The sequence below is a fragment of the Paenibacillus sp. FSL P4-0176 genome (assembly GCF_037975265.1).
GTDB classification, from domain to species: Bacteria; Bacillota; Bacilli; order Paenibacillales; family Paenibacillaceae; genus Paenibacillus; species Paenibacillus amylolyticus.
Window position 1 is genome coordinate 6,051,154 of the sequence record NZ_CP150242.1, and the last position, 57,671, is coordinate 6,108,824.

The 57,671-nt window shown below is 46.5% G+C and carries 52 protein-coding genes, 15 tRNA genes, 2 rRNA genes and 3 pseudogenes (1 of these 72 running past the window's edge); 11 read left to right on the top strand and 61 right to left on the bottom strand.

Going from position 1 to position 57,671, the window contains the following annotated elements; genetic code table 11:
* The first annotated feature begins 27 nt into the window (after positions 1 to 27).
* Positions 28 to 2,391 (top strand): helix-turn-helix domain-containing protein, encoded by a 2,364-nt coding sequence (locus MKY95_RS27975; protein ID WP_339195489.1) that lies wholly within the window; start codon positions 28 to 30, stop codon positions 2,389 to 2,391.
* A gap of 439 nt (positions 2,392 to 2,830) precedes the next feature.
* Here the strand turns inward: MKY95_RS27975 and MKY95_RS27980 are convergent, their stop codons facing one another.
* From MKY95_RS27980 to MKY95_RS28070, 19 genes are all read right to left on the bottom strand, one after another.
* A complete protein-coding gene (locus MKY95_RS27980) occupies positions 2,831 to 3,757 on the bottom strand; it encodes a class I SAM-dependent methyltransferase (RefSeq protein WP_339195491.1) in 927 nt (308 codons plus the stop codon).
* Positions 3,758 to 3,940: 183 nt separating this feature from the next.
* A tRNA-Leu gene (locus MKY95_RS27985) sits at positions 3,941 to 4,019 on the bottom strand.
* A 6-nt stretch (positions 4,020 to 4,025) separates the two neighbouring features.
* A tRNA-Cys gene (locus tag MKY95_RS27990) sits at positions 4,026 to 4,099 on the bottom strand.
* A gap of 6 nt (positions 4,100 to 4,105) precedes the next feature.
* A tRNA-Gly gene (locus MKY95_RS27995) sits at positions 4,106 to 4,180 on the bottom strand.
* Positions 4,181 to 4,184: 4 nt separating this feature from the next.
* A tRNA-Gln gene (locus MKY95_RS28000) sits at positions 4,185 to 4,259 on the bottom strand.
* Between the two features lie 23 nt (positions 4,260 to 4,282).
* A tRNA-His gene (locus MKY95_RS28005) sits at positions 4,283 to 4,355 on the bottom strand.
* A 29-nt stretch (positions 4,356 to 4,384) separates the two neighbouring features.
* A tRNA-Trp gene (locus tag MKY95_RS28010) sits at positions 4,385 to 4,458 on the bottom strand.
* A gap of 6 nt (positions 4,459 to 4,464) precedes the next feature.
* Positions 4,465 to 4,550 (bottom strand) — tRNA-Tyr (locus MKY95_RS28015).
* A gap of 9 nt (positions 4,551 to 4,559) precedes the next feature.
* Positions 4,560 to 4,635: transfer RNA gene (locus MKY95_RS28020), tRNA-Thr, on the bottom strand.
* Positions 4,636 to 4,655: 20 nt separating this feature from the next.
* A tRNA-Phe gene (locus MKY95_RS28025) sits at positions 4,656 to 4,731 on the bottom strand.
* Positions 4,732 to 4,826: 95 nt separating this feature from the next.
* Positions 4,827 to 4,904, bottom strand: a tRNA-Asp gene (locus MKY95_RS28030).
* A 27-nt stretch (positions 4,905 to 4,931) separates the two neighbouring features.
* Positions 4,932 to 5,005: transfer RNA gene (locus MKY95_RS28035), tRNA-Met, on the bottom strand.
* A gap of 17 nt (positions 5,006 to 5,022) precedes the next feature.
* Positions 5,023 to 5,098: transfer RNA gene (locus MKY95_RS28040), tRNA-Val, on the bottom strand.
* Between the two features lie 67 nt (positions 5,099 to 5,165).
* Positions 5,166 to 5,237 (bottom strand) — tRNA-Glu (locus MKY95_RS28045).
* Positions 5,238 to 5,246: 9 nt separating this feature from the next.
* Positions 5,247 to 5,338 (bottom strand) — tRNA-Ser (locus tag MKY95_RS28050).
* A 3-nt stretch (positions 5,339 to 5,341) separates the two neighbouring features.
* Positions 5,342 to 5,417: transfer RNA gene (locus MKY95_RS28055), tRNA-Asn, on the bottom strand.
* Positions 5,418 to 5,483: 66 nt separating this feature from the next.
* Positions 5,484 to 8,410, bottom strand: a 23S ribosomal RNA gene (locus tag MKY95_RS28060).
* Positions 8,411 to 8,722: 312 nt separating this feature from the next.
* A 16S ribosomal RNA gene (locus tag MKY95_RS28065) occupies positions 8,723 to 10,274 on the bottom strand.
* The 16S and 23S rRNA genes sit together here with 15 tRNA genes alongside, the layout of an rRNA operon.
* A 458-nt stretch (positions 10,275 to 10,732) precedes the next feature.
* Positions 10,733 to 11,611: a nucleotidyltransferase-like protein gene (locus MKY95_RS28070; RefSeq protein ID WP_240768309.1), complete on the bottom strand. Its 879-nt coding sequence runs from the start codon at positions 11,609 to 11,611 to the stop codon at positions 10,733 to 10,735.
* 122 nt (positions 11,612 to 11,733) lie between these two features.
* On the opposite strand from MKY95_RS28070, the gene MKY95_RS28075 reads away from it, so the two are divergent.
* Complete coding sequence (locus MKY95_RS28075; protein WP_339195494.1) at positions 11,734 to 12,123, top strand: DUF2614 family zinc ribbon-containing protein; 390 nt, start codon at positions 11,734 to 11,736, stop codon at positions 12,121 to 12,123.
* 250 nt (positions 12,124 to 12,373) lie between these two features.
* Here the strand turns inward: MKY95_RS28075 and MKY95_RS28080 are convergent, their stop codons facing one another.
* The 19 genes and pseudogenes from MKY95_RS28080 to MKY95_RS28170 all read right to left on the bottom strand — a co-directional run bounded on the left by MKY95_RS28080 (position 12,374) and on the right by MKY95_RS28170 (position 26,894).
* Positions 12,374 to 14,038, bottom strand: a complete 1,665-nt coding sequence (locus MKY95_RS28080) for a glycosyl hydrolase family 18 protein (protein ID WP_339195497.1) — start codon at positions 14,036 to 14,038, stop codon at positions 12,374 to 12,376.
* Between the two features lie 203 nt (positions 14,039 to 14,241).
* On the bottom strand, positions 14,242 to 14,664 hold the full coding sequence (gene perR, locus MKY95_RS28085) for a peroxide-responsive transcriptional repressor PerR (protein ID WP_026081471.1): 423 nt from the start codon (positions 14,662 to 14,664) through the stop codon (positions 14,242 to 14,244).
* Positions 14,665 to 14,831: 167 nt separating this feature from the next.
* On the bottom strand, positions 14,832 to 15,725 hold the full coding sequence (locus tag MKY95_RS28090) for a DUF4097 family beta strand repeat-containing protein (RefSeq protein ID WP_339195499.1): 894 nt from the start codon (positions 15,723 to 15,725) through the stop codon (positions 14,832 to 14,834).
* A complete protein-coding gene (locus tag MKY95_RS28095) occupies positions 15,722 to 16,246 on the bottom strand; it encodes a hypothetical protein (protein ID WP_339195501.1) in 525 nt (174 codons plus the stop codon). Before MKY95_RS28095 ends, MKY95_RS28090 begins: the two co-directional genes overlap by 4 nt.
* Before the next feature lie 26 nt (positions 16,247 to 16,272).
* Complete coding sequence (locus MKY95_RS28100) at positions 16,273 to 16,866, bottom strand: hypothetical protein (RefSeq protein WP_036667995.1); 594 nt, start codon at positions 16,864 to 16,866, stop codon at positions 16,273 to 16,275.
* Between the two features lie 146 nt (positions 16,867 to 17,012).
* Positions 17,013 to 17,723 (bottom strand): MgtC/SapB family protein, encoded by a 711-nt coding sequence (locus tag MKY95_RS28105; RefSeq protein WP_017692302.1) that lies wholly within the window; start codon positions 17,721 to 17,723, stop codon positions 17,013 to 17,015.
* 32 nt (positions 17,724 to 17,755) lie between these two features.
* Positions 17,756 to 18,220, bottom strand: a complete 465-nt coding sequence (locus tag MKY95_RS28110; protein WP_036607041.1) for a GNAT family N-acetyltransferase — start codon at positions 18,218 to 18,220, stop codon at positions 17,756 to 17,758.
* Between the two features lie 96 nt (positions 18,221 to 18,316).
* Positions 18,317 to 19,756 carry an Asp-tRNA(Asn)/Glu-tRNA(Gln) amidotransferase subunit GatB gene (gene gatB, locus MKY95_RS28115; RefSeq protein ID WP_036667996.1) on the bottom strand — a complete coding sequence of 480 codons (1,440 nt, stop codon included), beginning with the start codon at positions 19,754 to 19,756 and terminating at the stop codon, positions 18,317 to 18,319.
* 26 nt (positions 19,757 to 19,782) lie between these two features.
* Positions 19,783 to 21,238 (bottom strand): annotated as a pseudogene (gene gatA, locus MKY95_RS28120) (Asp-tRNA(Asn)/Glu-tRNA(Gln) amidotransferase subunit GatA).
* A 27-nt stretch (positions 21,239 to 21,265) separates the two neighbouring features.
* Positions 21,266 to 21,553, bottom strand: a complete 288-nt coding sequence (gene gatC / locus MKY95_RS28125; RefSeq protein ID WP_036607033.1) for an Asp-tRNA(Asn)/Glu-tRNA(Gln) amidotransferase subunit GatC — start codon at positions 21,551 to 21,553, stop codon at positions 21,266 to 21,268.
* A 311-nt stretch (positions 21,554 to 21,864) separates the two neighbouring features.
* Complete coding sequence (gene tnpA, locus MKY95_RS28130) at positions 21,865 to 22,338, bottom strand: IS200/IS605 family transposase (protein ID WP_339195506.1); 474 nt, start codon at positions 22,336 to 22,338, stop codon at positions 21,865 to 21,867.
* A 178-nt stretch (positions 22,339 to 22,516) separates the two neighbouring features.
* A complete protein-coding gene (locus tag MKY95_RS28135; protein ID WP_024631336.1) occupies positions 22,517 to 22,900 on the bottom strand; it encodes a hypothetical protein in 384 nt (127 codons plus the stop codon).
* Positions 22,901 to 23,031: 131 nt separating this feature from the next.
* Positions 23,032 to 23,262 (bottom strand): hypothetical protein, encoded by a 231-nt coding sequence (locus MKY95_RS28140; protein ID WP_051449535.1) that lies wholly within the window; start codon positions 23,260 to 23,262, stop codon positions 23,032 to 23,034.
* The gene (locus MKY95_RS28145; protein ID WP_036667998.1) at positions 23,255 to 23,590 is read right to left on the bottom strand and encodes a YxlC family protein; all 336 of its coding nucleotides are present in this window, start codon (positions 23,588 to 23,590) and stop codon (positions 23,255 to 23,257) included. Before MKY95_RS28145 ends, MKY95_RS28140 begins: the two co-directional genes overlap by 8 nt.
* A 2-nt stretch (positions 23,591 to 23,592) precedes the next feature.
* A complete protein-coding gene (sigY, locus tag MKY95_RS28150; protein ID WP_036667999.1) occupies positions 23,593 to 24,123 on the bottom strand; it encodes an RNA polymerase sigma factor SigY in 531 nt (176 codons plus the stop codon).
* A gap of 103 nt (positions 24,124 to 24,226) precedes the next feature.
* Positions 24,227 to 24,472 (bottom strand): hypothetical protein, encoded by a 246-nt coding sequence (locus MKY95_RS28155; RefSeq protein ID WP_036668001.1) that lies wholly within the window; start codon positions 24,470 to 24,472, stop codon positions 24,227 to 24,229.
* A 599-nt stretch (positions 24,473 to 25,071) separates the two neighbouring features.
* The gene (locus MKY95_RS28160) at positions 25,072 to 25,704 is read right to left on the bottom strand and encodes an MBL fold metallo-hydrolase (protein ID WP_036607016.1); all 633 of its coding nucleotides are present in this window, start codon (positions 25,702 to 25,704) and stop codon (positions 25,072 to 25,074) included.
* A 6-nt stretch (positions 25,705 to 25,710) separates the two neighbouring features.
* A pseudogene (locus tag MKY95_RS28165) lies at positions 25,711 to 26,278 on the bottom strand (thioredoxin family protein).
* Positions 26,279 to 26,280: 2 nt separating this feature from the next.
* A pseudogene (locus MKY95_RS28170) lies at positions 26,281 to 26,894 on the bottom strand (DedA family protein).
* Between the two features lie 160 nt (positions 26,895 to 27,054).
* On the opposite strand from MKY95_RS28170, the gene MKY95_RS28175 reads away from it, so the two are divergent.
* Positions 27,055 to 27,402, top strand: a complete 348-nt coding sequence (locus tag MKY95_RS28175) for a hypothetical protein (RefSeq protein ID WP_036607010.1) — start codon at positions 27,055 to 27,057, stop codon at positions 27,400 to 27,402.
* Between the two features lie 661 nt (positions 27,403 to 28,063).
* Here the strand turns inward: MKY95_RS28175 and MKY95_RS28180 are convergent.
* The 5 genes from MKY95_RS28180 to yyaC form a co-directional block, all read right to left on the bottom strand.
* A complete protein-coding gene (locus tag MKY95_RS28180) occupies positions 28,064 to 30,664 on the bottom strand; it encodes an O-antigen ligase family protein (RefSeq protein WP_339195510.1) in 2,601 nt (866 codons plus the stop codon).
* Positions 30,665 to 30,855: 191 nt separating this feature from the next.
* On the bottom strand, positions 30,856 to 32,103 hold the full coding sequence (locus MKY95_RS28185; protein WP_051447021.1) for an SAM-dependent methyltransferase: 1,248 nt from the start codon (positions 32,101 to 32,103) through the stop codon (positions 30,856 to 30,858).
* A 96-nt stretch (positions 32,104 to 32,199) separates the two neighbouring features.
* Positions 32,200 to 32,904 carry a DUF6483 family protein gene (locus MKY95_RS28190; protein WP_036607006.1) on the bottom strand — a complete coding sequence of 235 codons (705 nt, stop codon included), beginning with the start codon at positions 32,902 to 32,904 and terminating at the stop codon, positions 32,200 to 32,202.
* Positions 32,905 to 33,175: 271 nt separating this feature from the next.
* Positions 33,176 to 33,967 carry an alpha/beta hydrolase gene (locus MKY95_RS28195; protein ID WP_036607004.1) on the bottom strand — a complete coding sequence of 264 codons (792 nt, stop codon included), beginning with the start codon at positions 33,965 to 33,967 and terminating at the stop codon, positions 33,176 to 33,178.
* A gap of 60 nt (positions 33,968 to 34,027) precedes the next feature.
* Positions 34,028 to 34,585: a spore protease YyaC gene (gene yyaC / locus MKY95_RS28200; RefSeq protein WP_081745863.1), complete on the bottom strand. Its 558-nt coding sequence runs from the start codon at positions 34,583 to 34,585 to the stop codon at positions 34,028 to 34,030.
* Positions 34,586 to 34,743: 158 nt separating this feature from the next.
* Between yyaC and MKY95_RS28205 the strand changes: the two genes are divergently transcribed.
* On the top strand, positions 34,744 to 34,968 hold the full coding sequence (locus tag MKY95_RS28205) for a DUF1128 domain-containing protein (RefSeq protein WP_017692283.1): 225 nt from the start codon (positions 34,744 to 34,746) through the stop codon (positions 34,966 to 34,968).
* 62 nt (positions 34,969 to 35,030) lie between these two features.
* On the opposite strand, the gene MKY95_RS28210 is transcribed toward MKY95_RS28205, so the two are convergent.
* Both MKY95_RS28210 and MKY95_RS28215 read right to left on the bottom strand, forming a co-directional pair.
* Positions 35,031 to 35,756, bottom strand: coding sequence for a pirin family protein (locus tag MKY95_RS28210; protein ID WP_036607001.1), 726 nt, complete (start codon positions 35,754 to 35,756; stop codon positions 35,031 to 35,033).
* Positions 35,757 to 35,895: 139 nt separating this feature from the next.
* The gene (locus tag MKY95_RS28215; RefSeq protein ID WP_036668003.1) at positions 35,896 to 36,915 is read right to left on the bottom strand and encodes an asparaginase; all 1,020 of its coding nucleotides are present in this window, start codon (positions 36,913 to 36,915) and stop codon (positions 35,896 to 35,898) included.
* A 177-nt stretch (positions 36,916 to 37,092) separates the two neighbouring features.
* On the opposite strand from MKY95_RS28215, the gene MKY95_RS28220 reads away from it, so the two are divergent.
* The 4 genes from MKY95_RS28220 to MKY95_RS28235 all read left to right on the top strand — a co-directional run bounded on the left by MKY95_RS28220 (position 37,093) and on the right by MKY95_RS28235 (position 39,108).
* Positions 37,093 to 37,794 (top strand): phosphatase PAP2 family protein, encoded by a 702-nt coding sequence (locus MKY95_RS28220; protein ID WP_051449537.1) that lies wholly within the window; start codon positions 37,093 to 37,095, stop codon positions 37,792 to 37,794.
* Between the two features lie 134 nt (positions 37,795 to 37,928).
* Positions 37,929 to 38,186: a GlsB/YeaQ/YmgE family stress response membrane protein gene (locus MKY95_RS28225; RefSeq protein WP_017692278.1), complete on the top strand. Its 258-nt coding sequence runs from the start codon at positions 37,929 to 37,931 to the stop codon at positions 38,184 to 38,186.
* A gap of 64 nt (positions 38,187 to 38,250) precedes the next feature.
* Positions 38,251 to 38,658: a YtxH domain-containing protein gene (locus MKY95_RS28230; RefSeq protein ID WP_036606997.1), complete on the top strand. Its 408-nt coding sequence runs from the start codon at positions 38,251 to 38,253 to the stop codon at positions 38,656 to 38,658.
* Between the two features lie 84 nt (positions 38,659 to 38,742).
* Positions 38,743 to 39,108 (top strand): DUF5665 domain-containing protein, encoded by a 366-nt coding sequence (locus MKY95_RS28235; protein WP_017692276.1) that lies wholly within the window; start codon positions 38,743 to 38,745, stop codon positions 39,106 to 39,108.
* Positions 39,109 to 39,128: 20 nt separating this feature from the next.
* Here MKY95_RS28235 and MKY95_RS28240 read toward each other — a convergent pair whose 3' ends face one another.
* The 11 genes from MKY95_RS28240 to MKY95_RS28290 all read right to left on the bottom strand — a co-directional run bounded on the left by MKY95_RS28240 (position 39,129) and on the right by MKY95_RS28290 (position 51,393).
* Positions 39,129 to 40,181, bottom strand: coding sequence for a magnesium transporter CorA family protein (locus tag MKY95_RS28240; protein WP_081745867.1), 1,053 nt, complete (start codon positions 40,179 to 40,181; stop codon positions 39,129 to 39,131).
* Between the two features lie 110 nt (positions 40,182 to 40,291).
* Positions 40,292 to 41,065: a sigma-70 family RNA polymerase sigma factor gene (locus MKY95_RS28245; RefSeq protein ID WP_036606995.1), complete on the bottom strand. Its 774-nt coding sequence runs from the start codon at positions 41,063 to 41,065 to the stop codon at positions 40,292 to 40,294.
* Positions 41,062 to 41,514: an anti-sigma B factor RsbW gene (gene rsbW / locus MKY95_RS28250; RefSeq protein ID WP_036606993.1), complete on the bottom strand. Its 453-nt coding sequence runs from the start codon at positions 41,512 to 41,514 to the stop codon at positions 41,062 to 41,064. Before rsbW ends, MKY95_RS28245 begins: the two co-directional genes overlap by 4 nt.
* 18 nt (positions 41,515 to 41,532) lie before the next feature.
* Positions 41,533 to 41,871 (bottom strand): STAS domain-containing protein, encoded by a 339-nt coding sequence (locus MKY95_RS28255; RefSeq protein ID WP_036606989.1) that lies wholly within the window; start codon positions 41,869 to 41,871, stop codon positions 41,533 to 41,535.
* 86 nt (positions 41,872 to 41,957) lie between these two features.
* Entirely contained in the window at positions 41,958 to 43,634 is a 1,677-nt protein-coding gene (locus tag MKY95_RS28260) for a response regulator (protein WP_036668004.1), read from the bottom strand.
* Between the two features lie 16 nt (positions 43,635 to 43,650).
* Positions 43,651 to 44,523: a protein-glutamate O-methyltransferase CheR gene (locus MKY95_RS28265; protein WP_036606984.1), complete on the bottom strand. Its 873-nt coding sequence runs from the start codon at positions 44,521 to 44,523 to the stop codon at positions 43,651 to 43,653.
* A gap of 86 nt (positions 44,524 to 44,609) precedes the next feature.
* Positions 44,610 to 48,335 (bottom strand): response regulator, encoded by a 3,726-nt coding sequence (locus MKY95_RS28270; RefSeq protein ID WP_036606982.1) that lies wholly within the window; start codon positions 48,333 to 48,335, stop codon positions 44,610 to 44,612.
* Positions 48,332 to 49,501 (bottom strand): fused response regulator/phosphatase, encoded by a 1,170-nt coding sequence (locus tag MKY95_RS28275; RefSeq protein ID WP_036606980.1) that lies wholly within the window; start codon positions 49,499 to 49,501, stop codon positions 48,332 to 48,334. The genes MKY95_RS28270 and MKY95_RS28275 overlap by 4 nt, the downstream gene beginning before the upstream one ends.
* A 341-nt stretch (positions 49,502 to 49,842) precedes the next feature.
* The gene (locus MKY95_RS28280) at positions 49,843 to 50,187 is read right to left on the bottom strand and encodes a general stress protein (protein ID WP_017692267.1); all 345 of its coding nucleotides are present in this window, start codon (positions 50,185 to 50,187) and stop codon (positions 49,843 to 49,845) included.
* Between the two features lie 94 nt (positions 50,188 to 50,281).
* Positions 50,282 to 50,815 (bottom strand): hypothetical protein, encoded by a 534-nt coding sequence (locus tag MKY95_RS28285; RefSeq protein WP_036668006.1) that lies wholly within the window; start codon positions 50,813 to 50,815, stop codon positions 50,282 to 50,284.
* Between the two features lie 68 nt (positions 50,816 to 50,883).
* The gene (locus tag MKY95_RS28290; protein WP_036668007.1) at positions 50,884 to 51,393 is read right to left on the bottom strand and encodes a DUF948 domain-containing protein; all 510 of its coding nucleotides are present in this window, start codon (positions 51,391 to 51,393) and stop codon (positions 50,884 to 50,886) included.
* Positions 51,394 to 51,613: 220 nt separating this feature from the next.
* Here MKY95_RS28290 and MKY95_RS28295 point away from each other — a divergent pair, with 220 nt between their 5' ends.
* Complete coding sequence (locus MKY95_RS28295; RefSeq protein WP_017692264.1) at positions 51,614 to 51,778, top strand: DUF1328 domain-containing protein; 165 nt, start codon at positions 51,614 to 51,616, stop codon at positions 51,776 to 51,778.
* Positions 51,779 to 52,151: 373 nt separating this feature from the next.
* On the top strand, positions 52,152 to 52,670 hold the full coding sequence (locus MKY95_RS28300; protein WP_051447019.1) for a hypothetical protein: 519 nt from the start codon (positions 52,152 to 52,154) through the stop codon (positions 52,668 to 52,670).
* Positions 52,671 to 52,761: 91 nt separating this feature from the next.
* Here MKY95_RS28300 and MKY95_RS28305 read toward each other — a convergent pair whose 3' ends face one another.
* A complete protein-coding gene (locus MKY95_RS28305; RefSeq protein WP_036606974.1) occupies positions 52,762 to 53,649 on the bottom strand; it encodes a cation diffusion facilitator family transporter in 888 nt (295 codons plus the stop codon).
* 290 nt (positions 53,650 to 53,939) lie between these two features.
* Between MKY95_RS28305 and MKY95_RS28310 the strand changes: the two genes are divergently transcribed.
* Positions 53,940 to 54,128 carry a hypothetical protein gene (locus MKY95_RS28310; protein WP_017692261.1) on the top strand — a complete coding sequence of 63 codons (189 nt, stop codon included), beginning with the start codon at positions 53,940 to 53,942 and terminating at the stop codon, positions 54,126 to 54,128.
* Between the two features lie 114 nt (positions 54,129 to 54,242).
* On the opposite strand, the gene MKY95_RS28315 is transcribed toward MKY95_RS28310, so the two are convergent.
* The 4 genes from MKY95_RS28315 to MKY95_RS28330 form a co-directional block, all read right to left on the bottom strand.
* The gene (locus MKY95_RS28315; protein WP_036606972.1) at positions 54,243 to 55,868 is read right to left on the bottom strand and encodes an ATP-binding cassette domain-containing protein; all 1,626 of its coding nucleotides are present in this window, start codon (positions 55,866 to 55,868) and stop codon (positions 54,243 to 54,245) included.
* A 215-nt stretch (positions 55,869 to 56,083) separates the two neighbouring features.
* A complete protein-coding gene (locus MKY95_RS28320; RefSeq protein ID WP_036606969.1) occupies positions 56,084 to 57,130 on the bottom strand; it encodes an MBL fold metallo-hydrolase in 1,047 nt (348 codons plus the stop codon).
* Between the two features lie 71 nt (positions 57,131 to 57,201).
* Positions 57,202 to 57,357 (bottom strand): hypothetical protein, encoded by a 156-nt coding sequence (locus MKY95_RS28325; RefSeq protein ID WP_155985027.1) that lies wholly within the window; start codon positions 57,355 to 57,357, stop codon positions 57,202 to 57,204.
* Positions 57,358 to 57,365: 8 nt separating this feature from the next.
* Positions 57,366 to 57,671: the final stretch of a cytochrome d ubiquinol oxidase subunit II gene (locus tag MKY95_RS28330; protein ID WP_036606967.1), read on the bottom strand. It continues 729 nt past the right edge of the window; the window shows 306 of its 1,035 coding nt (coding positions 730-1,035); its start codon lies beyond the right edge, outside the window — the gene reads right to left on this strand; it ends in the stop codon at positions 57,366 to 57,368.

The following is a 57,671-nucleotide window of genomic DNA, read 5'->3' on the forward strand; positions in this document are numbered from 1 at the left end:
GTGCGACCAATCAGCTATCTCCATAAAATGATCATCTTTGGAATCCTGTTAAGCACCCTGCCCATTTTGTTAACGGGAATTGCCGCATTTATCTATTCATCAAACCAAACTGAGCTGCATCGTACGCAGGCCAACAGACAGTTGCTGGAACAAATGCAATCCAACGTAGAACACAAACTCGCTACAGTCAGTTATATGCTTGATCAGGCCGTTCGCTCTCCGGTAACCCTCCGTTCCCTGTCTGCTTCTTCTTCACTAGAGGGGAAAGGGCCTTTGCTTGCCGACAAGCTACAGAACGAATTTCAGAATATGAGGTCATGGGAACCTTTGTTAGATATTACCCTGGTGAATCAATCTCAGAATTGGCTTATTGATCATGCCGGATTATATCGTAATACGGATTTTCCACTGGCTCTTCCCATGAAGGAATTGATATCGGATACGCTAACCTCTGGATGGCAACTCTCCCCTTCATCGGTGTTCAGTAATGATGAGCGTTCACCAGGTACAGGCTGTATCTATCATATTGCCCTTGCGAGATCTATTCCGAATCTGAATACATCTTCCGATGCTGCCCTGATTGCCGGAATCCCTGCATGCTCTTTGCAAAATACACTAGGAGAAGCCTCCTTAGGCAATGCTGCCTCAGGACTGATCATTTTGAATCGGGAACAACGTATCTTGGTCCATCCCGATCCTGTATACATTGGACAACCGTTGTCTGCCATTGGATTACAGGATCGGGATACGGAAGCCAACATAACCAAACTATCACCCATCACATTTTCAACAGGCTTTGAAAAACGGGAAGTTAAGATCGCCGATACACATTATTCTCTGACGTATAGCCCTTCTACCTTAAAAGGATGGACTTATGTTCTAATCTCACCTACCAATATTCTGACACAAGAATATATCGATATCGGATTGCACACCTTTTATATCAGTATCTTCTTACTTTTACTTTCATTATTACTCGCCTGGCTCGGCTCCAAGCGAATGCATGTCCCGATTCGTAAACTTTTAACCCAACTTGGTGACAACCACCTGTCCAAAGAAGGAAACACGGTAGCTCAGCAATCACCACCATTTTCTGATGAGTTCGAACAGATCAGAGCAGGGGTCTCACAATTATCTGCTTCTCGCTCCCAATTAGAGAACACACTTAATGTGCATCTATTGCAGATTCGCAATCATTTTATGATGAATCTGTTCCAGGGTAAGATCCCTGTTCATACTCTTCATGACGCCCTGAATGAATATGGCTACACGCATCAGGTTCGGGAATGGCAACAAATTGCTGTTATTACACTACAGGCCGATCTTGTTAATCATACAAAATATAGAGCTAGTGATCGTGATCTCTTATTATTCGCTATTCAAAATATATTGGAGGAAACGGTTGTGCATAACCAACAATTGCTTCCCATTGTGCTGGAACATACGGTAGTCACGGTGATTGGGACCGTTGAACAGGATCAGTTTATTTTTTCACAGCAGCTATATGTATTAACAGACCAGTTACAACAACAGATGGATAAGATTCTAGCTCTTCAAGTCAGTATAGGATTCAGCCAGCCGCACAGCTCTCTATATCACATCTCTCAAGCTTACACAGAAGCCATGGAAGCACTAAGGCATCGGATGAAGCTGGGAACAGGCATTATTTTTCAATATGAGAACATAGATCATTACACTCCCACTTGGTCCATTATCTACCCGGAATCATTGGAATATTCATTGATCCAAGCTATTCAAAATGCGGACGAAGCCCAGGCCTCTGCTCTTCTGAAACAACTGCTTGAAGTGATCTTTGGTATGGAGGTTACACCGGAGGAGTATGAGGTGGCTCTTACGAGGCTACTCACGCATATTTTGCAAATGACTCAGGAATCCGGCATACGACTCGGACAGATCTCCCAAGGTCGTGGTTCGATGTTTCATGAACTTCATGCTTTGCAGTACGCTGCTGAAGTTGAGGAGTGGTTTAACCATCAAGTCATCTTGCCCGTCATTCAGGTTTTTAAAGCGAGACAATATGCCCAGTATCAGCATATATCTGAGAAAATGATTGCCATGATTCATCAAGATTATGATAAGGATCTGACGCTTGAGGAATGTGCTATGAAGCTTCACTACAATGCCAACTACTTAAGTAGTGTTTTCCGCAAAGAGACAGGCTGTGCATTTAGTGAATATCTGACCAAGTACCGATTTAATATCGCTAAAAAATGGCTGGACGAAAGTGATCTAACCGTTAAAGATATCGCAGCACGACTTCGGTACAACAATCCGCAAAACTTTATCCGATCATTCCGTAAATGGGAAGGAATCACCCCCGGCCAGTATCGGGAGCGTAAGCAGAAAGCAGAAGTATCGAACAGAAATTAGACAAGGAGCACGATAGTAAGTCGTACTCCTTCGGCCAGCTCGGATACCTATCCGTATAGCTCCCCGAACAGGGATAGGGCTCAGACCTGTGACAACTCGATTAACCGTGGAGTGCTCTACCAACTGAAATATCAGGGAATATGCTTCAGAGATCATTCTCTGAAAACTAGGTCTGTGTTTTGTTTCGTTGTCTCGAACAGCTCTAAATAAACGAGGGTCTGGTTCAAAGCGGTCGATGAATTAGTGGCTTCAAAAAAGAGGGAGCACATAACCTGCTCCCTTCAATTACAACTTTACTTCTGCAATCTTAACTTCTATGTTTCAACCGTTCATCTTTTGGCACAGCGTTGTGATGCTTCCTAGTGTCATCTTAGACGTTAGACTACATTGTCTCCGTCTCAATTCCTGATTATCATTACACGTGCCACGCTTATGCGATTTAGCGCTTATCCTTAGTGCGAACTGTTTTCATATTGGGCTGTTCAAGTTGAATTAGAATTTTACCAAATCTTCCTCCACGTGAGAAGGTCACCGTACTATCCTTGTACGTATCGCTAATGTAATCCTCAGCCAATCTGAGGGAATCTTCATCCGATGGTAACTCATACGTATTAAGCCATTCTGGCAGCTTCTCGATAATCTCTTCCACCGGTACTTCAAATGAGTTAACTTCTCTCGTAATGATCATCGTATAAGAATAGCCCTTCAAATACAGCAACTGTTGGATATACCCCATATCACCGGCCTTGTGTGAAGAAGTTACACCCAGTACATCCTTAAGTTCATTCATTAGTGTGTGTTCCTTCTGTCCCGCCATAGTACTTATATACACATACTTCCGGGCACAATTGATCGCCTGCTCAATCGTTTCCCAATCCGACATCGCCGGACACATGGATGCAAATGCAAAGTCATATTTCTTCTCCCAGCCTTTATCCTTAATGGAGATTTCTTCATATCGTTCGTTTACGATTTCGATTTTGGATTCCAGAGCTGGAGGTATCGTCTCTTTCATAAGGGAGACAAGCAACTCAGAAGGCTCAACTGCGGTCACACTTGCCCCCTTTTCTGCAAAAGGAATGGTAAATATGCCTGAAGCGGCTCCAATGTCCAAAATGGATAATCCTGCGAATTCCACACCCTGGTTTTCAATCCAGCCCATAATGCGTTCAGAACGCTGCTTTCCTTCTTCAGTGAACGACTGTGCATGATAATCCCTGGCCCATCGCTCAAAAGCTTCTTCTATATTAGAGGGGACGCTTTTCTTCTTATATTTTGAACTTCTCGGACGATTCTTCCATGCCTCTTCCCATACAGAAAGATCAAATAACAGATCTGTATCCGATACATTTTTTCCATTAGTCACTCTACTTCACTCCTCCATATTAAAGACTTTACTTATCTACAATATACTCAATATAATCATACGTCAATCTTTATTAACGTCCATCTTCTCTTACTCTAGATTTTCTTACTGCACATAAATCGTTTCATATAAAATAAAAATAGCCCTACACATTGCATAAGCAACATGTAGGGCTATTCAATATACCGGCGAGAGGACTCGAACCTCCACGGTTTCCCACTCGATTTTGAGTCGAGCGCGTCTGCCATTCCGCCACGCCGGCATATGCTGGAGGCGCCACCCAGATTCGAACTGGGGATAAAGCTTTTGCAGAGCTGTGCCTTACCACTTGGCTATGGCGCCATATTTTGGAGCGGACGACGGGAATCGAACCCGCGACCCTCGCCTTGGCAAGGCGATGCTCTACCGCTGAGCCACGTCCGCATAATGGCTGGGGATATAGGATTTGAACCTATGCATGACGGAGTCAAAGTCCGTTGCCTTACCGCTTGGCTAATCCCCAATAAAAAAATGAAAAAACAAAGGGGCGATCGAGGGGAATTGAACCCCCGAATGCCGGATCCACAAACCGGTGCGTTAACCACTTCGCCACGACCGCCATAAAAGGTTATTTTCTAAAAATTTAATTGGCAGGGGCAGCAGGAATTGAACCCACACCAACGGTTTTGGAGACCGTTGTTCTACCTTTAAACTATGCCCCTAAAAACTGGTGGAGGATGATGGATTCGAACCACCGAACCCGTACGGGAGCAGATTTACAGTCTGATGCGTTTGGCCACTTCGCTAATCCTCCAGGATTACATGGTGCCGGCGAGAGGACTTGAACCCCCAACCTACTGATTACAAGTCAGTTGCTCTACCAGTTGAGCTACACCGGCATATTAAATTATTTTAAAAATGGTGGCTCGGGACGGAATCGAACCGCCGACACGAGGATTTTCAGTCCTCTGCTCTACCGACTGAGCTACCGAGCCATAATAAAGTCTAATCTTAATTCCTTACACTTTATATAGGGCATCAGTGCCATACAGCAGATGTAGTGAACAGTTTGCCTCATGTAAAGATTAAATGGCGGAACCGACGGGATTCGAACCCGCGATCTCCTGCGTGACAGGCAGGCATGTTAGGCCAACTACACCACGGTTCCAGATCACTTTCTCAAAGGAAAGTATAATTGCGGGGGCAGGATTTGAACCTGCGGCCTTCGGGTTATGAGCCCGACGAGCTACCGGGCTGCTCCACCCCGCGTCGTTATAAAGTTTATATGGTGGAGGCTGAGGGGATCGAACCCCCGACCCTCTGCTTGTAAGGCAGATGCTCTCCCAGCTGAGCTAAGCCTCCGAACAACACATTTATGATCATACCATAATCTTGTTGTAAAAATCAACTTCTTTTTTTGAAGTTATTATGACCCGTAGGGGATTCGAACCCCTGTTACCTCCGTGAAAGGGAGGTGTCTTAACCCCTTGACCAACGGGCCTTAATATTATGGCGGAGAGAGAGGGATTCGAACCCTCGAGACGCTTGTGACGCCTACACGATTTCCAATCGTGCTCCTTCGGCCAGCTCGGACACCTCTCCATATGGCTCCCCGAACAGGGCTCGAACCTGTGACAACTCGATTAACAGTCGAGTGCTCTACCAACTGAGCTATCAGGGAATATGCTTCAGAGATCGTTCTCTGAAAACTAGATTCGAAACGAAACATGCGAATTACAACTTGCTATTGGATAAGCCCTCGACCGATTAGTACTGGTCAGCTCCATGCATTGCTGCACTTCCACCCCCAGCCTATCTACCTCGTCGTCTTCAAGGGGTCTTACATACTGGGAAATCTCATCTTGAGGGGGCTTCACGCTTAGATGCTTTCAGCGTTTATCCCGTCCGTACATAGCTACCCAGCGGTGCTCCTGGCGGAACAACTGGTACACCAGCGGTACGTCCATCCCGGTCCTCTCGTACTAAGGACAGCTCCTCTCAAATTTCCTACGCCCACGACAGATAGGGACCGAACTGTCTCACGACGTTCTGAACCCAGCTCGCGTACCGCTTTAATGGGCGAACAGCCCAACCCTTGGGACCTACTTCAGCCCCAGGATGCGATGAGCCGACATCGAGGTGCCAAACCTCCCCGTCGATGTGGACTCTTGGGGGAGATAAGCCTGTTATCCCCAGGGTAGCTTTTATCCGTTGAGCGATGGCCCTTCCATGCGGTACCACCGGATCACTAAGCCCGACTTTCGTCCCTGCTCGACTTGTAGGTCTCGCAGTCAAGCTCCCTTATGCCTTTGCACTCTTCGAATGATTTCCAACCATTCTGAGGGAACCTTTGGGCGCCTCCGTTACTCTTTAGGAGGCGACCGCCCCAGTCAAACTGCCCACCTGACACTGTCCCCGCACCGGATTACGGTACCAGGTTAGAACCTAGATACGATCAGGGTGGTATCCCAACGTTGCCTCCACGCAAGCTGGCGCTCACGTTTCAAAGGCTCCCACCTATCCTGTACAGATCGTACCCAAATTCAATATCAAGCTGCAGTAAAGCTCCATGGGGTCTTTCCGTCTTGTCGCGGGTAACCTGCATCTTCACAGGTATTAAAATTTCACCGGATCTCTCGTTGAGACAGCGCCCAAGTCGTTACGCCATTCGTGCGGGTCAGAATTTACCTGACAAGGAATTTCGCTACCTTAGGACCGTTATAGTTACGGCCGCCGTTTACTGGGGCTTCGGTTCACAGCTTCGGGATTGCTCCCTAACCACTCCCCTTAACCTTCCAGCACCGGGCAGGCGTCAGCCCGTATACTTCGCCTTACGGCTTCGCACAGACCTGTGTTTTTGCTAAACAGTCGCTTGGGCCTTTTCACTGCGGCCCCCTCGTGCTATTCACACTACCGGGGCACCCCTTCTCCCGAAGTTACGGGGTCATTTTGCCGAGTTCCTTAACGAGAGTTCTTCCGCGCGCCTTAGAATACTCTTCTCGCCTACCTGTGTCGGTTTGCGGTACGGGCACCATCACCTGGCTAGAGGCTTTTCTTGGCAGTGTGAGATCATGACCTTCGCTACTATAATTTTCGCTCCCCATCACAGCTCAGCCTTACAATGTGCGGATTTGCCTACACATCAGCCTTACTGCTTAGACGGACATCCATCAGTCCGCGTCACTACCCTACTGCGTCCCCCCATTGCTCATAACGGCTTACGGTGGTACAGGAATTTCGACCTGTTGTCCTTCGACTACGCCTTTCGGCCTCGCCTTAGGTCCCGACTTACCCTGAGCGGACGAGCCTTCCTCAGGAACCCTTAGGCTTTCGGCGGATCAGATTCTCACTGATCTTTTCGTTACTCATACCGGCATTCTCACTTGTATAATGTCCAGCGCTCCTTACGGTACACCTTCAACCCTTATACAACGCTCCCCTACCCCTGATGCAAAGCATCAAGCCATAGCTTCGGTGGTGTGTTTAGCCCCGTTACATTTTCGGCGCAGAGTCACTCGACCAGTGAGCTATTACGCACTCTTTCAATGATGGCTGCTTCTAAGCCAACATCCTGGTTGTCTGTGCAACTCCACATCCTTTCCCACTTAACACACACTTGGGGACCTTAGCTGATGGTCTGGGCTGTTTCCCTTTTGACAATGGATCTTAGCACTCACTGTCTGACTCCCGGAAGTAAGTCTATGGCATTCGGAGTTTGACTGAGCTTGGTAACCCTTGCGGGCCCCGCACCCAATCAGTGCTCTACCTCCACGACTCTGTTTTCCGAGGCTAGCCCTAAAGCTATTTCGGGGAGAACCAGCTATCTCCGAGTTCGATTGGAATTTCTCCGCTACCCCCACCTCATCCCCGCATTTTTCAACATGCGTGGGTTCGGGCCTCCAGTGCGTGTTACCGCACCTTCACCCTGGACAGGGGTAGATCACCCGGTTTCGGGTCTACGTCCACGTACTCATTCGCCCTATTCAGACTCGCTTTCGCTGCGGCTCCGGCTCTTCACCTTAACCTTGCACGGGAACGTAACTCGCCGGTTCATTCTACAAAAGGCACGCCATCACCCCTAAAACGGGCTCTGACTTTTTGTAAGCACACGGTTTCAGGTTCTATTTCACTCCCCTTCCGGGGTGCTTTTCACCTTTCCCTCACGGTACTGCTTCACTATCGGTCGCTAGGAAGTATTTAGCCTTGGCAGATGGTCCTGCCGGATTCATACGGGGTTTCACGTGCCCCGCACTACTCGGGATCCGTCTCGGAGGGAACAGACTTTCAACTACAGGGCTTTTACCTTCTTTGGCGGGCCTTTCCAGACCTCTTCGCTTAACCGGTTCCTTTGTAACTCCATGTGAGACGTCCCACAACCCCAAAGAGCAAGCTCTTTGGTTTGGGCTTCTCCGCGTTCGCTCGCCGCTACTGACGGAATCACTATTGTTTTCTCTTCCTCAGGGTACTTAGATGTTTCAGTTCCCCTGGTATGCCTCTACACAACCTATGTATTCAGTTGTGAGTAACTGGAAATTACCCCAGCTGGGTTTCCCCATTCGGACACCCCCGGATCAAAGCTTGCTTACAGCTCCCCGAGGCAGTTTCGTTGTTCGCCACGTCCTTCATCGGCTCCTAGCGCCTAGGCATCCTCCGTGTGCTCTTAGTAGCTTAACCATATTGCTCCGGATTTTGACTGCTCGCTTCCCTTGGTTTGCTTACGCAAAGCCAAAAGTCGCTCCCATTCAATACCATCGCAAAAGCAATTTAACTACCGTTTTTATTAAAACTTGTTTAACACAAGTTCAGCTAAAAAGGAATGTTCTAATTCGCGTTTGTTTCGTTTCGATATCTAGTTTTCAAAGAACAAGCTCCATGCAAAAGCAAGCTGTTTGAGAGTTTGAGCTCTCAAAACCGAACAACGAGTGAGTGTTTTGCAGCTAAGCTGCAGTTTTGAATGTTTCCGTTGCAGGAAACGATTCTCCATAGAAAGGAGGTGATCCAGCCGCACCTTCCGATACGGCTACCTTGTTACGACTTCACCCCAATCATCTATCCCACCTTCGGCGGCTGGCTCCTTGCGGTTACCCCACCGACTTCGGGTGTTATAAACTCTCGTGGTGTGACGGGCGGTGTGTACAAGACCCGGGAACGTATTCACCGCGGCATGCTGATCCGCGATTACTAGCAATTCCGACTTCATGCAGGCGAGTTGCAGCCTGCAATCCGAACTGAGACCGGCTTTGTTGGGATTGGCTCCATCTCGCGATTTCGCAGCCCGTTGTACCGGCCATTGTAGTACGTGTGTAGCCCAGGTCATAAGGGGCATGATGATTTGACGTCATCCCCACCTTCCTCCGGTTTGTCACCGGCAGTCTATCTAGAGTGCCCACCCGAAGTGCTGGCAACTAAATATAAGGGTTGCGCTCGTTGCGGGACTTAACCCAACATCTCACGACACGAGCTGACGACAACCATGCACCACCTGTCTTGAATGTTCCGAAGAAAAGGTACATCTCTGCACCGGTCATTCAGATGTCAAGACCTGGTAAGGTTCTTCGCGTTGCTTCGAATTAAACCACATACTCCACTGCTTGTGCGGGTCCCCGTCAATTCCTTTGAGTTTCAGTCTTGCGACCGTACTCCCCAGGCGGAGTGCTTAATGTGTTAACTTCGGCACCAAGGGTATCGAAACCCCTAACACCTAGCACTCATCGTTTACGGCGTGGACTACCAGGGTATCTAATCCTGTTTGCTCCCCACGCTTTCGCGCCTCAGCGTCAGTTACAGCCCAGAGAGTCGCCTTCGCCACTGGTGTTCCTCCACATATCTACGCATTTCACCGCTACACGTGGAATTCCACTCTCCTCTTCTGCACTCAAGTCACCCAGTTTCCAGTGCGATCCGGGGTTGAGCCCCGGGATTAAACACCAGACTTAAATGACCGCCTGCGCGCGCTTTACGCCCAATAATTCCGGACAACGCTTGCCCCCTACGTATTACCGCGGCTGCTGGCACGTAGTTAGCCGGGGCTTTCTTCTCAGGTACCGTCACCTTGAGAGCAGTTACTCTCCCAAGCGTTCTTCCCTGGCAACAGAGCTTTACGATCCGAAAACCTTCATCACTCACGCGGCATTGCTCCGTCAGGCTTTCGCCCATTGCGGAAGATTCCCTACTGCTGCCTCCCGTAGGAGTCTGGGCCGTGTCTCAGTCCCAGTGTGGCCGATCACCCTCTCAGGTCGGCTACGCATCGTCGCCTTGGTGAGCCGTTACCTCACCAACTAGCTAATGCGCCGCAGGCCCATCCCCAAGTGACAGATTGCTCCGTCTTTCCAGTTTCCTTCAGGCGAAGAAAACAATTATTCGGTATTAGCTACCGTTTCCGGTAGTTGTCCCAAACTTGAGGGCAGGTTGCCTACGTGTTACTCACCCGTCCGCCGCTAAGTATCAGAAAGCAAGCTTCCTATCAACTCCGCTCGACTTGCATGTATTAGGCATGCCGCCAGCGTTCGTCCTGAGCCAGGATCAAACTCTCCAATAAAGTATTGAAAAGAGCGATAAGCTCATTTTGAATCTGACGAGATTAAAAATCTCAATTGTGCTCCAGTCGATCCAAGCCAAGGCTCGTTTCAAACTTTTGCGTTCATTCTGCAAGCAGAATGTTTACTCACTCGTTGTTCAGTTTTCAAAGATCAAACATGATTTGTTTCACTTATTTTTCGTCTCAACCAAGTTTCGGCGGCGACTTAAATAATGTAACACATTTCGTTTGTTTTCGTCAAGAACTATTTTTGATTTCTTTTTTTGAAGCTTTAGTTCTTCACTTTTCCTCTGAAGAATTTATCGTTTGTTGACGATAATCTCGTTTGAGGAACGAAATATAATGTATCATATATCGTGAATCAGAGTCAACCTCTTTTTATAAATTTTTAAACAAACAAAAAAGGAAGGTTTCCCCTCCCTTATGTGATCAATATAATGTCAGGCCTCTGGAGAAGGTTATGCCTCAATCCAATACCGAATTTCCCTACCCTCTCCTTCGATCGATGGCCATCCTGCCGATTCTTTTACAATAGAACGAAAGACCAGCTTACGTATAACCAAAGGCAGATCTTCTCGAACAAATCTTAACTGCGGATGATGAACAAGTTCATTCATGCTCCACGGCTCCTTGCGACTTCTTAACACACGCAGCAGCAGTTCTGAGCATTCACTCATTTTGGACATTACGGAAAACTCACAGGCAAGCAGGACAAGTTCTACTCGCTGCTCCAGCGTCTCCGAGCTTACGGTAAGCTCTTGATATAGTTTCCATAAAGCGCGATCCAGATTCTGCACATGTGTCCAGACGGCATGATCCGGGTATATCCCCTGTTCAATCAATACAATTCTTGCCCAGTTCCCCAGAGCCTCTAATACATTGTAGTAGGCGTCTACAACATGACCTTCCTGAATATGACGTTTGGCCTCCACATACATTCTCAAGAAACTGGTGAATTCATGAAGCAGCTTCTGCTCACGCAATTCTGCCCCAAAGGTAGACAGTTCTTCTCGCAAATCACTTAAGGCGCTATCCGCTTCCCAGATAATCTCACCTTCAATCAGACACTGGGTGAGATTATTATGATTCCCGGTTACTACACTACTCTTTAATTCATGACGGCTCGCATAGATCATCTGATAACGAAGATCACCATATCTGTAATGTCCCACCGCCGACTTCAATTGATCATCATTATGAACAACAAGTACTAATAATTCGAAATCTTGAATTAGGGAGCCGTGGAATCGCTCTCCCGGGTGGGAATAAGCGATAGCCCCAACTGCCCCTGTCTCTTCCGACTGTTCGGACAAAAAAGCAAGGTTCTTTAATTCCACGATTCCCTCCATACATTTCATGGCAGATAAGCGCCAAGTCAGTTATAATGTAATTCTACATCCAGACTGAAGTTTCCTTCTTTTCCAGGTCCAATACTACTCATACGATAGGAGCATTTTTCATGATTTTTAAATCAGCAAAAATTAATGCTTTTCGCACTTGGGGATTACTACTGACCATGCTAGGTATGGGCCTAATGATACTGGGAACAGCCGGGATTGTATTCTGGGGACATGCAGGCAAGGTATTCGCAGCTGTAGGACTTGTCATCGGACTGATTGCCATGATGGCCAGTCTAGCCATTTATTTCTGGGCGGGTATGCTCTCCACCAGCGCAGTACAAGTCGACTGTCCGGAATGCGGGAAGTTAACCAAAATGCTTGGCAAAACGGATCGTTGTATGTTCTGTCATACCATCCTCACCCTAGACCCTAATAAGGCCAATATGACCAGTCAACAACTGAAAGCGCCTTCTACACAAGCTCCCCCACCGATGGTTAGCACAAAATGATCTCCAACGTTAAATGTTTTACCTTAATTTCATTGAAGAACAAAAAAAGGCCCGGTATGTTTACCGGACCTTTTTGGACTTGGCTTATAAGTAAGCCCTTGTTGCTGTTATCAATAGCTAAGATATGAAATTATGTTATAAGTTCTACGACCAATAAAACGGTAGACTGTACGTATGATGGTATCCAAGGAGAAACTTTGAGCTTAGCGAAAACAAATTGAACCAAGCAGACACTCTGAGTTCGAGTAAATTATTTCTGGTAACCGGCCTGCTTCAATACCTCCCATGCAGAAGCATTAGCAAAACTCCGATTCCATGCTGCTACTCCGCCCAGATTCAACGAAGCAATCAAATCCACCCGCGCCTGAAGGGACACGGCATCTTCGATCCATATTTTCTTGGTAGCTCCGTCTTCCTTATATTCCACATAGTTCTGTCCACTTGCCTGATCCAGTTCAGGTTTGAGTTTCTTCTCTTGGATCAGCTCCACGATGGTATTCATGCCCACCGCTTTGGAAGACACTTTAACCTCACCCTGATCATTCGTCTCTTCCGTCCATATCCGGGTATAGAGCGGAACCGCCATGATCAACTTGTTAGAAGGGACTTCATCCTCCTCAAGTATGCGTCTCATGGAAGCCTCGGTCCAAGGCAGAGATGCAACCGAACCTGCCTTAGGACTGGCCGCCCAATGTTCATCATAAGCCATCACAATAACATAGTCTGCAAAAGAACCTAATGCACGGCGATCCAGAAAGGCAGACCACATCTCACTGTTCGATTTTGGTGTTACATCGATTGATAACATCAATCCATGTATACGAGCCATCGCCTTGATCTCGCGCACAAACTGCGTAATATTCGGCCCGTCATCGGTATACACGTTCTCAAAGTCGATGTTGATACCATCCAGTTGATACGTCTGTGCATACTCTAACATCTGCTCAATAATATGCGTGCGTGTCTCGTAAGAAGCTACAGCTTCTTTGGTAACGTCCGGATCAAAGCTGTTATCCATGAGTCCCCATACTTCCATACCCGAACGGTGAGCCCAGTTCACATAAGCTTGGTTCCCCTTGCTTTTCACAGTGCCCTGTCCATCCGTAATATGAAACCATGTGGGGCTGACCACATTCACACCAGGCATTTTACCGATAGAGCCCACATCAGGCTGACGATTGTACACGGCTTCCCAAACCAGATTTACCGGTTTATTCTGCCACTTCTTCTCTGCTGCAGTCAGCGTATACTTGGGCAAGTCCACCTTCTTTTTCTCGGTGAGGACAATATAATCATTATCTACATATCCGGCATATCCATTATCGAGTTGGACAAAACTCTGTTTATCACCCGTCTGCCATACACGTACCCTTGCATCCTTTTCCATATCGGCAATGATTGGTGAGGATTCTCCCCCACGTTTATATAACGGCACGGTCTTGTCCGCTTTGGATGACAACGTATCAACCTCTGCATATTGTATCGTGTCTCCTCCACGCATCAGCAGTACAGCACCTGTTACCGAATCCTCCTGTATGGTGATGCCGTACACTTCCTTCAAAGGTTTGAGTGGAATGTATGCTTCTCCATCCTTAACCTCAGGCTTAACCGTCATAGGATAATCCTTGTGATTAAGTTCTGCTTGTGTACTGTCCTCTTTCATATGAAGAACTCGCTGAGGGGAGGCAATAATGATATCACCCGACTCTGGTTCATAACGTATTCCCGCATCAACTGCTTCTTGCAGCACATCTACAGGCAACTTGAGTTGATCTCCTGTACCCAGAGCGTCTCCATCCATCAGTTGGCCATCTACAAAAATAGGCTGGCTTCTTCCTACCCAGTCGGGGTCTTCATGGGTCTGGTTCAACCATACATTTGTTATAAGCCAGTAAGCCCCCCGGCGATCAGACAAGCCCCGAGAAAACCGGGCCAAAATGAACGTCGCTTCTGACGTGTATATCTGCTTTTTCTACCCAAACGTCTACCTCCGTTAATTATGCTGATCATAAGGATGTGCGCATAAGTTGTTATAAAGATGAGCATTTTGCATAAATGCTAAAAAAACGTGAAGAATCCATACTGAATTCTGCACGTTAATATTGTAATTCAACTCTCTTAATCCCTGCAACTTTTGCAAACGCCATATACTTCCAATCGGTGACCGTGTACTTCGAATCCTGTACTAGACTCCGCCTGAAGCTCTACACTTTTGAGTGAAGGATAGCTGAAGTCTTCAATCTTGCCGCATTGATCACAGATAACATGATAATGATCCGTCACATTGGCATCGAAGCGACTTGAATTATCTCCGTATGTCAATTCCCGGACCATGCCAGCTTCCAGAAACATCTTCAAATTATTATATACCGTTGCCACGCTCATACTGGGAAATTGGGGTTCAAGGGCTCGGTAAATTTCATCGGCTGTCGGATGCCCCATGGATTCCATCAGATAGTTCAATATGGCATGACGCTGGGGTGTAATACGGACACCGGTCGTTTTCAGATGCTCCAACGCATGTTGGACACGTGTTGCCATAAAACCCACCGCCTTACCTTTCATTCTCTGGTGAAGAGTAAGTTACTGTCTCCTCGCTCAGAGTTGATTCCCGGCCATTAAGAACGACAATCCATCTTTCATGCCGTGTAATCTTGCCAGTGTACATTTATTGTACGGCGATTACAAGTTTATTGTCAACGCGGCAGTCAAGGAACCTCTGTAGAATCCTCCTGGGAATTTGGTCCGTCCTCGGTAGTCTGTTCCAGATTCTCAGCCGTATCTTCAGAATCAGGTGTAACTGTTTCAGGCGTAGATACAGCCGGGTTACTCTGAATGGTGAGATCACTGTTGCCTTCAATTTTCACCCTGTACTCGCCCTCACCGAGCTGGCCTTCTATGGTTTTATTCTGTACTTTGAACGGCAGATCCGTACTTAGATCTCCATAACTGCTGGAACCCGCAAGACTGTAGTCTCCACGATCAGGAAGTAATACGTTAATGGCTCCCACCGCACTGTACACATCCCAGTCCCCTCCGACTTTGGTAGATACGATGTTAATACTGCCATTAAGTGATTGGGCTTTGATTCCCAGATTGGCTCCATCCAGCGTAATATTGCCGTTGCGTGTCTCTGCGATGAATTCACCAACGGAGTCCGCAATACTGATACTTCCCACTTGTGTAGCAAGATCTACATCGCCGGAAATACCGCGAGCCTTCATATCTCCACGGTTACTGTCCAGATCGACATTACCAATGGCGTTGGCTACAATGACATCCCCGTTCAACGTTTTCCCGGAGATATCTCCAACAGCATTGGTAATCCGGATACGTCCGTTACCCGTTTCAGCCAGTATGGTACTAATGGCTTCCGGACGGTTTAATAATATGGCTCCATTGGAAGTTCGAATATCCAGATTAAAACGACGATCATCCGGGATCGTAATGGTAAGATTCATCCGTGGCTGCGTTTTTTCATTGTCTCCATACGTCTTGCCTGTAGCTTTGATATAAATCACTTTTGTACCATCGGCCTCTACAAAAGAGGCTGCTGCAACGGCCTTTGCCTGTACTTCCGTCGTCTGATCTACCCAGATCACCGTCCGTACTTCAATCTCATCCGTATCGTATCTCCGCGTTGTACCGAGATATCTCCGTTAACACCTTCGACCACCAGATCTGACGTATCCATGCGAACAGGTACACGAATCGTGCCCTTATCCTCCATATATCCTGCCGCTTGACTATAGTCCATGGATGCCGCTCCGAGATTTAGACTCACTCTATTCCATAAGTGCATGTAGTGATCCTGCTCGGTGACGATAAATACGGAAGCTGCCAAAATCAGTGAGGTTAGAATGCCTTTGGCATCGGGTCTGAAGCGTACTTTGATTTGCTCATCAGGATTGCTCGGGTTATCCGATTGCACCTTGTTTCTTCTGCGTGTCCACAGGAACAGCACAATATATTCAACACCCAAAACAACGAGCAAAAATGGCCACCAGTCCACCATCTCATATACGTAGTCAGTTCCCCACCGTTTATCCAAAATCAACAGCACACCGACCGCTATGATTAAGGCGGCAGCCGTATAGCGGCCAACCCGGACTTTACGGTTCATCACGTTCCCTCCTTGTATCGTTTCCACTACATTTTTTTCTTGTTCAACATCACCCAGAACTCACGACCAAACAGAAGCAAACCGCCTACGATCATGAGAACCGCAAATGAATATCCGCCGTACATGGCGAGAAGCTCTTGAAACCAACGTGGTTTGCGGAAAAAAAGTACCATTAAAGATCCTCCCACAATGAGAAGTAATCCAAACGATATGCCTCTCTCCCAGACCATCATTGCATCTCGTGTAGAACGTTCATTGGTTATCGGCTTGTCCGAAGTTGCCTGGGTTACGGCTCTACGTCTGCGCATCATGACCCAATCTGCAGATTGCAACACATCATATACATTGTAAAAGTAAATAACCGGAATACACAAAGCCAGCAAGATGAGCAATGGCACATTGATCTGTATACCAATGGATGAGAAGTACAACACTGCTGACAGATCAAGCAAAACAAGCAGCATAAAGGTCAAACCCCTCATGTACAATCTCAGATAAATATGACCCAGACCAGGAATAATGGCACTCAGTAATCCCGCAATAAACTTGTGAGTCCGATTTCTGACCGGTTTGGTCTGAACTGTACGAGTCTTTTGGTTCAATTGACGTCTCCGTTTCATAACATACTCCTCTCTTCTGATCTGACCTTCCGCTCTTCATGCATTTGGTTAGATAGTACCCTAAAGAGCAAGGAGAGTAACTGGAAGAAATATGGATATGACCAAAAACCCTCCGGCACTACTGGCCTGGGGAGGGTTGTAATTCATTATTCGATCGACACCTTGGTAACGTGTTCCCATTGTCTTAACTTGGATACCAAGCCTACCGTTTGGAAATCATGCGGTACCTGAACATGTAACACAATCTCAATTTTACGTTCAACCGACACCATCTCTGCATAAGCCAAGTCTTGTTCATTCACGGTAATTTTACGAATTTTGATCTTCTCCTGCTCCATACATGAAGACAGTTGTTCGAGAAAACCGGGTTCTGACAAGGTATGAAGTGTAACTACATGCAGTTTGTTCCCTCGTAGATACCTTAGCTCTAATTTGTTAAATACCCAGAGATTAAGCAATACCAGAACGGTGGATACGATAGAGGCAAAAAAGAATCCCGCACCTGCTGCGAGCCCAATGGCTGCAACAACCCAGATTGAAGCTGCTGTAGTCAGTCCGGTAATGGATTTTCCCGTGAAGAGAATTGTCCCTGCTCCCAGGAATCCGACACCAGTAATTACAGCAGTAGCCAGACGCGCTGGATCAATCCTTACGTTTAATTCATTAGCAAAATCTTTAAAGCCATAAACAGACAACATCATAATCAGTGCAGAGCCAAGACATACCAGGATATGGGTACGCAAACCGGCAGCATGATTGGACCGTTCCCGCTCCAGGCCTACGAGCCCTCCAAGCAGCATAGCCAGCAATAATCGTAATAAAATGTGCCACTCATCAATGAACCAGGGATCGCCCAAAGTCGGTATTCCTCCTCAAGTTGTTAATATTATTAAAGTTTATTCTTGTGAAAAGTCGTTAATTCCACTCCAGGTGCAATCTGTGTGACCTCCACGGGATTAAAACCAAATTTGGTGTACAGATTCACTGCGGGCTGATTCAACGTTCCTGTGGAGACGATATAACGCGGAAGATCCGCATGCTGTTCCAACACATACGTCATCAAAGATGCCGCAATTCCCTTGCGAAAGTGATCCGGGTGCACCATCATTCGTGTAATGGTCAGTGTATTCTCCTCTTCCTCCGCTACAGCGACAGCCCCGATAAGCTCTCCGTCATCATGGATACAGCCATAAAAACTCTCTCCACAATCCCGAAGTGTCTCCATCGTATCCATCAAAGGAGGAATCTCCTGAAATCCGATGATTTCGGCTTCCAATCGATAAGCTACATGTTGTAGTCTCCATAACTGTCCCAACGTCTCCAGATCACTCAGTGACAATGGTTGAATGTTCATATCCGTTCCCCCGTCCGAAATACATTTGTATCTATCAATACCAAAAAGAGGCTGTCACAGGGACGAGCCTCTTTCTGTCCGGCCTCACCGGAAGGATTAGCGGTTCAGTACATCTGCAAGCAGTTGGTTGGCTAGAGCGGGATTCGCCTTGCCTTTACTTTCTTTCATAACCTGACCAACAAGGAAGCCAATGGCTTTTTGTTTACCAGCTTTATAGTCTTCCACGGATTGAGGATTATTCGCCACAACCTGCTCAACGATGGCAAGAATGGCACCTTCATCACTAATCTGCACAAGACCCTTCTCTTCAACGATCTGCTGTGGAAGCTTGCCGCTCTCCAGCATTTCCTTGAATACCGTTTTGGCGATTTTGCTGTTGATTGTGCCCTTCTCAAGCAGGCCAATCATCTCACCCAAGCCTTGACCTGTCAGTGGAACTTGAGTCACTTCAAGGTTGCTCGTATTCAGGTAACCCAGCAAGTCGCCCATGATCCAGTTGGATACGGACTTCGCATCCTGAGTGTATTTCAGACTATCTTCAAAAAGATCTGCCACAGCTTTGGAGGAGGTAATAACCTCTGCATCATAACTAGGCAATCCATAATCAGCCGTGTAACGCGCCTTGCGCTCGTCTGGAAGCTCCGGTATGGTAGCTCTGATCCGCTCTTTCCAGGCTTCGTCAATATGCAAATTCACCAGATCCGGGTCCGGGAAATAACGATAGTCATGCGCCTGTTCCTTACCACGCATCGACAGTGTTTTCCCTTGAGCTTCGTCCCAGCGACGCGTCTCCTGAACCACTTCACCGCCATCATCCAGAATCTCAGCCTGACGGTATTGTTCATATTCCAGACCACGCTGAACACCACGGAAGGAGTTCATGTTCTTCAGCTCGGCTCTTGTTCCCAGCTTCTCCTGTCCATGTGGACGCAAACTGATGTTGGCGTCACAACGCAGTGATCCTTCTTCCATCTTCACGTCCGACACATCACAGTACTGCATGATTGCACGCATTTTTTCAAGATACGCACGTGCCTCTTCCGGAGAAGAAATCTCAGGTTCGGATACAATCTCCACAAGTGGAGTACCGACACGGTTAAAGTCCACCAAAGACGCGTATCCGCCATCGATATGTGTAAGCTTCCCTGCATCTTCTTCCAAGTGAAGACGTGTAATGCCGATTCGTTTCGTTTCACCATTCACTTCGATATCAATCCAGCCATTCTCACCGATAGGTTGATCGAATTGCGAGATCTGATAGGCTTTGGGTGAATCGGGGTAAAAGTAGTTTTTACGGTCAAACTTGCTGACATCAGCAATCGTACAATTCAGGGCCATCGCTGCCTTCATGGCATAGTCTACCGCCTGACGATTCAGTACAGGCAGTACGCCCGGATGTCCGAGACAGACCGGGCAGGTATGCGTATTCGGCGGAGCTCCAAAAGCTGTGGAGCAGCCACAGAAAATTTTGGAGTTGGTATGCAACTCCACGTGGACTTCAAGTCCAACGACCGTTTCATATTTAGATGCGGACATTTCTATATTCCTCCGTTCCGGGCAGTCTACAGCTGCGGACGCTGCTTATGGAATTCTGTATTTTGTTCAAACGCATGCGCTACACGCAATACGGTTGTTTCATCAAAGGCTTTACCGATAATCTGCAGACCAACAGGCAATCCATCCGAGAATCCACATGGAATGCTAACAGCAGGTACACCAGCAAGGTTAACCGGAATAGTCAAAATATCGTTCAGATACATCGTAAGTGGATCATCCACCTGTGAACCCAGTTTGAACGCCGTAGTTGGTGCAGTTGGTCCGATAATCACATCATATTTGGCAAATACATTGTCGAAATCCTGTTTGATCAATGTACGTACCTTCTGTGCTTTCAGATAATAGGCATCATAGTAACCCGAGCTGAGTGCATACGTTCCGAGCATGATACGTTTTCACTTCCGGACCAAAGCCTTGACTGCGGGACTGATGGTACAGATCCAGCAAGTTATCCGGATTGTCAGCACGCACGCCATAACGTACACCATCAAATCGAGCCAAGTTGGAAGAAGCCTCTGAAGATGCCAGCAGGTAATACGTAGCCACCGCATATTCGGTATGCGGAAGGGATACTTCTTCCCATGTTGCCCCGAGCCCTTCAAGAACTTTCAATGCAGACAAAACCGTCTCTTTCACTTGTGGATCTACGCCTTCACCGATGTATTCCTTCGGAACAGCAATGCGAAGCCCTTTGACGTCACCTGTCAGTCCGCTCAAATAATCCGGGATTTCTACTTTTGCAGATGTCGAATCTTTGGCGTCATAACCAGCAATAGCTTGCAATACATAAGCAGAATCTTCAACATTTTTCGTCAAAGGACCAATCTGATCCAGGGATGATGCAAATGCAACCAATCCAAAGCGGGAAACAAGTCCGTACGTCGGCTTCAATCCAACAACACCGCAATACGAAGCAGGCTGTCTGATGGAGCCACCTGTATCTGATCCAAGCGTGAAGTATGCTTCTCCCGCAGCTACAGCTGCTGCCGAACCACCGCTGGAACCTCCTGGAACACGATCAAGTGCCCATGGATTACGTACAGGGGAGAAACTTGAATTCTCATTGGAGCCGCCCATGGCGAATTCGTCCATGTTGAGTTTACCAATAGTTACGGTGTCCGCAGCTTTCAATTTCTCGACAACTGTCGCGTCATACACCGGGTCGAAATTACGAAGGAATTGGCTACCACACGTCGTGCGCAGTCCGTTCGTAACGATGTTATCCTTAATGCCTACAGGCAGACCAAAAAGCAAACCTTTCTCCTCGCCGCTAACCAGACGGTCATCCAGTTGACGTGCACGAGCGCGTGCTTGTTCTTCATCCAGTGCCAAATATGCCTTAACTTTATCGTCATGCGCGCCAATGTTCTGATACGCCTGATCCACCAAATCGCTGACCGACAGCTCTTTGGCATGCAGCTTGTTATGTAACTCAGGCAACGATTGTTCAAATAAACTCACAGTTTTTGTCCTCCTTCCGGTTATCCGTTATTCCATTACTGCAGGCACTTTAAACTGCCCGTCTTCTTCTTCCGGTGCATTGCGCATCACCTGTTCAATCGACAGGCTTTCTTTGGTCTCATCTTCACGCATAACATTGCTTACGTGCAGAACGTGAGTGGTGGGCTCGATGTCTTCTGTATCCAGCTCATTCAGCTTTTCTGCATATTTTAAAATCGCGTTCAGCTGACCTGTCAGGGTCTGTTCTTCTTCAGCAGTCAAGTTGAGCCGGGCCAGCTTGGCCACATGCTGAACGTCATTATTCGAAATACTCATTAGCGGATGCCTCCTTCATTCGTTCTGATTCCCGAAACGACCTGAAACGAATCGCTCGTTTAACGGGCTAAAGTCTCAAGATAACTTTTTTCATTATAGGTGAGATAGTTCGACAATTCAATGCAAATGACCTGACAGGCTTCCGGGAAGCTAAAATCAAACTTATAAAATCAGGACCACCCGTCCAACGGGTGGTTTGCTCTTGGGGTATAACCCCCTGTTGCCAAACTGCGCCTAAAGACGCTAGCCTGACAGCAGGGCTGTTCAGGCTCAGTGTTATTTGCCTCTTTCACTTACCAGTTAAACTGGTTTTACTTCTTTTTGCTTCGATTACTGCTGAATGGATCTTCGTATTCTTTTACACTCAGCTTATCTACCGCCTGATCATGTGCTTCTTGCTCACGAATATACTTTCTTACTGTTGCTTCATTTAAGCCTACTGTACTCACATAGTACCCTTCTGCCCAAAACTTTCGATTGCTGTATTTATACTTGAGCTGGGCATGCTTCTCGAATATCATTAGTGAACTTTTTCCCTTTAGATATCCCATGAACGTGGAGACTGCCATTTTCGGTGGAATCGCTACCAACATGTGAACATGATCGGGCATCATGTGACCTTCTATAATTTCTACTCCCTTGTACTTACACAGACGTTTGAAAATTTCGATTAAATCTTTTCTCACTTGATTATAGATTTCTTTCCGTCTATACTTCGGGGTAAATACAATGTGGTATTTGCACATCCACTTTGTGTGAGCTAGGCTATAGCTCTTGTTTGCCATCTAAGACCATTCCTTTCTTTTGAGCCTGAACATCTCAATTTTATCGGAATGGTCTTGGTGGTCAAACCCTCGATCCCTCCACCCGCATAGCGGGTGGTTTTTTGTATCGTGCGTTTCACGCACTCAACTGGCTAAAGCCATAATAAAAAAGAGCCGGCATCAGCCGACTCTTAAAATTCTAAATCCATGCACGCAGATTAACCTGCTTTATAAAATCCGCCTGTGACATAACATCGTTCGCGGTTTCCTCTTCCTCTTCCACAGCTTGAAAATCTCCGTTCATCAGATGATGAAACAGCTTCTCATTGTGTGTCGCAAGGGCGTAATCTATCAACGCTTCTCGCTCGACCCGCTCAGCTTCCTGCTTCAGCAGAACCTCTTCCAGATCGACGTCGCCGGATGGAACAAAAAAGTTCCGGTTCACCTGCGGCACTCGAAGCACGTAATCGAACGCATTGTCCGGATTCCGGTCATAAGCGATGATGAAACCATATTCCCCCACAGGAAGATTCTGCTCAAACGCATCCGCGACGATGACAACCTTCTCTCCTAATCGCAGCATCGTCTAACCTCCTGGTAGTCTATCATTAATATTTATTTGTATAGTCTACTAGAAAAGAATAACGATGTCTAGGAATACTAGAATTAAACAACATATTTGTGCAAAATCTTTTTTCCATTTTTAAAATGATGTTATTTCTGTTTCCGTACACCTGGCTTGCGCTGTGATCGAATCACGACAAACCAATATATTATAAGCGGCGTGGGAAATCCTGTGATTCCCCATAATCCCCATAACCAAGGGAAACGTCCACGTCTGCGTGCGTCCTGAAAGATCCATGTGCCCTGAACCAGAAGAAAAATGCCAAGCAATGTAAGCCACAGTGGAGAAATCTCATCCAATGAATAATGTATTTTATTCATGACGAACCTCCTTCCGGCGCCGTCCGGCCCAGATCACAGCCAAAATCACCGCGACAGCTGTACCAAGTGCCTGGATTCCCAGATAAAGAGCTGGAGCAGATACGAAAAATAATGCCCCGAAGGTAATGGCAAGTAATCCAACCAACCAGAAACATATCATCTCAATCCAATTGGCTCGACGTCTAATCTGTCTCCGTTCCCTGACTTGGGCTTCAAGTGCACCCAAAGAAGGAATACTTGTCGGATCAAATGCATCATCCAGCACTTTCATGTGTTGCTGCAATCGTTCCACAACTTCTTGTTCTTGTGCATCGTCTGATCTGCTCATCCTTATTCCAGCTCCTTTCTTAACTGACGGAGACCATAAGCTGTGCGTGACTTCACCGTTCCCGCAGGAATATCCAGCATTTCCCCGATCTCGTCATACCCGTATCCATAATAATGCTTCAGTAACACTGCAACACGATGTTCGGGTGTCAGTCTTGTCATCGCATCCATGACATCTGTCCATTCTTCATTCCGAATCTCAAGCTGCCAGCGGAATCGACGTACAGCCTGATCCCGAATGAGAGCAAGCCAGTTCTGTTCTCTCTTCTTACGTCTTGTCTTATCGATATAGATGCGGGTCGCAATGGTGATCATCCATGATGAAAAGGCAGACGTGCCATCATATCGATGGATATTTTCCATACAACGAATCATCGTATCTTGCACCGTCTCTTCTGCGAGGTTAGCGTCCATTGTCACTTTCACAAGATACTTATACACAAACGTGTAGTGACGTTGCAACAACGCTGCGAGTGCGCTATCGTCTCCCGATACTGCTCTGCGTACCTCTTCCAGCTCAGCTACCTTTATCATGAAATCACCTGCTTCCCGTTCAATCTGGAGTTAATACGACAGGCTCTGCAAAAACGTTCAATGAAATCAAAAAAAAAATTAAACCCGACAATTTCCCGGGCAATCAGACTTGATTCCGGTAATCTTGCAGCTTGTCGAACCACGGTTGGTTGCGGGCTCCGTTTCTTAAAACACGGCTTGTCCATATATTCTGCTGAGACTTCACCACTTCATTGGTCACGCTAGGGTTATGTATTAAAGCTCGCTCAGTACCTGTTTCTCTTTTCCCACTTTCCAATATGCGACGGTTTTCTTCAATGATCGGATACTCGACACGCTGATTCAACGGAATAACTCTTGTTTTCTCCACTTTGATATTCCCCACTCTCATGATCTATATAAGTTGAACTAAAGATTATTTACACTGACACTACGATGACAGAATAACCTTCCAATCGCTGTTATCCCCAGATTTTTTGATTCCCTTTTCTTAAAGTGAAAATCCGGTGATAGCGTATGCTTCCGATGCAGCTTTCTTTCAGAAAGCTTTTAGGCGAAGTGTATGCTTTCGGAGTAGCTTTCTTTCAGAAAGCTCGTAGCTTCGCTTTTTCAGTTTTTTTCTGTCCTCTCCGTTATTGTGTAAATGATTAGTTCAACTTATATACTATTTTTCTTAAACTCATCATTTCTAAATCAATCTGTACTTGCTATTGGTCTAAAACTGGCTTGCGATGAAGCGCATCTTGCATCTCTATGTAGCGTAAAAAAGGGCTAATTCTGTGATAAAAAGGGGCTGAAAACAAAAAAAGAACGCAAACCGGGTATAGACCACAGTCTGCGTGCTTCGCGAGGTTGGGTGTTTCTTGGTAATGCTTCAGTTAGATGATGCCTTAACGCTTGTAACAACTAATTGCTATTCTAATGAAAAAGTTGTCACTTGTCCAGACTTTCTTCACATATCATGTCGGATTATCTTGCGGACACGTAAGGATTGTTCTGTTTCTCATAACCAATGGTCGTTTTGGGACCATGACCTGGATATACTTTCACTTCATCAGCAAAGGTGTAAAGCTTGTTCTGGATTGAATCAATCAGATCCCGTTCACGCCCTCCTGTCAGGTCCGTTCTTCCCACACCCATGCGGAACAGCACATCACCGGCAAACAGGTCGTTATCACAAAGCAAACTTACACTGCCTGGTGAATGTCCAGGTGTATGGAACACTTTAAACGTATGACCAATCAGATTCAGCTTCTGCCCTTCGTCCATGGCATATTCAGCAGGATCTGTCGAAAGCGGTGGTGTCGCCTGTGGCCAATTCAAAGATCCATTTAATTTCGGGGTGGTCAGCCAGTCACTCTCCAAGTCATGAAGATAAACGGGACATCCCTTCAATTTACGGATCTCATCTACCCCGCCCATATGATCAAAGTGAGCATGAGTGAGGAGAATGGCTTCGATCTCCAAGTCTTGGATCGCCTTAAGCAGCGGCCCTGGATTCATGCCTGGATCGATAATGACGGCTTTGCCCGGATCATCTCCTTGTAGAAGATACGCGTTGGTCTGAAGCGGGCCTAGTGTAAACGTACGAATGTTAAGCATATCGGCTTAGTAACCCGAAATCAGTTCACGCAGCTCACGGATAATGGCCGCATGTGACTCCGTTCCTTCCCCATAACGTTTACCAATCTCTTGACGCGCTACAGCCAAATTTTCTTGATAATCTGCTGCTTCACGATCCGGATTAAGGCGTTTGAATTCAATCATGACTTCCTGTACATGCTGCGGACGAGGTCCCCACTGACCTAACACATGACCACCTGTATCTGCAAAAATAACGACTGGCACGGAACGGCCACCCATCGTCAGGAACTCATCCATCACTTCCGGATGGTTCTCCATAATCAGAACTTCTGTTGGAATTCCTGAGATTTCAAGCGCCTGGAACACAACCGGAATATTACGGACAACATCCCCGCACCAGTCAGCAGCCAGAATTAACACACGCAGATCATCGCGATGGTTCAGGCTCTCAAAGAACTCACGATCCTCTTCGTTCGACCAAGTAAAGCTATCATAGTTGGCCTGGAATTCACTTTGGTTCTTGGTCATACTCGATAAAATCTTTCGGTGGAAGACCTTTACCGAATTTGTGAGACAAGTTGGGTTTACCCATGACTAGACACTTCCTTTCTTTTTACGAACATTCATCCATTTAATAAGTACATAAACGATCATAAGGGCGAGAGCGACAAGCAAAATAGGCATAACATATGGTGCCGCTTTCTCATCAATATGCTTCCATTGATCTCCAAGAATCATCCCTAAATATATAAACAATGCAGTCCAAGGTATAACAGCGAGTGTAGTAAGCAAGATGAATTTGCCTGTGTGCATTTTCGTGATGCCAGCCGGGATGGAGATTGCATGTCTTACCACCGGAACAAAACGAGCCGTGAAAATGACACCTGTACCATACTTGCGGAACCACTCCTCGGAATGGTCGATGTGTTTTTTCTGGATGAGTATGTATTTACCGTAGCGTTCAAGTACAGGTCTGCCGCCATAACGGCCAATCCAGTAAATAAATAACTGGGCAATCACACCGCCCACCGTACCAAAAATCATAGCACCGAAGAAGTTGATATTACCTTGTGAAACGAGAAAACCTCCATACGCCAGCACAATTTCGCTTGGGATACTTCCAACATTAATCCAAGCATGATTCCAAAGTACCCAAGACTTTGAATCCAATCGAACAATTGGCCAACAAGGTTATGAATAAAGTCCATCTCAACCCTCTTTCTCCATCCTGATTGGCGGTGCCCCTCCGCACCATGGATGTTCGTCCCTATTTTATCACAGGGCTGTGGACGTTGCTACTTCACGAGGTTGGGATAGTGTCCCGTTCGCAGCAGTCCGCATATGGTATGGGGAGAGGAGCGTGAGAAGATGTCACACAAGTCAATACCCGGTTCTCCGCCGGTCAAACATACGCAATCTGGTCAAAACCTTCCTTCCGCCAGAGGAATTCGCAGAGCATGCAGCAAGGAATTGTACCGGACAGCCAAAAGGCTAAAAGTATATGTCTCTCCCGAACGGATGAAACAGGCGGAAGAATATTATTACGGTAAAGTGATCACAAATCTGCTCTGGATTGGGGAGAATCGCGATAACCGCAAGAAATTATGTGAGTGGTGGAACAAGGATGTCAGTGCAGAGATCGCCGCGATGTGGGAAGTAGACGTTGAACCATTAAAAGATGCGTTTCAGCACGCATTTGGCGGTTATCGTCTGTAGATTATGGAGGAATGAGGCAGATAGCTGTGTCTTCAAACCTACTGAAAGACGCAGCAAAGCTGAAGCGAATCTTAAGCGAATCTGAACATGTTAAGAACGGGTGAGGGCACGGGCACTGTGTCCTTAACGTGTGATGTTAATGCCCCCTTCACGTACGAGCAAGCGATAGAGACCACATAAATGCGAATTGCTCACTTATGATGTAAAGCTTCGCTCTGGCCGGAGTTCAGGGTCGTCCTCTGGCTTGCGGATCGAGCAGAGCATGGAGCCGACCACCATGGGGAGCATGAACATAAGCTGGGATTATATTTTCATGCTAATGCTCATAACTCATACTCATACTCATGCCCATGAGCGGTAACGAATCTGAGGCGTCTTATTCAAGGATTTGAAGCACTCTTAGAAATCTAAGGAATCTGAGACACGTTATATCGGAATTTTTGGACTTTTATAGGGTTTTTGTTAGGGAATTTCCGGAAATAACGTGTCTGATGTTCCTTACAATTTAAAAGGAGGAGCTAAAGGCCAAATAAGACGTCCTGTGTTCCTTAGAAAAGCGCATACCCATCCGCGAGGAGCAGCCAGCTTGGACTCCAAGACTTTTTAAACGCTGACATCCATCATCATATAGCTTGGGTAAACGTCAAGATCCAGCAGTGATTCAAGGGCTCCGCTTGGTCAACTCTGGAGTGAACGGAGGAGAAGAACCCGAAGCAAGCCTGCGCAGGTTCTCTCCATAGCCTGGAGCATGTTCTTCCAGTACAAAACGACGATCATTGCGAACGTTTCCTGCTTCCACTTCCTCAGCCAACAGTTGATACCGTTCATACATCTGTACACCAGCGGCGGCAGTCTGTCGGGCTCGATCCGTGAATCCTGCCTTCCATTCCCGCCGCGTTGCCTGCTCCATCCAATACAAAGCCGTGGATTGGCCAATGCCATCATACCGATTCAATGTGATCGCTTGTTCAAAATATTCTCCAGCTTGCTGTCCTTCGTCGAATTGGGCTGCCAATCGTCCCAGTTCGATGTAAATCTGAGGGTGCATCGGGGAATGGGACAAGCTGTTTAAAAGGAGTGTTTCTGCTTCTCGTCCCGGGAGCGTTCGCGCAAAGGATATCACGATATCCGCCCGATTCGGGTTAGACTGAAGAGCAGCCATAAGATGCACCTTCTGTGCTGGAGTGCCATCCGGTTCAGACATCGCCTGACGGTACTGCACTTCTGCTACGGCATATCGAGAGGTCAACCAGACTGTTCCACCAATCCAGAAAAGGATGATCATCACTGTGGATACCCTTATTAGCCGAGCAGTTACTCGCTGAAAAATATGAAAGAAGGAACGCATCGGGACAGCTGATGGGTGGGATTGGGTTGATAAATATCGCAAGAAAAGAGATCTGGATTTAGATCTGGATTTAGATCTCAATTTAGATCCCGATTTGGATCTGACAGGAGTGTATTTCACAGTTACGCTGGATCGCTGGACCCCCTCTGTTTCCGTCTTCAATGCGACTGCCCAGGCACCGAGCCAGATGAAGAGCATCCAAAATAGTGTAAAGCTCCAGTCAAAGTCCATCGCCCCATGCAGGCCAAAAACAAAAACGGAGGGAAAGAGCTGCGGTGCAAAATGAAAGATGCTTCGCAGGGTGAGGAGAAACCACCCTGCGACAAGCACGATGCCGATCATGCCCGTGTCCAGGGCGAGATCGAGCAGGCCGTTGTGGACCTCGCCTCCGACATAAGGCGAGGATTGAATGGCGCGGAACATGTTGCGCCATGTATCTCCCCCGTGGCCGAGCCATGCGGCCTCGGTCCACAGCTGGAGGGCGTCCCGCCACATCTGTAGGCGGGACACCCCAGTGCCGACACCCGCCGCGAGGCGATCGGCGGTGGAGGCCACGGCCATCAGTGCGGCGGCGGCTCCCGCCAGCACGATGGCCGTCAGGGCAGCGGCGCGCGGAGCCTTGGCGGCGTCGCTGTGCCATAGACGGCACAGCAGCAGCGTGCCGAGCAGCGCAGCTGCCCATGCCCCGGCCAGTACCAGCAGGCCGGGCACGGGTGCAGGCGCCAGCTGGGCAGCAGCCAGCTGGCGGTATAGCCAGGCTGCGCACGCCAGTGGCGCGGCCATGGCCAGCAGCAGCGGCAGGCGGGCACCGCGCCGCTGCAAAGCAAAGGCGGCGACCGCGGCGCAGCCGGTCGCCAGCCAAGCGCCGCGCGACTCGCTCAGCAGGAGCGCGGCTTGCGCAGGCATGAGCGGCAGCACTGCCGCGATGAGTCGCCCGGCCGGCACAGGCCGGGCTATGACTCGCGCGGCGGCTGTCAGCCGCTCCAATGCGTACATGCCAACAATGGCACCGTACGCATTCGGGTACTGCAATAATCCGCCGAGCCTTGCTCCGGCGGAGCTGATCTCGGGGTCAGCAGTCCGCATCACCCCGAAGGGCAGCGGCAATATCCCGCACACGGCAAAGATGCCGCTTAGCACAAGCAAGCCGCCTGCCATCTGCCAACCGCAGGCTAACCAACGCGCACCATTCGTGCGCGCAGCCAGTATTGCGGTGAGCAGAGTAAACATCCCAAGCAGGCTCCACCGCAGCATCTCATCCATGCTGCCCTGTTTACTCACCGAGCCTGCCCACGCATGTACCCCAAAACATGTCATCATCCCCAGCGGCCACAACACCCGCAATATTCCCGGGATTCGAATCATTCGCCAAACCATTCGTTCATTGTTCCCTAGCCAATGTACCGGTGACAGAGGTACTTGTTTTCTTCCTTGCTCCTGCTCTTTCTCTAGTCGAATACCTACAAGGAAAAGCAAAAACATAATCAATATGCTTCCTCCTGCGATCAGAATGACCGGATACAGATCAGCCGAATAGTACAGTCCCCGACTTAGACATCCTGCAAGCAGCAAGACAATGGAGAGTATGCCCAACCCAACAGTCCACCCAGATCCTGAATAACGTTTACACCTCAAACTTTGGGGAAAATCCCCTGATGCATCGGTCTGAATAGCTCCATTTGGATTATTTTTATCATCTTTTTTATACGTATCATCTTTGTTGTATGTATCTTCCCTATTATATGTACTATCTTTACTACCCTTATTGTCCCCATTACATAAGTCCCTGTTATCTACAGATTCTGTACCATTTGCATGGTGAGACCCTTCAAACGCCTGTTCCATCACTTCCTCATTCGCCGCATACCCTCGTCTATACCTTACAACTCCCTTATGCATTGTCCTATTCTTCATCCTTATACACCCTCCTTCCTTCCAGCACTCCATATGCATAACAAAAAGACAGAAGATCCCGATAACGGGTCCTTCTGCCTGATATACATCTGAAAGTTATAATGTTGATTGCTACGAAGTATGTGCATAGAATATCATTTTACATTCAGGGACCCTAATTGCAGTATGTCCCTGGATTGGCGTTGGCACACTCAGCAAAGGTCGCAATTTGCGGAATCTTGAACGGTTTCTTTGCTCGATTTTGATTTCCCGTTGGCCTGCTTGCCATCGCCAGGAAGCAAATCGGCACAAGCCCGCTCCAAATATGGATCAGCATGAATGAAATCACGGAAAGCTGTGTATTCATTCCACATCTCCGTCACTTCGCCAGCCTGACCGCGAACAGCACGAATCAATATGTTTTTAGGCGTATTCTCCATATCGATGAATTCAAGCAATTGTGTCTTGTATCCCATCAGATCAAGCAACTTGGCACGAATCCCATCCGTAGCCAGTGCGGAAAAACGTTCCTTGAGGATGCCATGGGACAACAACGGATTCATCACGGAAGCCTCTACTTGGTCAAACAGTTCATGCTGACAGCAAGGAACAGACAGAATAACAGAAGCCCCCCAACGAACTGCCTTCTCCAAAGCAGCATCGGTAGCTGTATCACAGGCATGCAGCGTGACAACCATATCCACTTCATTCAATTCATCGTAGTCCGCGATGTCTCCAACCAGAAACTTCAGATCGCCATAATGCAATCGATTAGCCAGATCATTACAGTGTTCAATTACATCTGCCTTCAAGTCCAACCCAATAATCTTGAGTGAACGCCGTTGTTGTACAGACAGATAATGATATAACGCAAATGTCAGATAAGACTTGCCACAACCAAAGTCAACGATGGTCAGTGGACGTCCTTCCGGCAGATGTGGTATGACATCCTGCACCATTTCGAGGAAACGGTTGATCTGTCTGAACTTGTCATACTTGCGGGCCAGCACACGACCTTCTTCGTTCATAATACCAAGTTCAACGAGGAACGATACGGGTACGCCTTCTTCTAATACATATTGCTTCTTGCGATTATGCGACAGATCCACCGCAGTTTTGGAAGCAGATTTGGTCAGAATGGATACTTTATATTTTTTGCTGATCAAAATTTGATAGTCTGCCTCGGTCGTACAGAGCAGCCCTTGACGAAACGTCTCTTCGCATAACAAAGTCATGCGCTCAGCCGCTTCAGCCGGAGTCAAATTCTCGTGCAGCACTTTGTTGTTATAATGAAATGCAAATTGATAATGCAGCTGATTCTTCAGTGTCACCGGCTTGACTTGCACTTTGGTATACGAGACATTGTCCCGTCTGCGCAGCTGGCTCCAGGTCGCTGTAATCAGCGAATTCTGTTCAAAGATGTCTTGTATAAGCTTTCGCAATGAATCCACGGGGTACATCTCACTTTCGATTTGGTTTGGTCAACCGTTACCATACCACAATTCCGTTCCCTCTCCAAGTAAAGGCATGTAACAGGCCTTGATCCAATCCATATTTTATGAGTTCATCTCTTTACGACTTAGTTCAGCTAGTCCCTCTTCAACTTCGTTCCGTGGCAGACCGCCCTGCTCCAGTTGTTCATCCGTGAGTGGGCTCAACCTTTCATAGAATGCCTGTACATCATCTCGGTAGCTCACCGGGAATTCAGCACCAAGCTGTAACAGCCTGTACCAACTGTTCTCTGCCTGGTCGTAATGTCCTTGTTGTTCACGATACAGGGCAAGCTGTCTTTCAGTTCGAGCAGGAAGTTCATATTCTTTCGTAAGCCCCAACACACCCTCCACCCGTTCCGGTGCGTCCAACAACTTGGGATTAGCGCCATGATTCAATGCATACAGGTAGAAATGAAGTGATCTCATCAATCGAATGACAGCCTCATCCTCTGCGTCCATTCTCTCCTGATCATCGATACCTTCCACTTTGGCCTTCTCTTGATAGATGTAAGCCTCTTCTTCAATCAGCCTCGCGGCTTGCTGCAGATTATCTACCTCAATCATTCCGCGAAAACGGAACATTTCAATAACATCCTCTGCTGGCAATGAGTTCAGTAGAGATAAGTTCAACCCAAACTGCCTGCGCATCAGCTCATCCAGTTCAGACAATGCCTCGGTGTGCTTACGCTGCTGTTTGAGCGTGAACACTTTGCCTATTGCTTCAGTCATTTCCTCCATCATACGGAGCAGATAATCTTTTCTGAACATGCTGTATGCCCCCTCATCATTCGACCCTATACATTCAATCGTTCTCATATCGTTCCTTTATATTTATTTTAATTCATGCCATGACAAAAAGCCAAAAACAAGACACACGTGTCTTTGCTCTGGCCATGAACACACTAAACCCCTGCCTATCCCAAAGGGACGTGGCAGGGGCTCGGTTGAAATGGAACTGGGTACTCCTCCTCCACAAGAGGTTGAATCATCCAGGAACCAAACTATATTCTAATTATATCAACATAAATCACTTCATCAATTACTTCGATAATCCAGCCATAAATTGTTTAATGACCTGAATTAATTCTTCAGGAGCTTCATACATGCTCATATGACCTGCACCCGCAATCACGGCTTGCACGATATGTGGCTTGTCACTTGTAAATGTGCGTTCTGGCGGGATAACAGCATCCTTCTCTCCCGCAACCAGCAATACAGGTAAAGGTGTAGCCGATAACACATCGCGGCGATCCGGGCGTTCTCGCATAGCAAGTGCAGCACCAACAGCACCTTGAGGAGCAGTCTGGTATCCAATTTCCTTCACACGTGTTACATGCTTAGATAGCGATTCCACATGTTCCGGTGCAAACAGTCCGGGAACCAGTCCATCTACAAAATTCACGATACCTTCGGTCTGAATGGTGGATACAGCGCGCAGGCGTTTTTCCTTGGCTTCTTCACTGTCCGGATAGGCTGTCGAATGAATCAGACCAAATGCATTCAAACGCTCCGGGTGACGTTGTGCAATCGAGAGCGCAATGTATCCCCCCATCGAGTGTCCCAGAAGGACCGCTTTTTCCACATTCAACTCATCCATCAACTGTAATACATCGTTGCCCATCTGTTCGATGGTATAACTTCCTACAGGTGCATCTGTTTTTCCGTGTCCACGCAGATCAGGTACGATACAGCGATAACTGCGTGCCAGTTCAGGTACGACCTCATCCCAATACGATGAACTGCCACAGTATCCGTGGAGCAAAATGAGTGCTTCTCCCTTACCTTGTTCGGCATAACAAATCGTCGTTCCATCACACATCACTTTTTCCATATGAATCCCTCTCTCTGCGCGAATTAAATAATTCAGGTTGTATATTATTAAGCCTACATATCATGAATGAAACGTTTGTCTACATTTCCATGCTTCAATTGCGGCGTCTGCAATCGTTCGGGACATCCCCATGACCAAGTGAAGCGAGGTCATCTGCAAAATGGAATAGGGCCTTGGTCCATTCGCATTAACCACAGCTGCTACACTGTATTGTCCAACAGGGGGTAGCTTGCCTCCGACCGATTGGGCCGGAATGAGTGGGTTATTCGAGAGATAGTATGTACCTACCGCCTGCTTTGGACCCAGACATGCATCAATCGCTATGATGGCATGGTGTGCAGGAATAAGTGCCAATTTCTTTTCCAGCGTATCTGCATCACAAGGGGAAGACAGCGTGCCAATCACGTTCTCCATTCCGCTCTCTTGCAGTAAACTTCCTGTCAGTGGACCCAGAGCATCCCCGGTGGAACGATCAGTACCGATGCAGACAAACGTGATTTCAGCTGGAGAATGAAGTTGAACGATGTTTTTGAAAAATAAGACCAGATTCTCTGCAGGCACGCCTTTGCGGACTTCCCTTCCTTGATGGCGAACCATTTCTCGCTTATACGCTGCCAAGCTGTATTCCCTCCAGTGCACTCAGGTTTCCGTTAAATCCTGTTGTTGTATCCATCATTGTAACCGATGCTTGGTTTCCTCGCAAAAGCATTAGCCTGAGCGCTTCCAATCATGATACAATAACAAGAGTTTCCGATACGGAAGGGATGAACTTAACGATGGATTTAACACAAGCAACAGCAGCCAATATGGAATATATGATTGAAGCGATCAAAACCAAACTTCGTATGGCAAGCGGTGCCGCCATGCAAGCTTCTTCATTCCCACTTGAGAAATATGAAGATCTGTTTGACCTGTATGAAATGATTTTGAGCAAGGAACATCTCAGTATCTCTGAAGTGGAAGCTGTCGCTTCGGAACTGGGTAATCTTCGTAAATCTTAAGCCAAAAAAGGACCTGTTTTCCACATCACCGTGGGAACAGGTCCTTTTTCGCATGTTTATCCTTAAGGCAGGTCAACCAAAACAAATTCGGCAGGTTCACTGTCTGTACTCGTGATTTGCAGATCACAGCTTTTGCGAATTCGTGCGGCATCCCCCGGCTTGAGGTTGAAGTTACCATCCGAACAATGAATCTCCACATGTCCACTGATCAGGAAAAGATGTGTCCGTCGATCTTCGTGTTGCGGGTACATCAACTTTTTCCCGGACTCCAAATGGGACAGATAACAGGTTACATCCTGGGAAATAGGCAATGCGCCTTCGCTTCCCTCGCCCCCTTGCCCGGATACAATCGGACATAGACGATTCAAATGCTCCTGCGGCTCTATTCTCCGATTCGTATAGGAAGGTTTCAGCATACGCTCCGATGGCAAAAACCACATCTGGAGGAAACGTACCGGTTCATCCGCTGACGGATTGGTCTCGGAGTGTTCCACTCCCGTACCCGCACTCATCACCTGGACCGTTCCCGGTTCAAGCAATTGTTCTGTTCCCATACTATCCGTATGTTTGAGTGTACCTGATATGACATAACTGACGAGTTCAAGATCATGATGTGGATGTTTCTTAAAGCCTTCTTGCGGCATCAGCGTGTTTTCATTATGAGCCAACAGACAGCCAAAATGGGCATTGCTTGGATCATCATAATCCGCAAAGGAAAAGCTGAATTCACTGTGTATCCAACCTCGATCCGACGTGTGCCTTTCTTCCGATGTCACCACTTTAATCATGTTCATCCACCTCCAAGGGTTTAGAGCTGCCACATTACCGCGGCAGTCCATGCGTGTATATGAATTGTATAGATGAATACCAGTTGGTATGTCATCTTTACCCGGGGTCCGGCAACTCTAATCACGCCCCTTCTTAAGGTTATACGCTATCTTCAAGTGAGTGAAGAATGAACTCACTATCTGCATGACCTACAAGGGTACCCGCATCATTTCGGATGTCCGAAGGGAACACTTCAGCCAATCGTGCAATGGTTCTCTCATTGGAATAACCAATCTGTCTTAGGATGGATTGAGTGATGAAAGCCCACTCTTCCTCGGAACCATCAAGCACCTTGAAGGTGATTCCCAGTCTTTCTTTTTTCAGGCCAAAACCGAATACCCCCTTGAATCCACCCTTCGCTACAATGTTATTGTCTTCCAGCAGCACTGAATCTACACGCTCCGTGCCACCTACCATCAACGGATGTTCATTCATAGCTGATGTTATGGTCTCTACAGCTGTTCTTGTGGAAGGATCAGCGATAAGATCCGGACAAGCGAGCTTCAGATAAGCGTTCGACAATGCCGACAACGGCAAAGAAAATACCGGAAAGCCGCAGCCATCCGTCCCAAGCTTAATCTCTTTTTCCTCAATACCTGCCAGGTCGGCAAAGGTTTCAAGAATTTCTCGTTGTACCGGATGTTCCGGTTCAGCGTAACTGCCCAGATCAACCTGCTTCATCTGACTGTACCCCAGAATTCCCAGATGTTTTCCGGAGCAGTTGTGCAAGATGCGTCGTTTCTCTCCTTGTGCACGTAACCATTGATTACGGCTTTCTTCATTAAGCGGATAGCTTGGTGCACAGATCAGGCATTCTTCTCCCAATCCAATTTTACCGGATAACTGCTCCAGCACCCGAATGTGTTCCGGTTCCGAACGATGCGAAGAGGACATGATGGCAATCTCCTGTGCTGATAGGCCATAGTGACTGGCAATTCCTGCCCGAATACCTGGAATGGCTTGAAAAGGTTTGGCAGATGAGCGAGTGAACGCTCTAAAATGAGGGTCACCAGCCGAGTATACGATTCGGCCATACTCATCCGTAATACTTATGTGTCCGTAATGGGCGCATTCCATAACGCCTGCACGGTATTCTTTAATTAACAAGGCACTCTCCATGCGAGTTCTCTCCTTTGTGCTCCCGATTTCATCTCTGCTTTGCGTCACGACGCCGCATGGGATATCTTAAATAGTATAGTACAAAATCGACGTTTTTACAGTTTTTTCGACAGGCGTTTCGGGTATAGCTTTATCATCTATGTTCATCTACTACAATAACTGAAGGAGAAACTCATTATGCCGCGCAAAACGTATTCACCAGCCTCATTCAGTTCAAATTCCGGTACGTTATTACGTCCACTCTTCAACTGGGGGTTGGCTGGTCTGGCCCTCAGCGCATCGGTCGTATTTATCCTGGCAGGTCTGGGTGCCTGGTTGGGTGCTGATGTTATTATTCGTCTGGATGATCAAATTCAGCAATTATTTTATCTGAATTCAGATTCACGTCTTCATCTATTCCCTTACACTGCATTCATAACCGCACTGGGCTCATTCAAAATCTCTGCTGTGGCTGCAGGAGGTTTTGCTCTTCTTTTCTTCATTCAACGCAGTCCAAGGTTTGTTGTATATGGATATGCGCTCACGGGAAGTTTTGCCATGATGTGGATTCTGAACACCTTATTGAAGGAATTTTTCAGACGAAGCAGACCTGAACTGGATCATCTGCTGGTCGTTCACGGGTACAGCTTTCCAAGCGGACATGCCATGATCTCCATGGGCTTTTACGGCATGCTCTTTGTAATCTGGGCCATTGAACGACAGCGACATAACTCTTCCGGTGTGTGGCTTCCTGTTCTATGTGGTATTAGTTTTATTTTCTTGATTGGCCTCAGCCGGATCATGTTGGGCGTTCATTATCCTACAGATGTATTTACTGGATTTACTGCTGGATTGGCATGGATCTTCTGCATGGTTAAAGGCATTAAACAAAGCCACTAAAGAATCAATTCCTCTGATTTCCAGTTCATTCATCCTCATCTTTATTGTTTCACAGGGTTGCACGGGGTTTATATACGAAGTAAGCAAACGCGAACAGACAACATCCTACATCAAGTTTAAAGGAGGCGGTTGTTATGTGGGGCATCATTATCAGCATTGTGATGGCTGTCATCATCGGTTTGATCGGAGATGCACTTGCCGGTCACAACATGCCTGGAGGCATAATCGGTGCAATGATTGCCGGATTTGCCGGAGCCTGGCTGGGAGCACTCTTGCTTGGTAACTGGGGACCAGTTATCGGTAACTTTGCCATTATCCCTGCCATCATTGGTACAGCGCTCTTTGTTTTCTTGCTGGGGCTTGTGTCCAGACTGCTAAGACAGGCTGCCTGATTCGGGCAACAAGGTGTTCGTTGTTTCGTATTTGTTTCTTAATTTGAAGAAGGAGTGATTAGACATGAATAAAGCAGAAGAGCAATATCCTGTACAGACGGGTTCGACTTTCGCAAAAGGTATTTTCATCGGGGGTTTGCTGGGAGCTGCAGCAGCACTACTCTTTGCGCCTAAACCGGGACGTGAATTGCGTGGTGACCTTTCCGAGAAAGTGGGCATCGTTACTGACCGCACCAAAGAAGTGGCAACTGTTGTAGGTGACAAAGCCTCTGAACTGGCTAAAACGGTCTCTTCCAAAACTTCCGACATTGCAAAAACGGTAAATCAAGGCCGCAATGATGTAATGGACTCTGTGAGAAAAGCGTCCGCTGATGTGGCTAACGAAGCATCCCGTGCATCTGATGAAGTGGCTGCCGCTTCCGTTGAAGCGAAGGAAGATGCACGTAAAGAACTTAACTCGACTAGCCTGTAAGGCGATACAGATCGAGTGACTAATAGCCAGCTGCACTCCAGCTGGCTATTTTTTATCCAATGAGAGTTGAGGAGGACAAATAATATGAGTAAAGTTACAATCAACGGTAATACTCCAATTACGGGAGGAACACCGGCACAGCAGTATGATACAAGCGAGCACCCTTTTGAATTGCGTCATGAGGTAAAGCGATTGAACACCCGTCTGGACCAGATTGCGGACAGTCTGGAGAGAGCACAGATCAAGGATATTATTGAGAATTACAGCAGTCCCAAAAAGCGGATTATTACCAATTTTACAGCGGGCATGGCACGAGGTCTCGGTCTGACTGTGGGTACCTTTGTTGTTCTCGGTTTGCTGGCATTCATTCTCAGCCAATTCGTGAATATGCCAATTGTGGGCCAATATATCGCTGACTTGCTTGGTTATATTGAAGATTACAAAAACTAAGAGGACTAACCAACAGTAGGCTATCCCTTACGTTTTTCCGTTGCTCCTTTTTTCTCTGTCTCTTCAGCTGAAGGCTGTGAGGATTTCACTTTGAGCAGATCTCCTGTCCAGCCTTTCATCATCAGCCATACATACATGCTGATCATGCTTAAGATAATGACAACAAGGACCAGTACAACTCCCCATGATTTGTCGATAAAGGGCAGGTTCTCAAAGTTCATCCCCCATATCGCGCCAGCTGCCGTGGCAGGTATGAACACAGCAGTAACAATGGTCAGCGTCTTCATGATCTCATTGCCACGTACACCGGAGATCGCATTATCAATGGAGATTAACGTATCGATCTCTTTCTCGTAGTGACTAAACAAACGTTCCATTCGCTCTACTCGATGTTGGAGCTGCTGGAAATATCGATTTTCGTTGATTTCACTGAGATAAGCCTCATGGGCAGCAGCCATCAGTTCCGAATAGGGGATAAACAGATTGCTCCAGTATAACAGTTCAAATCGGGCGGCCAAAATCTGGTCCATTAAAGTTCGGGCATTGCGGGATTCCATCTTCCGTTCCAGATCACGCAGGTTCATCTCAAAATGATCCATCCCCACATGGTAGTAATGCAGTATAGCTCGAAAAAGTACAAACATCCCGTCCCTGGCTTCACTACATTGCTGTAACATATGGGCACGTTCATCCGTCTTCATAATGCCTCGTGTATTGTCATCCATATTCAAGGTAACCAGGTTATTGCGATCGACATAGAAAAACATCTGATTATCTTGACGTTTGTCATCTCTCTCATTCTTGACTGCATACAACAATGAACCAAATATGACTGGTTCTGTACCATTCACGAAACGGACGGACAAATAATTCGATTCCACTTCCGGAATCTTATGAAGCCAATACCGCATATCCGGAAACGCCTCTGTCAGCTCCCCCAACGCATCGTTCATGCTATCGGTGTCAGGCGCAACCCAATCCCACCATTGCCAATGGCCCGAGCAAGATAACTTGTCGCGGCGAGCTTCCAACTTGATTTGGTTCACAATCACAATATCCACTCCTGCACTCATGTTCTTCATTGCATACCCATCTTTTTGATCCCAAAAAGGACACGTATGCATTTCAGCGCATTGACGTGTCCTTCTTTATGCCGTACTCAACAACATTAGGGTTCCATTTTTCATAACATTGAAGCATTAGACATGATCTGTTTCAGTTTCTCTGTAGCTCGCTTCTGAATCCGAGATACACTCATCTGTGAAACACCAAGCTTCTGGGCAATTGCCCGCTGAGATTGGCCATCCTGGAATGCTAGAATAAGTACCTGCTGTTCTTGTTCCTTCAATTGTCCCAATGCCTGTTGCAAGTCCATCCGTTTTTCGACCGAATCATAGTCATTCACATCTGCACTGATCAGTTCTCCCAATGTTGCTGCACTGTCATCCTGAGATAAAGGAGAATCCAGTGATACATAGTGGTAACATTCCCGACCAGCCAGAACTTCAATTGTCTCTTCTGCAGTCAGATCAAGGTATTCAGCAATTTCGTTCACACCGGGTGAGCGCTCCAGCTTAACGGTTAACTCATCGATGGCATGTTGCACAAGGGCTCCCTTTTCCTTAATCCTCCGGGGCACCTGAATATACCAGGATTTATCACGCAAGTAGTTCTTCATATGACCGATCATGCTCTTCATGGCATAAGGTTCAAACGGAATACCTAGGTTGATATCGTATTGCTTAAGCAAACGAATCAAAGCCATCTGCCCGGTCTGATACAAGTCTTCGTATAGATCGGGGCGATTCCGAGCGATTTTACCTGCTGCCATCTTGACCATTGGTTCATATTTACGGATGAGAACTGTTGCAATTTCATTATCTAGGGTCTGCTGGTATTCCCAGATCAAACCTATAGCTTCAGACATGGACTCTGGGGGAGTCACTTTTTCATTCATACTTTCTCCTCACTTCTTGCAAGACGTTTTACGAGTACTACTTTCGTACCTTTGCCCGTCTCACTTTCCACACTGACATCGTCCATCAAGGCTTGCATCAGGTAGAACCCAAGTCCGCCAATCTGTGCTTCCGTCAGTTCTTTGTCGTGTAGACCGGCACGTGACACAGCAGGGTTCATGTTCTCGAAGCTGGCACCTTCGTCCTTGACAATAATGGACAATGTTTCGCCATCCACTTCGAATACAACTTCAACCATGCCGCCTTCGTGTGAGTAGGCATACAATACAGAGTTGTTACAGGCCTCGGATACAGCAACTTTCATATCCTCAATGTCTTCGTAGGAAAATCCCATTTTGGATGCTACTCCATAGAGATTGAGTCTTACAATATCAACGTAATCAGCTGTCGCAGGTAAATTAAGGGTGACTCTTTGAACTTCTGCATTCATTCCTTTTTCGATCCTTTCCTATTGGGAATTCTTCTGTGTGACAAAGAATTTGGCGATGCCCGTCATGTCAAAAAGTTTCTGAATCTGCGCAGGAACTTCCTGTACTTCAAAGCGAGCTTCCATTCCATGTCTGGCCTTCAGAACAGATAACAGGATACCAATCCCTGTACTATCGATATACTTCAATTCTTTCATGTTAATCACAAGATCCTGTTCCTTGTTATCCACGAGCGGCTCCATCACCAAGCGGAAGTCAGGAGCAACCGACAAATCCAGTTCGCCAGTCAGATACACCGTACACACGCCGTCCTGAGTTTCAGTTCTTGCATTGAATTTTTCATTTTTATTTGTATTCATTAGACATCTCTCTCCTGATCAATGGTTTCCTTACCTAATAACCCAACTTCAGCACGAGTGAATCAGAAAGAAGTTTGGAAAATGTTTCAATTGGCCTGATTCATGGCTGAAGGGCCTGGGTCTAACATTTGTCGTTGTTTCTGAAACTGGGCTATTTTCTGTTTTACATTGCCCATTTTCACCGGTTTACTAATATAATCATCCATGCCGGCAGCAATACAGCGTTGCTGAATACCTTCCATCACGTTAGCAGTCATGGCTATAATGATTGGCTGATTAGACTGGGACAGACTCTCTCGAATCCGCCGTGTACATTCCAAACCGTCCATCACAGGCATCTGCAGATCCATAAACACATAGTCATAGGGATAACGGCTGCCGTTTACCATATCGAGTGCGCTCTGTCCATCTTCAGCAATGTCTGAGAGCAACCCCAGCTTACCAAGCATAATCGCCATCAACTTCTGGTTGATCGGATGATCATCCACAATTAATACCGTAGGATATTTATTCTCATTTTTCACATCCGTTGGTTTCTCTTCCCCGTTCCCCTGGACCAGTTCAGTTTCTACATAACGTTTCGCCTGAATTGTAAATACAAACGTTGCTCCCCGTTGCTCTGTTGTATCCAGATAGATCTGTCCACCCATCATTTCAACCAGAGTCTTGCATATTGCCAGTCCTAAGCCAGTTCCACCGTATTTACGTGTCATGGATGTATCCAGCTGGGAAAACGGCTGGAACAGGCGATCAACTTTGTCTGAAGCGATACCTATCCCGGTGTCTTTAACGGCAAACTCCAATGCCATTTCTCCATCCTCTTCTTCCTTAACTGACACGATCAGATAAACTCCACCCTGATCGGTAAATTTGATCGCATTGGCAATAAGATTCAAGAGAACCTGACGGAGCCTTGCCATATCTCCATAGATTAATTCAGGCACAGAATCTTCCAGGAAATAATCCAGTTCCAGATTCTTTTTGCCTGCTTCTGCAGCAAACAATCCCAACACTTCCCGAATACAGGAGACAATCTCAAAAGGATGCTCTTCCAGTTCCATTTTGCCGGATTCCATCTTGGTAAAATCAAGAATGTCATTGATAACCGTGACGAGTGCATCTGCACTGCGACGAACGATGTCTGCATATTCCTTCTGATCTTCCCTCAGTTCCGTCTCCATCAGCAGATCAACCATACCGATAACTCCGTTCATCGGTGTACGAATCTCATGACTCATCATTGCCAGGAACTCTGTCTTTGCATTGGCTGCAATTTCTGCTTCTTCCTTGGCCTGAATGAGTTGTTGGTTCATCTTCTCCAGTTCCTGTGTCTTCTGGTGAAGAAGCATGGTCTGTGTCTTCAAACGTTTATTGGTGATAAACATCTCCACAAAGCCCTCGATTTTGGATTTCAAAATCTGAGGAATAAATGGCTTAACCATGTAATCAATGGCCCCGGCTGAATATCCGGCAAACAAGTGCTCCGCTTCTCTGCTATTGGCAGAGATGAATATAATCGGCACATCCTTGGACTTGTCCCGTGCCTTAATTAACTTTGCTGTCTCAATTCCGTCCATTCCAGGCATCTGCACATCGAGAACGATAACCGCAAATTCGTCTTTTAGCAGACAGCGGAGTGCCTCTTCTCCGGAAGTTGCCTTAACGAGTTTATATTGTTCCGATTCCAGAACTGCTTCAAGAGCAAGCAAGTTCTCAGGGCGGTCATCTACCAATAATATGTGGATTGGTTCATTGAGCCCCATGGCTAACCCTAACCCCCTATTTGATCTTCCGGTATATTTTTTCGGTCCGGTCTAACGGCTCATAGGTATCACTGAACTCTGTAAAATGTATCGATTCTTTCGACCCCAGAACCAGAATACCAAAGTGGCTCAAGCTCTCATGAAACAGCCCATGCACATGGTTCCGCAGTTCATCATTAAAATAAATCATGACATTACGGCAAAAGATAACATTAAACTCGTTAAATGACCGGTCTGTTGCCAGGTTGTGCTCGGCGAAAATGATGTTCTTCCTTAGAAAAGGATGAAATATCACCGAATTGTATTTCGCTGTATAGTACTCGGAGAAGGCTCTGGTACCCCCTGCCTCCAAATAATTTGTAGTAAATAGTTTCATTTTCTCAATACCATATACGCCTTCTTTGGCCTGTTGCAAAGAGCGATCATTCATATCCGTTGCGTAGATTCTTGCCTTGTCATACAGTCCTTCCTCATGCAACATGATGGCCATGGAATAAACTTCCTCTCCTGTAGAACATCCCGCATGCCATATTCGGATATACGGGTAGGTTCTCAGGATAGGAATAATCTGTTCCCGAAACATTCGGAAAAGCGAAGGATCTCGAAACATTTCCGTTACAGGGATGGATAAGTTCTGTACAAAACGTTCAAACGCGGAACGGTCATGAAGAACACGCTCCTGCAAGCCGGATATGCTCTTAACACCTTCAGCATGTGCATGATGCCAGATTCTTCGTTTCAGGGATGGCAGTGCATAGTTTCTAAAATCATATCCATATAAACGGTGCATGCCTTCCAACAGCAACTCAATCTCGATCAGCTCGCGTTCTTCATCTTGCGGCATACGGACCAAATCTGCCCCCGTCTCGGTAGGTTCCCACGGTGTCATAAGTTCTCTCCACTTCTTCATTTGTTACTTGCGTATTCGTCGTATTGTCTTTCATTACCCAAACAATGAGCATACGAATAATGAACTTACGAATACAGCCATACGCGCATTAAGGATAACAATTGATCTGTCTGGATCGGTTTTTTCACATAATCAGATGCTCCGGCCTCAATACATTTGCCGCGATCCTCTTTCATGGCTTTGGCCGTAAGCGCAATAATCGGCAACTTTTCAAACTGCGGGATCTGTCTGATTCGTGTCATCGCTTCATAACCGTCCATCTCTGGCATCATCATATCCATCAGTACCAGATCAAATTCCGGATTTTTGTCTAAAATCTCCAAAGCCTCTCGGCCGTTCTCAGCAAACGTCACATCCATCCGATAGCCTTCAAGAACACTCGAAAGGGCAAATACGTTACGAATATCGTCATCTACAAGCAATATTTTCTTGCCTTCAAACAACGTTTCTTTGTTGTGTAGTTTCTGTAAGATTCGACGCTTGTCTTCCGGCAAATTGGCTTCTACCCGATGCAGGAACAAAGTGGTCTCATCCAGCAGACGTTCCGGTGACTTCACATCTTTGATAATGATGGATTCCGCATATTTGCGCAGCTTCATTTCTTCCTTGGAATCCAGTTCTTTGCCTGTATAAATTATAATCGGCAGATCGTTCAGATATTCATCATCGCGAATCTGGTCGAGCAACTCAAACCCGGTCATATCCGTTAACATCAGATCCAGTACCATACAGTCATAACGCTGGCTGTGTAATTCATTTAACGCCTCACTACCTGTCGACACAGCAGTGATTGCAACATCATCATGACCAATCAATTCAATAATGGCTTTACGCTGAATTTCATCATCTTCGACGATCAACAATCGTTTCAATTGATTCTCAGTATATGATTTGATATGTGAGAATGCTTTATCCAGTGAATCCTTGCTCGAAGGTTTTTTCAGATACGCAATGGCGCCCATCATCAGACCTTGCTTCATATCATCAATGACTGAAATCACATGAACCGGAATGTGGCGTGTTGCCGAACTGCTCTTCAGCTCGCCCAGAATGGTCCAACCATCCATCACCGGCAATTGAATATCCAGGATAATGGCATCCGGCAAATATTGACGTGCCATTTCAAGTCCTTTATCCCCTTGAAGGGCAACAAGTGCTTTGAAGCCTCTTCCTCTCGCCATATCCGTCAAAATATGTGCAAAGTTCACGTCATCCTCAATGATGAGCAGGATTTTGTCACCTTCCATCAGATTCTCCCGATCATCTTCGATCTGCGTGACATCTGGAGTATGGGAAGGAGAAAGATCTGTACCCACGCTACGCTCCGGATCAGGAGAGAGAATGGACTGATGACTTGAAAGCATGGTCCGTGCTTCGATGGACTTTTCATAAAGATCCTCTGAGGAAACAGCCGCTTCTCTTGAAGCACCTTCCTCCGCCAAGGCTTCCTCTTCATGATTATCCGGCAGGTATAAGGTAAAGCAGCTACCTTCTCCCTCGGATGATTCCACCTGTATTGCACCACCAAGCAAACGTGCCAGTTCCCTGCTAATGGACAATCCCAGACCAGTTCCACCGTATTTCCGACTTGTGGTCCCGTCTACTTGCTGGAACGCTTCAAAGATCAGATCCGTCTTGTCCGATGGAATACCAATGCCGGTGTCTTTTACACTGAATCCGAGATATTCCTGATTGGTGTTCATATAACCCGGCAGTTCTTCCGGTTTCATCCGTCGTCCAATTAGACTAACCGAACCTCGATTGGTGAACTTAAATGCGTTCGACAACAAATTCCGTAAAATCTGTTTGACGCGATGGCTGTCGGTGTACACCCATTCCGGTAGATCGCTGTCGAAATCAATATTCAAGTTCAGTTCCTTTTTGTTCGCCATCGGTCCAAAGTTCTGCTGAACAAAGCTGGTCAGCTCTTCCATTCGTACGGTCTCATAATTGATATCCATCTTACCTGCGTCCACCTTGGACAGATCCAGAATCTCATCAATCATCTTCAGCAGATCCGCGCCCGACATGTAGATGGTTTGCGCATATTCCTGCTGTTTGTCAGTCAGATTTCCACCTTTGTTCTCCGACAATAACTGGGACAATATGAGCAGACTGTTCAATGGTGTACGGAGTTCATGTGACATATTCGCTAAAAATTCGGACTTGTACTTGCTTGTCATCGACAGCTGTGTAGCTTGCTGTTCCAACTGTGTCTTCGTTTTCTCAATTTCGTCATTTTTCTCTTCAACTTCACGCACCTGCTCTTCAAGCGCCCGCGTCTTGGCAATGAGTTCCGTATTAAAATGTTCCAGTTCTTCCTGCTGACGCTGTAGCAACTCCTCAGATCGTTTAAGCGCCTCTGTCTGCTCCTCCAGATTCTCATTGGAACGACGAAGTTCTTCTTGCTGTGTCTGCAATTCTTCCGATTGAACCTGCAGTTCCTCAGTCAGTGCCTGGGATTCACGTAGCAGCTCCTCCACACGCAAACGACGTCGAACGTTGTTCAAAATTACGCCCAGGTTCATAATCAGTTGTGTGAATAACTGCTTGTGCAGTTCATTGAAACCTTCAAAGGAAGCCACTTCAACTACACCAATCAGTTCATCTTCAAACACGACAGGATAGATCATGATACCCGCAGCACGTGTTGAGCCTGAAGCTGAACCAATATGCACGTAATCTTCGGGCGTATTTTCCAGAATAATCGGTGTCATATCCAGCGCGGCTTGACCAATCAGGCCTTCCCCGATGCGATACATTTCCTTACCAACATCTTCGTTCTCTTCAAATGCGTATGCACCGTAACGTCTCAGTTCGTCGGGATGTTTCTCCTCATCGATCAGATAGACGACACCCAACTGAGCACCAAGCACAGGTGTGAACTCACTGATAAACATCTGTGAAATTTGGCGAATGGAGCCAATCCCCCGAAGCAGCTCCGGGACTCTTGCGATGTTCGAACTCATCCAGTTTTGATCCTGCTGAGCCTGCACATAAGCCCTCTCGATCTCCAGTTTTTCTTCCAGATCACTGGATACATCTTTGAACACACTGGCAATCTGACCAATCTCATCGGTTGATTTGACCTGTATGCGCCGAATGGTTCGGTAACGCCCTTTACCAAAGCTGGTAATCATCATAGATACAGTGTTCAGACCCCGTGTAATACTCGGCAGCACCCACAGAATGACACCCAATGCAAGCAACAACCCGGCAATCATGATACTTATCGTGATCTGTACTGCTCTCGTATACGCTTCGTTAGCGTTCTTGATCTCAGCATCAATCTCTTGGTCCTGATAACGTGAAAGAGCATTCAAACTATCCACAGTTTCTTTTTGCACCGCGAGTCCTGTTGAATTGCGGTAGTTATTCGCATCTTCTACCCGGTTTTGGGACATCAGGTTGATCTGTCTCGTTGCATAAGATGTATAAGCGGTCCACGCCGTATTCACACGATCCACCAGTTGATGTTCAGGTGCACTGTCTGCCCGGTTTCTCACTTCTGCGAGGTAACCATCCCCCCGATCCTTCATCTCCTTCAGGTCACCCTCAGCAGCATTAATCGAATTGTTCGGATTCAATAACAAGTTAGCCAGCACTTTGGCAATATCATTGACCTCTCCACGTGCAGCAGAAGTGAACCTTACTTTGAGATAACGTTCCTGATACATCTGATCAATCTGTTGATTACTGCTGTTTAACCGTTCATAACTCACAAACGTGAGCACGATCAAAATGGCCATCAGAGCGGTAAAACCAATCAGCAGTTTATTCCTGATCTTCATTCATCCCCCGCCCCTTTATTCAAAGTAATCCAGACCAGACATTTATCATCATCCCGCTCTTGGGGAATTTCGTCGTCAAAAAACATGGCCTGCATAGCAGCTTCATTCCACTGATGTGAGCCAGTCAGTTTTTCGATCAGGAATTCATGTTGTTCTTCCTGCCCGCCCTGAACAGCTTCCAATAATCCATCCGTATAGAGTGCAATATGCCCGTCACCCTCATAATGGATCGTTTGTGGTTCAATATCCATCTTGTCAAATAAACCAACAGGACAGCAGACGCTGTCAAATGTGGTGACACTGCCGTCGTTTCGGAAAAATAAAGCAGGTGGATGCCCCGCATTAACATAATCAATACGTTTCATCCGTGTATCAACGACCAAATAAATTGCCGTGAAATAATACTGCACCAATTGTTTTTCCAGATGGAGCTGGTTAAAACGACGGTTCAACTCCTGAATGACCTTCTCTGGATCCACATAAGTGGTAACCGTATCTTTTAACACAGAAGCGATAAACATGGTAAACAGGGATGAAGATATCCCGTGTCCCATCATGTCGAGCAGCAGTACTCCGTAACGGCCTTCCCCAAGGGGGTACCAAGAATACAGATCACCCGCAAGCTCAAAGGATGGTTTATAGATGGCATGCACTTGGAACAACGGGTCCCTAATTGCCGGACTTAATACAGCATTTTGGACCATCGCTGCCAACTTGAGCTCATCCTGAATACGTTGATCACGCTCTTTATGCCAATCCTTCTCCTGTTTCAAACGAAGTGCGAGTCGAATTCTGGCCATCAGTTCGACTTTATTAATCGGCTTGGTCACATAATCAGATGCACCAGCATCCAATGCTTCGGCAAGTTTCTTGGAGTCTCCGATGGCAGTCACCATAATAATCGGTATATCCTTCAGATTCTCAAATTTCTGCACAATACTGCAGGCTTCGATACCGTCCATCTCAGGCATCATCATATCTAGCAAAATCAGGTCAATATCCGACGGTCTTGGACGAAGTTCGTTGCTTTCCTCCCCAATTCCTAACACTTCAAACATTTCCATGGCGGAACTCGCCGTTACAATGTCACGATAGTTTTCTTTTTTCAGAATTTCTCGAATGATAATGACATTCGTCGGATTGTCGTCAACAATAAGTATTCTCATTGATATCTCCTTATCTGTGGCGTCCGGGTTTGTCGATTCTTATTAGGTTAAAACAAACGTTGATTATACAAATTTTGCATACAAAACGGCAGTAGACATAATAATTCCTAGTATAACTATAATCGTAAAAACAAAAAACTTCTATCAGTAAATGGCACCATCGTAGGGGAATATCCCCGCGACTCACCCTGTTTTTGCAGCGTCCTGATCCCGCTTCCAAACTTGCAAAAACATAGATAAGGAATGGGGTTTTCCCCATTCCTTATCTATGTTTTTGATTAAGCATTTTACATAAATGATTCAGAAGCTTGTCCATGTTCAGCAAACTTCAACTTATCGAGTTAATCTTTCTTTTTAGCAATAACGAGTACTTTACCTTTGTCGAGTTCACTCTCGTAGAAATCCGCTTCGGCTTCGGTAAAGCCCATCGAAACAATTTTGGCCCGGAGTTCATCACCACGTGAGCGGAACAGATTCGCCAAGGAATCAAATACGCCCTCTTCCTTTATGCCAATTTCTTTGGCATCTGCTGTATCGGCAATTCGATCTGTACGATCCTTCTCATGGGCGAGAACAAAGATTTGATCAGCAAGGTATCCGGTAATCTGCAATTCTTTCACCGCTTCTACCGCCTGGACTCCGTTTTCTACCACTTTTGCATAAGCTTGCTCATTGGTTGAATTCATCGTTTCCACTCTCCTCTGATTTAATCTTCTGTATCGAGCTACTTAGTATATAACCATACTATATGGGTTTGAAACGATTTGGTAATAACCAATCCTAGGAAACTGTGTCATCAAAAAGATCAATGCCTTCAATCTGATGAGAGCCTGACTTCATATATACCTTCAGAGCCTGGTCTCCACGGAGAAACACTTCTCCGTCCTCTGCCACATAATAAGGTTTCCCTAGAGCATGATGGATCGCTTCAATATTCATCTCAATTCTCTTTCCGTTTAACATGATGTGATTCTCAGATGCATCGATATGCACATATTGAATGACATCCGTATCTTCACACAAGCCAACCTTCACATCATGAAAGTGATATTCAGGACACCCCAGATAAGGATCTTCCTGCTTATACCCCGGCTGGCCCTTCTTGGCCAACAAATCATCCATGGTGTCATCCAGAGAAATGCCATTCAGAGTCCGAAAATGCTGGAAAGTCTCGGATCGATCAACAGCCAGAGTTACCTCTGACGCCTTCTCTTCCATTGCCGTCCATTGCATATCGTGAGCAGCGGGTACCGCTGCCGGTTGAACGGAAAAGGGAGAAATTACGCTAAACATCACAAGCAGTAGTTTCATCATGATTCTCACCCTTTCATCAGGTTCATCACCGCTCTGAAGGCTTCTTCATGGGTTACAAAGCGGTCATGTTACTTGCGCATCCGTTGCCATACATTCGCTGCAACATCAATATACTTCATCCAGTTTTTCCCGCCCTTAGCTTCACCATTATATGTAGCTTCATAGGATTGCAGGGTACGATCCGTTGATGTAGCAGGCGGTGCAGTTACATGAACCGCTTCAGCATGCTTGGTCTGTTCAGCGTTGTTACGTTTGGTCTGAAATTTCGCCATCAGCGTTGTGGAGACTTGTTTGGCTGCTGCCGTCACTTCATTCAACACTTCTCCCAGATTCTCAACAGATTCCATAACAGGATCAATTTTTTTCATTTTGTGTTGTACATCCACCGTAATATCATTGGCATGTCTTACCGTCTGCTTCACTTCATAACTAAGTTCGTCAATGGTTTTCTGTACCTCCTGCAATGTCTGTGAGACATTGTCCAAAGAACCCTGAGCGGATTTCAAGGTACGAATTAAAAAGAATACCAGTACTGCAAATGCCACTGCAATCAGGGCCACGCTAATTTGATAGATCATAGAAGAACCTCTCTTTCCATATGTGCATCAGTTTGTTATTGCTATAGTTACCCGGCGATTTCCCGGACGAAACAATATTATATATCCCTTCATATATGCCTTCGCTTGGAAAAAAAACCAATGTTTCAAGCGGTTAGCACTCGGTTAAAGTTAGACTACACAAGGCGGTGAGGTGAACACAACTCACTCCACAATCAATTATACGAAAGGATGAATACTTATGTTGAAATGGTCTGTATTATTTCTAATTATTGCACTGGTAGCAGGTATTTTTGGATTCTTCGGTATTGTTGAAGCAGCTGCTTCAATCGCGAAAGTACTCTTCTTCATCTTTGTTGTACTGTTCGTAATCTCCCTGATTACGGGACGTAGCCGAATGCGATAACCTCAGGCTCTGATATGACTGAGTGTTTACTAAACGATTACATACAAAAGCCGATCGTGCTCCCAAGCCGATTGGCTTTTGTGCGTTCAGGCATAGGTCAACTTTTCTATATTATGTATTGCACTCCCTTCTGCTTTATTCCAATCCGCTCTCGTATGAATCCCAAAAAAAACAGGACCTTTTTGAGATAGCCAACCCGGTTTTATCCCACTGAAGTATGATATTTACAGGCTTGCTATATACCCACATATGAGCCAGTTGACACTGGAGAATGCAAGAAAATATTGTTATAATTTGTGATTCATAAGGGTGCTTGCTTGGTTACTTGTAATCAGGACAACATTTTACATACCTACCGAGGAGGAAAAACAAAATGAAAAAAATCGTAAGTTTTGCCGCTGCTTTAACGTTGATGGGTTCGATGGCTGCCGCTGCGGGTGCGGAGGAAGCGGTTACTGGAACGGTAAATCCGGAAACAGGAACTGAGGCTACAACAACACCATCGACCACAACAACTCCGGCTGTTGAAGTGAACAAACCTGCTGTAGAAACAGTAGAAGGTACTGCTGAGACTGTAACAGGTACAACAGTAGACACTACAGGTGCAGAAGGTACTTCAACTACAACTGAAACGCCAGCTACGACTACAGATGACAAAATGTTTGAAGAGCCACTCGTAAAACCAGGTGATGAAGTACTGGCACCAACGATGTTGCTGAACCTTCTGGAGCGCACTTGGTTCTATGATGCACCTAACGGTAAACCAATCGGTGCATTAGGTTCCCAAGTCATCGATACAACAGGTGAAGTGGTTGATGGATTCGATGGCGGCGAGTGGGTACAAGTATACACTTGGAAAGGCAAAGCGTGGATCCACGTTGCCATTCAATAACATCGTATAATCGTTCTAACGATAAGTAAAGAGGACAGCACGCACAATCGCGGCTGTCCTCTTTTCATTTTCCAAGATGTTCACTCCCTGTTCAAGGGTTCCTTGTGACTTCTTCCGTCTTTGGTTCCACATGTACATGTACATGCATGATGTTATGCGATCGCTTCAACCGCTCTTCAACACGGTCACAGATCTGATGGCCTTCAATCAAGCTTAGGCCTCCGTCCACTTCAATGACTACATCCACAAGTACATGACTGCCGTGCACACGTGCCTTCACGTCCTTGATCATCTCAACACCGGGAACGCGTGCTACGGAGGATCTGAGATCCGTCAGTTCCTTCTGGTCAAATCCGTCGGTAAGACGATGTGTAGAATCCCGAAAAATCTCCCAAGCCGTTTTGCAGATCAACAGACCTACAGCAATGGCAGCTACTTTATCCAGCCATGGAAGTCCAAACTGCGCACCTATAATTCCAATTGCAGCGCCTATGCTGACCCAGGCATCGGAACGATTATCTTTCGCCGCAGCCATCAGAGCCTGACTATTAATTTGTTTTGCCAGACGGTGATTGTAACGGTACACGCCTAACATCACCACAGCACAGACTACAGCCACCGCTGCCGCCCACAGGTTTGGAGCAACAAAGGCTCCTTCATACCAGGAGCGAACGGCTTCAACCAATACTTGCAGCCCAACCATAGCCATAATAAATGAAGCTACCAAAGCAGCAACCGTCTCCGCTCTAAAATGACCATAGGCATGATCCGAATCAGGTGGTTTCTGGGAGATCCGAAGCCCAATCAATACAGCAATGGATGCTACAATATCTGTAAGGTTATTAAAACCATCGGCCAGCAAGGCGCTGGAAGCAAATAAATATCCACAGATCAGCTTAAAAGCGGACAAGACGAGATAGGCTACGATACTAACCCAAGCCCCTCGCTCCCCTTTTCGAATTTCTTCATAAGCGTTCAAACCGGGCGACACCCCTTTAACGTTTCGTATTACGGTTTTTCCATGTTACCAAATGCGGAGCGTGTGGGTCTACAGAAACAGTGTTGCCAGGTTGCATTGCTGTAGGCAAGCCGAAACAAAGTTGCCAGACGGCAGGGCTGTAGTTATTGAGAAAAAATGTTGGCCTGGGTAAAACCAAAGGTTTTGAGCATTTTATCAGGTTGCCCTTGTGGGGCTTTTATAAAACGTATAAAATAGGTACATCCCGTCCAATCTGGACGGCTCACTGTAAGACCGGGAGGGAAATAACGATGAGCGAAAATAACGAACCGAAAAAGGTCAGTTTGCAGGATGCTATACGCCAAAAACTGGCGCAAAAGAAAGAACAAGCAAATTCTGGTAACCAATCCAGCGCCTACTTTGAAGGCGGACCTAAAGCGATGAAGAGTCAAAACAACAAAAAGCCTAACAACCAACGTCGCCGTACTGGTGGATCTTAGGTTTTAAAGCCGCAGAGAAACCCATTGAATTACAAAAAGAACCGCAAGCCCTCTTCACAGAGGCTTGCGGTTCTTTGGTGTTTCTATAATCATGTGCCGCAGATGATGCTTAGTTTAAGCTTCTACCGGATACATTTTATTGCGCAGTTCTTTGATTTCATCACTTTCCAGATATTCGTCATAGCTCATTTGGCGATCGATGATGCCTGTTGGCGTAATTTCGATAATCCGGTTAGCAATCGTTTGGATGAACTGATGGTCATGGGATGTAAACAGCATTGTGCCGTCAAAGTCAATCATACCGTTATTCAGTGCTGTGATGGATTCAAGATCCAAGTGGTTCGTTGGCTCATCCAGAATCAGTGCGTTTGCACCTGTCTGCATCATTTTTGCCAGCATACAACGAACCTTCTCCCCCCCGGAGAGTACGCTAGCCTTCTTCTGGGACTCCTCACCGGAGAACAGCATACGGCCCAAGAATCCACGCAGATACGTTTCATCCTGATCTTTCGAATACTGACGGAGCCAATCCACGAGAGTCATGTCTACACCGTCAAAATACTGAGAGTTGTCTTTCGGGAAATAAGCCTGAGTCGTCGTTATACCCCAAGTATATTCGCCGCTATCTGCTTCGGTTTCACCCATGAGAATATCAAATAACAGTGATTTGGCATTTCCGTTCGGGCCAACAAATGCAATTTTGTCACCTTTGTTCACCACAAAGCTCACATCATTCAACATTTTCACACCATCGATGGATTTGTCAATACGATCTACCGTCAGCAATTGTTTACCTGCTTCACGTTCAGGCTTGAAGTTGATAAACGGGTATTTACGGTTGGATGGACGAAGGTCATCCAATGTGATTTTGTCGAGTGTTTTCTTCCGGGAAGTCGCCTGTTTGGACTTCGAAGCGTTCGCAGAGAAACGTTGAATAAAGGCTTGCAGCTCTTTAATCTTCTCTTCTTTTTTCTTGTTGGCATCCCGCTGCAGAGCAAGTGCCAATTGGCTGGACTCATACCAGAAGTCATAGTTACCTACGTACATCTGGATTTTACCAAAGTCAATATCTGCGATATGCGTACATACCTTGTTCAGGAAGTGACGGTCATGGGATACCACAATAACGGTACCTTCATAATCCATCAGGAAGTTCTCCAGCCATTGAATGGATTCGAGATCCAAGTGGTTGGTAGGCTCATCGAGCAACAGGTTGTTTGGACGGCCAAACAACGCTTGTGCCAGCAATACACGGACTTTTTCGTTTCCGCTCAGCTCTATCATTTTTTTGTCATGCATGTCACGAACAATGCCAAGACCGATCAGGAGCGCCGCTGCATCTGGTTCAGCATCCCAGCCGTTTTGCTCAGCGAATTCCCCTTCAAGCTCACCTGCACGCAAACCGTCTTCTTCTGTGAAGTCTGCCTTCGCATACAAAGCATCCTTCTCTTTCATGATGGAATACAGACGACTATGACCCATAATTACCGTTTCGAGAACCGGATACTCATCATATTCAAAGTGGTTTTGCTTCAAAACGGCCATACGTTCGCCCGGGGTGATGTGCACCTCTCCCGAGTTGGCTTCAATCTCACCAGACAAAATTTTCAAGAATGTTGATTTGCCGGCTCCGTTGGCGCCGATCAGGCCGTAACAGTTCCCTGGCGTGAATTTGATATTTACATCTTCAAAAAGTGCACGTTTTCCGTAGCGGAGCGTGATGCCGCTTGTACTGATCATTAAGCATACCATCCTTTATTGGTTAATCTGCATACTGCATGAATAGCAAGTTGCGTAAATCATGGATTCAATATCCCGATGCCTATTCTGGCACCATATTATAACACAAAAAAGCGGCAAATTCGAAAATTGGCCGCTTTTTACTTATTAAAGATTTGGTAAATGTACTGTTCATGCAGGCATATCCCTACATTAACATATTTGGCTCACTTTTGTTAGCCCTGTTTACCTTCCTCGTGGTGAATGCGGAGTGTTTCGCCATGACCAAGCACCCGAATCCGCTCTTTACCAATGCCTAAACGTTCACGTTCAACTTCCAGCCGATCCAGCGCTTCCTTGGGCGTATCATCCGCCAGCTTGAATGTGCCGTAATGCATTGGCACCATGAGCTGTGAGCCGGATTCAACGAACCCCTGCAGCGCTTCTTCAGGTGTCACATGCTGAGAAGTCATGAACCATTCCGGATCGTAGGCACCGATGGGCATCAGGGTAACCCCAATGTCAAAGCGTTCTCCAATCGTTTTGAAACCCTGGAAGTAACCTGTATCACCTACAAAATACAACACAGGCGGACCGCCTGATGGTTTGGATGTTTCGTTCTTCCCTGATTCCTTGGATGATTCATCCTGATTGTTCGTTGTTGTAGCACTTTCCACTGCTGAATTCGTTGCCGAATGATTCGATTCCAATACATAACCGCCCCAATGAGACGTATTGGTATCAAACAACGTTCGGCGCGTCCAGTGCTGTGCAGGAACAAAAGTTATTTTGACTCCGCCAAGTGTCATATGATCCCACCATTTCATCTCCTGGCATCGATGAAATCCTTTGCGAATCATCTTGCGCTTCAGACCATCGGGTACGATGAGCAACGTCTTGGCTGTAATCAGCTTACGCAAGGAAGCCAGATGCAGATGATCATAGTGGGAATGGGATATCAGAATCACATCCAACGGTGGAATATCCTGAATCGGAATGCCGGGGGCACCGAGCCTGCGTTGAAATCCCATTTTTTCGGCCCACACCGGGTCAGTCACGATGTTCAATCCATAATATTGAATGAAAAACGTGGAGTGACCAATCCAGGTAATACTTGTGTCATCCCGGTTGGCATGCAGATAATCCAGTTCAGGCGGGTGTTTGGGCACGGTGTAGGAGTAGTCCTTCACTTTGCTCCGCCGTTGCTCCCTCCATTGTTTGAATTCCTTCAGCGTTTTGTCCGTACTTACATTATCGATATTGTTATAACGGATTTTCGGCATGAAAGGGCCCTCCTCCCTTCCTCATTTCTTAACAACAGATTACCCCAAACGGGAATGGACGTACCAACCAATCAATCCTTTGGGTTCTTATATACGGCCAGATATACAAACAGAAAGACAATAGCAGCCGCAATGATCAGTGGAGGGGCATACATAATGGTGAATGTCTCAAAAAAGCTCAATCCGGTTATACCGGGTATCCCCGTGACTCCCTCAGTAGTGACCATGAACAGACTCATCCTTTCTTTTTACCAGAATTACCGCGCACATAATTGGCATCAAACAGGAACAGCTTCATAATCAGCACAAGCGAAGGAATGAGCACGAGTAACCCCAGACTAAACGCTGTAATGAGCGCAATCCCCATCGTGCGATTCGTAAAGCCGTCGTAAATATTGATGTAAGGATACAATATGTACGGAAGGTGAGATCGCCCGTAACCATACCAGGCAAAGGCAAACTGAAGCATGACAGCAACAAAACACCAACCCAGATATTTACTTCTCCACACCAGCGACACAGCAATGACAAAACAAATAAA

Coding starts and splice junctions, on each gene's coding strand:
- MKY95_RS28210 (WP_036607001.1), bottom strand. CDS start 35,756: ATGATTAAAGTGGTGACATCGGAAGAAAGGCACACGTCGGATCGAGGT.
- MKY95_RS28310 (WP_017692261.1), top strand. CDS start 53,940: ATGAGCGAAAATAACGAACCGAAAAAGGTCAGTTTGCAGGATGCTATA.
- sigY (WP_036667999.1), bottom strand. CDS start 24,123: ATGATAAAGGTAGCTGAGCTGGAAGAGGTACGCAGAGCAGTATCGGGA.
- MKY95_RS28225 (WP_017692278.1), top strand. CDS start 37,929: ATGTGGGGCATCATTATCAGCATTGTGATGGCTGTCATCATCGGTTTG.
- MKY95_RS28325 (WP_155985027.1), bottom strand. CDS start 57,357: ATGGTCACTACTGAGGGAGTCACGGGGATACCCGGTATAACCGGATTG.
- MKY95_RS28190 (WP_036607006.1), bottom strand. CDS start 32,904: ATGTTCAGAAAAGATTATCTGCTCCGTATGATGGAGGAAATGACTGAA.
- MKY95_RS28270 (WP_036606982.1), bottom strand. CDS start 48,335: ATGAAGATCAGGAATAAACTGCTGATTGGTTTTACCGCTCTGATGGCC.
- gatC (WP_036607033.1), bottom strand. CDS start 21,553: ATGAGTATTTCGAATAATGACGTTCAGCATGTGGCCAAGCTGGCCCGG.
- MKY95_RS28245 (WP_036606995.1), bottom strand. CDS start 41,065: ATGAATGAAAAAGTGACTCCCCCAGAGTCCATGTCTGAAGCTATAGGT.
- rsbW (WP_036606993.1), bottom strand. CDS start 41,514: ATGAATGCAGAAGTTCAAAGAGTCACCCTTAATTTACCTGCGACAGCT.
- gatB (WP_036667996.1), bottom strand. CDS start 19,756: ATGTCCGCATCTAAATATGAAACGGTCGTTGGACTTGAAGTCCACGTG.
- MKY95_RS28295 (WP_017692264.1), top strand. CDS start 51,614: ATGTTGAAATGGTCTGTATTATTTCTAATTATTGCACTGGTAGCAGGT.
- MKY95_RS28230 (WP_036606997.1), top strand. CDS start 38,251: ATGAATAAAGCAGAAGAGCAATATCCTGTACAGACGGGTTCGACTTTC.
- tnpA (WP_339195506.1), bottom strand. CDS start 22,338: ATGGCAAACAAGAGCTATAGCCTAGCTCACACAAAGTGGATGTGCAAA.
- MKY95_RS28275 (WP_036606980.1), bottom strand. CDS start 49,501: ATGAGAATACTTATTGTTGACGACAATCCGACGAATGTCATTATCATT.
- MKY95_RS28320 (WP_036606969.1), bottom strand. CDS start 57,130: ATGCCGAAAATCCGTTATAACAATATCGATAATGTAAGTACGGACAAA.
- MKY95_RS28260 (WP_036668004.1), bottom strand. CDS start 43,634: ATGGGGCTCAATGAACCAATCCACATATTATTGGTAGATGACCGCCCT.
- MKY95_RS28280 (WP_017692267.1), bottom strand. CDS start 50,187: ATGAATTCAACCAATGAGCAAGCTTATGCAAAAGTGGTAGAAAACGGA.
- MKY95_RS28095 (WP_339195501.1), bottom strand. CDS start 16,246: ATGAACCGTAAAGTCCGGGTTGGCCGCTATACGGCTGCCGCCTTAATC.
- MKY95_RS28240 (WP_081745867.1), bottom strand. CDS start 40,181: ATGAGTGCAGGAGTGGATATTGTGATTGTGAACCAAATCAAGTTGGAA.
- MKY95_RS28315 (WP_036606972.1), bottom strand. CDS start 55,868: ATGATCAGTACAAGCGGCATCACGCTCCGCTACGGAAAACGTGCACTT.
- perR (WP_026081471.1), bottom strand. CDS start 14,664: ATGGCAACACGTGTCCAACATGCGTTGGAGCATCTGAAAACGACCGGT.
- MKY95_RS28205 (WP_017692283.1), top strand. CDS start 34,744: ATGGATTTAACACAAGCAACAGCAGCCAATATGGAATATATGATTGAA.
- MKY95_RS28075 (WP_339195494.1), top strand. CDS start 11,734: ATGATTTTTAAATCAGCAAAAATTAATGCTTTTCGCACTTGGGGATTA.
- MKY95_RS28145 (WP_036667998.1), bottom strand. CDS start 23,590: ATGAGCAGATCAGACGATGCACAAGAACAAGAAGTTGTGGAACGATTG.
- MKY95_RS28265 (WP_036606984.1), bottom strand. CDS start 44,523: ATGACACCGTGGGAACCTACCGAGACGGGGGCAGATTTGGTCCGTATG.
- MKY95_RS28255 (WP_036606989.1), bottom strand. CDS start 41,871: ATGAATACAAATAAAAATGAAAAATTCAATGCAAGAACTGAAACTCAG.
- MKY95_RS28220 (WP_051449537.1), top strand. CDS start 37,093: ATGCCGCGCAAAACGTATTCACCAGCCTCATTCAGTTCAAATTCCGGT.
- MKY95_RS28215 (WP_036668003.1), bottom strand. CDS start 36,915: ATGGAGAGTGCCTTGTTAATTAAAGAATACCGTGCAGGCGTTATGGAA.
- MKY95_RS28135 (WP_024631336.1), bottom strand. CDS start 22,900: ATGCTGCGATTAGGAGAGAAGGTTGTCATCGTCGCGGATGCGTTTGAG.
- MKY95_RS28290 (WP_036668007.1), bottom strand. CDS start 51,393: ATGATCTATCAAATTAGCGTGGCCCTGATTGCAGTGGCATTTGCAGTA.
- MKY95_RS28285 (WP_036668006.1), bottom strand. CDS start 50,815: ATGATGAAACTACTGCTTGTGATGTTTAGCGTAATTTCTCCCTTTTCC.
- MKY95_RS28300 (WP_051447019.1), top strand. CDS start 52,152: ATGAAAAAAATCGTAAGTTTTGCCGCTGCTTTAACGTTGATGGGTTCG.
- MKY95_RS28185 (WP_051447021.1), bottom strand. CDS start 32,103: ATGTACCCCGTGGATTCATTGCGAAAGCTTATACAAGACATCTTTGAA.
- MKY95_RS28195 (WP_036607004.1), bottom strand. CDS start 33,967: ATGGAAAAAGTGATGTGTGATGGAACGACGATTTGTTATGCCGAACAA.
- MKY95_RS28110 (WP_036607041.1), bottom strand. CDS start 18,220: ATGAACATTCAACCATTGTCACTGAGTGATCTGGAGACGTTGGGACAG.
- MKY95_RS28180 (WP_339195510.1), bottom strand. CDS start 30,664: ATGAAGAATAGGACAATGCATAAGGGAGTTGTAAGGTATAGACGAGGG.
- MKY95_RS28140 (WP_051449535.1), bottom strand. CDS start 23,262: ATGAATAAAATACATTATTCATTGGATGAGATTTCTCCACTGTGGCTT.
- MKY95_RS28235 (WP_017692276.1), top strand. CDS start 38,743: ATGAGTAAAGTTACAATCAACGGTAATACTCCAATTACGGGAGGAACA.
- MKY95_RS28100 (WP_036667995.1), bottom strand. CDS start 16,866: ATGAAACGGAGACGTCAATTGAACCAAAAGACTCGTACAGTTCAGACC.
- MKY95_RS28175 (WP_036607010.1), top strand. CDS start 27,055: ATGTCACACAAGTCAATACCCGGTTCTCCGCCGGTCAAACATACGCAA.
- MKY95_RS28160 (WP_036607016.1), bottom strand. CDS start 25,704: ATGCTTAACATTCGTACGTTTACACTAGGCCCGCTTCAGACCAACGCG.
- MKY95_RS27975 (WP_339195489.1), top strand. CDS start 28: ATGATCATCTTTGGAATCCTGTTAAGCACCCTGCCCATTTTGTTAACG.